Annotated in this window: 47 protein-coding genes and 1 pseudogene (1 of these 48 running past the window's edge); 24 read left to right on the forward strand and 24 right to left on the reverse strand. The window is 73.0% G+C overall.

Annotated features, from left to right (window positions below):
- Positions 1-253 precede the first annotated feature (253 nt).
- From ACI79Y_RS14695 to ACI79Y_RS14720, 6 genes are all read right to left on the reverse strand, one after another.
- Positions 254-1,231, reverse strand: coding sequence for a glucosyl-3-phosphoglycerate synthase (locus tag ACI79Y_RS14695; protein ID WP_457159191.1), 978 nt, complete (start codon positions 1,229-1,231; stop codon positions 254-256).
- Positions 1,232-1,420: 189 nt separating this feature from the next.
- The gene (locus ACI79Y_RS14700) at positions 1,421-3,559 is read right to left on the reverse strand and encodes a phage holin family protein (RefSeq protein WP_457159192.1); all 2,139 of its coding nucleotides are present in this window, start codon (positions 3,557-3,559) and stop codon (positions 1,421-1,423) included.
- Positions 3,556-4,284, reverse strand: coding sequence for a DedA family protein (locus ACI79Y_RS14705; protein ID WP_457159193.1), 729 nt, complete (start codon positions 4,282-4,284; stop codon positions 3,556-3,558). Before ACI79Y_RS14705 ends, ACI79Y_RS14700 begins: the two co-directional genes overlap by 4 nt.
- Positions 4,281-5,096, reverse strand: coding sequence for an MBL fold metallo-hydrolase (locus ACI79Y_RS14710; protein ID WP_457159194.1), 816 nt, complete (start codon positions 5,094-5,096; stop codon positions 4,281-4,283). Before ACI79Y_RS14710 ends, ACI79Y_RS14705 begins: the two co-directional genes overlap by 4 nt.
- A 32-nt stretch (positions 5,097-5,128) precedes the next feature.
- The gene (locus ACI79Y_RS14715; RefSeq protein WP_457159195.1) at positions 5,129-7,750 is read right to left on the reverse strand and encodes a diguanylate cyclase domain-containing protein; all 2,622 of its coding nucleotides are present in this window, start codon (positions 7,748-7,750) and stop codon (positions 5,129-5,131) included.
- Positions 7,747-10,422 carry a putative bifunctional diguanylate cyclase/phosphodiesterase gene (locus tag ACI79Y_RS14720; protein WP_457159196.1) on the reverse strand — a complete coding sequence of 892 codons (2,676 nt, stop codon included), beginning with the start codon at positions 10,420-10,422 and terminating at the stop codon, positions 7,747-7,749. The genes ACI79Y_RS14715 and ACI79Y_RS14720 overlap by 4 nt, the downstream gene beginning before the upstream one ends.
- A gap of 85 nt (positions 10,423-10,507) precedes the next feature.
- Here ACI79Y_RS14720 and ACI79Y_RS14725 point away from each other — a divergent pair, with 85 nt between their 5' ends.
- Entirely contained in the window at positions 10,508-10,951 is a 444-nt protein-coding gene (locus tag ACI79Y_RS14725) for a DUF5313 family protein (RefSeq protein WP_457159197.1), read from the forward strand.
- Between the two features lie 120 nt (positions 10,952-11,071).
- Here ACI79Y_RS14725 and ACI79Y_RS14730 read toward each other — a convergent pair whose 3' ends face one another.
- Positions 11,072-11,344, reverse strand: a complete 273-nt coding sequence (locus ACI79Y_RS14730) for a hypothetical protein (RefSeq protein ID WP_457159198.1) — start codon at positions 11,342-11,344, stop codon at positions 11,072-11,074.
- A gap of 271 nt (positions 11,345-11,615) precedes the next feature.
- On the opposite strand from ACI79Y_RS14730, the pseudogene fdh reads away from it, so the two are divergent.
- The 3 genes and pseudogenes from fdh to nrfD all read left to right on the forward strand — a co-directional run bounded on the left by fdh (position 11,616) and on the right by nrfD (position 17,198).
- Positions 11,616-14,936: pseudogene (fdh, locus tag ACI79Y_RS14735) on the forward strand (formate dehydrogenase).
- A gap of 31 nt (positions 14,937-14,967) precedes the next feature.
- Positions 14,968-16,065 carry a 4Fe-4S dicluster domain-containing protein gene (locus tag ACI79Y_RS14740; RefSeq protein ID WP_457159199.1) on the forward strand — a complete coding sequence of 366 codons (1,098 nt, stop codon included), beginning with the start codon at positions 14,968-14,970 and terminating at the stop codon, positions 16,063-16,065.
- Positions 16,062-17,198 carry an NrfD/PsrC family molybdoenzyme membrane anchor subunit gene (nrfD, locus tag ACI79Y_RS14745; protein ID WP_457159200.1) on the forward strand — a complete coding sequence of 379 codons (1,137 nt, stop codon included), beginning with the start codon at positions 16,062-16,064 and terminating at the stop codon, positions 17,196-17,198. Before ACI79Y_RS14740 ends, nrfD begins: the two co-directional genes overlap by 4 nt.
- Before the next feature lie 71 nt (positions 17,199-17,269).
- Here the strand turns inward: nrfD and ACI79Y_RS14750 are convergent, their stop codons facing one another.
- Positions 17,270-17,467, reverse strand: a complete 198-nt coding sequence (locus tag ACI79Y_RS14750) for a hypothetical protein (RefSeq protein ID WP_457159201.1) — start codon at positions 17,465-17,467, stop codon at positions 17,270-17,272.
- 433 nt (positions 17,468-17,900) lie between these two features.
- Here ACI79Y_RS14750 and ACI79Y_RS14755 point away from each other — a divergent pair, with 433 nt between their 5' ends.
- Positions 17,901-18,962: a hypothetical protein gene (locus tag ACI79Y_RS14755; RefSeq protein ID WP_457159202.1), complete on the forward strand. Its 1,062-nt coding sequence runs from the start codon at positions 17,901-17,903 to the stop codon at positions 18,960-18,962.
- A gap of 657 nt (positions 18,963-19,619) precedes the next feature.
- Here ACI79Y_RS14755 and ACI79Y_RS14760 read toward each other — a convergent pair.
- The 8 genes from ACI79Y_RS14760 to ACI79Y_RS14795 all read right to left on the reverse strand — a co-directional run bounded on the left by ACI79Y_RS14760 (position 19,620) and on the right by ACI79Y_RS14795 (position 29,361).
- Positions 19,620-20,816, reverse strand: a complete 1,197-nt coding sequence (locus ACI79Y_RS14760; protein ID WP_457159203.1) for an acyltransferase family protein — start codon at positions 20,814-20,816, stop codon at positions 19,620-19,622.
- The gene (locus ACI79Y_RS14765; protein WP_457159204.1) at positions 20,813-21,877 is read right to left on the reverse strand and encodes a glycosyl hydrolase family 18 protein; all 1,065 of its coding nucleotides are present in this window, start codon (positions 21,875-21,877) and stop codon (positions 20,813-20,815) included. Before ACI79Y_RS14765 ends, ACI79Y_RS14760 begins: the two co-directional genes overlap by 4 nt.
- Entirely contained in the window at positions 21,874-24,282 is a 2,409-nt protein-coding gene (locus ACI79Y_RS14770; protein ID WP_457159205.1) for a bifunctional polysaccharide deacetylase/glycosyltransferase family 2 protein, read from the reverse strand. The genes ACI79Y_RS14765 and ACI79Y_RS14770 overlap by 4 nt, the downstream gene beginning before the upstream one ends.
- A gap of 351 nt (positions 24,283-24,633) precedes the next feature.
- Positions 24,634-25,137 carry a hypothetical protein gene (locus ACI79Y_RS14775; RefSeq protein ID WP_457159206.1) on the reverse strand — a complete coding sequence of 168 codons (504 nt, stop codon included), beginning with the start codon at positions 25,135-25,137 and terminating at the stop codon, positions 24,634-24,636.
- Positions 25,138-25,243: 106 nt separating this feature from the next.
- On the reverse strand, positions 25,244-26,005 hold the full coding sequence (locus ACI79Y_RS14780; protein WP_457159207.1) for a hypothetical protein: 762 nt from the start codon (positions 26,003-26,005) through the stop codon (positions 25,244-25,246).
- Positions 26,006-26,281: 276 nt separating this feature from the next.
- A complete protein-coding gene (locus ACI79Y_RS14785; RefSeq protein WP_457159208.1) occupies positions 26,282-27,325 on the reverse strand; it encodes a hypothetical protein in 1,044 nt (347 codons plus the stop codon).
- 273 nt (positions 27,326-27,598) lie between these two features.
- A complete protein-coding gene (locus ACI79Y_RS14790) occupies positions 27,599-28,108 on the reverse strand; it encodes a serine O-acetyltransferase (RefSeq protein ID WP_457159209.1) in 510 nt (169 codons plus the stop codon).
- A gap of 80 nt (positions 28,109-28,188) precedes the next feature.
- The gene (locus ACI79Y_RS14795) at positions 28,189-29,361 is read right to left on the reverse strand and encodes a glycoside hydrolase family 5 protein (RefSeq protein ID WP_457159210.1); all 1,173 of its coding nucleotides are present in this window, start codon (positions 29,359-29,361) and stop codon (positions 28,189-28,191) included.
- Positions 29,362-29,534: 173 nt separating this feature from the next.
- On the opposite strand from ACI79Y_RS14795, the gene ACI79Y_RS14800 reads away from it, so the two are divergent.
- A complete protein-coding gene (locus ACI79Y_RS14800; RefSeq protein WP_457159211.1) occupies positions 29,535-30,629 on the forward strand; it encodes a glycosyltransferase in 1,095 nt (364 codons plus the stop codon).
- A gap of 52 nt (positions 30,630-30,681) precedes the next feature.
- Here the strand turns inward: ACI79Y_RS14800 and ACI79Y_RS14805 are convergent, their stop codons facing one another.
- Both ACI79Y_RS14805 and ACI79Y_RS14810 read right to left on the reverse strand, forming a co-directional pair.
- The gene (locus ACI79Y_RS14805) at positions 30,682-31,629 is read right to left on the reverse strand and encodes a glycosyltransferase (protein WP_457159212.1); all 948 of its coding nucleotides are present in this window, start codon (positions 31,627-31,629) and stop codon (positions 30,682-30,684) included.
- Positions 31,619-32,857, reverse strand: coding sequence for a hypothetical protein (locus tag ACI79Y_RS14810; protein WP_457159213.1), 1,239 nt, complete (start codon positions 32,855-32,857; stop codon positions 31,619-31,621). The genes ACI79Y_RS14805 and ACI79Y_RS14810 overlap by 11 nt, the downstream gene beginning before the upstream one ends.
- A gap of 433 nt (positions 32,858-33,290) precedes the next feature.
- On the opposite strand from ACI79Y_RS14810, the gene ACI79Y_RS14815 reads away from it, so the two are divergent.
- The 5 genes from ACI79Y_RS14815 (at position 33,291) to ACI79Y_RS14835 (ending at position 38,492) form a co-directional block, all read left to right on the forward strand.
- Entirely contained in the window at positions 33,291-34,058 is a 768-nt protein-coding gene (locus ACI79Y_RS14815) for a hypothetical protein (RefSeq protein WP_457159214.1), read from the forward strand.
- A gap of 439 nt (positions 34,059-34,497) precedes the next feature.
- The gene (locus ACI79Y_RS14820; protein WP_457159215.1) at positions 34,498-35,571 is read left to right on the forward strand and encodes a hypothetical protein; all 1,074 of its coding nucleotides are present in this window, start codon (positions 34,498-34,500) and stop codon (positions 35,569-35,571) included.
- Between the two features lie 486 nt (positions 35,572-36,057).
- The gene (locus ACI79Y_RS14825) at positions 36,058-37,494 is read left to right on the forward strand and encodes a sugar transferase (RefSeq protein ID WP_457159239.1); all 1,437 of its coding nucleotides are present in this window, start codon (positions 36,058-36,060) and stop codon (positions 37,492-37,494) included.
- Positions 37,495-37,541: 47 nt separating this feature from the next.
- A complete protein-coding gene (locus tag ACI79Y_RS14830; RefSeq protein ID WP_457159216.1) occupies positions 37,542-38,168 on the forward strand; it encodes an arsenate reductase/protein-tyrosine-phosphatase family protein in 627 nt (208 codons plus the stop codon).
- 108 nt (positions 38,169-38,276) lie between these two features.
- Positions 38,277-38,492, forward strand: a complete 216-nt coding sequence (locus tag ACI79Y_RS14835; protein ID WP_457159217.1) for a hypothetical protein — start codon at positions 38,277-38,279, stop codon at positions 38,490-38,492.
- Here ACI79Y_RS14835 and ACI79Y_RS14840 read toward each other — a convergent pair.
- A complete protein-coding gene (locus ACI79Y_RS14840; protein WP_457159218.1) occupies positions 38,458-39,381 on the reverse strand; it encodes an LCP family protein in 924 nt (307 codons plus the stop codon). The two genes, ACI79Y_RS14835 and ACI79Y_RS14840, sit on opposite strands and share 35 nt — an antisense overlap.
- Before the next feature lie 391 nt (positions 39,382-39,772).
- Between ACI79Y_RS14840 and ACI79Y_RS14845 the strand changes: the two genes are divergently transcribed.
- The gene (locus ACI79Y_RS14845; protein WP_457159219.1) at positions 39,773-41,092 is read left to right on the forward strand and encodes a UDP-glucose dehydrogenase family protein; all 1,320 of its coding nucleotides are present in this window, start codon (positions 39,773-39,775) and stop codon (positions 41,090-41,092) included.
- 41 nt (positions 41,093-41,133) lie between these two features.
- Here ACI79Y_RS14845 and ACI79Y_RS14850 read toward each other — a convergent pair whose 3' ends face one another.
- Both ACI79Y_RS14850 and ACI79Y_RS14855 read right to left on the reverse strand, forming a co-directional pair.
- Positions 41,134-41,670 carry an AAA family ATPase gene (locus ACI79Y_RS14850; RefSeq protein ID WP_457159220.1) on the reverse strand — a complete coding sequence of 179 codons (537 nt, stop codon included), beginning with the start codon at positions 41,668-41,670 and terminating at the stop codon, positions 41,134-41,136.
- 77 nt (positions 41,671-41,747) lie between these two features.
- Positions 41,748-41,894 (reverse strand): hypothetical protein, encoded by a 147-nt coding sequence (locus tag ACI79Y_RS14855; RefSeq protein ID WP_457159221.1) that lies wholly within the window; start codon positions 41,892-41,894, stop codon positions 41,748-41,750.
- A 119-nt stretch (positions 41,895-42,013) separates the two neighbouring features.
- Here ACI79Y_RS14855 and ACI79Y_RS14860 point away from each other — a divergent pair, with 119 nt between their 5' ends.
- From ACI79Y_RS14860 to ACI79Y_RS14870, 3 genes are all read left to right on the forward strand, one after another.
- Entirely contained in the window at positions 42,014-42,184 is a 171-nt protein-coding gene (locus tag ACI79Y_RS14860; protein WP_457159222.1) for a hypothetical protein, read from the forward strand.
- Between the two features lie 70 nt (positions 42,185-42,254).
- Positions 42,255-42,995: a 3'(2'),5'-bisphosphate nucleotidase CysQ gene (locus tag ACI79Y_RS14865; protein WP_457159223.1), complete on the forward strand. Its 741-nt coding sequence runs from the start codon at positions 42,255-42,257 to the stop codon at positions 42,993-42,995.
- A gap of 180 nt (positions 42,996-43,175) precedes the next feature.
- Positions 43,176-44,009: a hypothetical protein gene (locus ACI79Y_RS14870; protein WP_457159224.1), complete on the forward strand. Its 834-nt coding sequence runs from the start codon at positions 43,176-43,178 to the stop codon at positions 44,007-44,009.
- Between the two features lie 15 nt (positions 44,010-44,024).
- Here ACI79Y_RS14870 and ACI79Y_RS14875 read toward each other — a convergent pair whose 3' ends face one another.
- Complete coding sequence (locus ACI79Y_RS14875; RefSeq protein ID WP_457159225.1) at positions 44,025-45,248, reverse strand: acyltransferase family protein; 1,224 nt, start codon at positions 45,246-45,248, stop codon at positions 44,025-44,027.
- Between the two features lie 213 nt (positions 45,249-45,461).
- On the opposite strand from ACI79Y_RS14875, the gene ACI79Y_RS14880 reads away from it, so the two are divergent.
- Genes ACI79Y_RS14880 through ACI79Y_RS14900 form a run of 5 tightly spaced genes read left to right on the forward strand, consistent with a single transcriptional unit; the run spans position 45,462 to position 51,208 of the window.
- The gene (locus ACI79Y_RS14880) at positions 45,462-46,925 is read left to right on the forward strand and encodes a hypothetical protein (RefSeq protein WP_457159226.1); all 1,464 of its coding nucleotides are present in this window, start codon (positions 45,462-45,464) and stop codon (positions 46,923-46,925) included.
- A gap of 3 nt (positions 46,926-46,928) precedes the next feature.
- Positions 46,929-48,305, forward strand: coding sequence for a lipopolysaccharide biosynthesis protein (locus ACI79Y_RS14885; protein ID WP_457159227.1), 1,377 nt, complete (start codon positions 46,929-46,931; stop codon positions 48,303-48,305).
- A complete protein-coding gene (locus ACI79Y_RS14890; RefSeq protein ID WP_457159228.1) occupies positions 48,302-49,627 on the forward strand; it encodes a hypothetical protein in 1,326 nt (441 codons plus the stop codon). Before ACI79Y_RS14885 ends, ACI79Y_RS14890 begins: the two co-directional genes overlap by 4 nt.
- A complete protein-coding gene (locus ACI79Y_RS14895) occupies positions 49,624-50,721 on the forward strand; it encodes a glycosyltransferase family 4 protein (RefSeq protein WP_457159229.1) in 1,098 nt (365 codons plus the stop codon). The genes ACI79Y_RS14890 and ACI79Y_RS14895 overlap by 4 nt, the downstream gene beginning before the upstream one ends.
- Positions 50,705-51,208 (forward strand): hypothetical protein, encoded by a 504-nt coding sequence (locus ACI79Y_RS14900; RefSeq protein WP_457159230.1) that lies wholly within the window; start codon positions 50,705-50,707, stop codon positions 51,206-51,208. Before ACI79Y_RS14895 ends, ACI79Y_RS14900 begins: the two co-directional genes overlap by 17 nt.
- A 4-nt stretch (positions 51,209-51,212) precedes the next feature.
- Here ACI79Y_RS14900 and ACI79Y_RS14905 read toward each other — a convergent pair whose 3' ends face one another.
- Positions 51,213-52,832 (reverse strand): glycosyl hydrolase family 28-related protein, encoded by a 1,620-nt coding sequence (locus ACI79Y_RS14905; RefSeq protein WP_457159231.1) that lies wholly within the window; start codon positions 52,830-52,832, stop codon positions 51,213-51,215.
- 8 nt (positions 52,833-52,840) lie between these two features.
- On the reverse strand, positions 52,841-53,974 hold the full coding sequence (locus ACI79Y_RS14910; protein ID WP_457159232.1) for a glycosyltransferase family 4 protein: 1,134 nt from the start codon (positions 53,972-53,974) through the stop codon (positions 52,841-52,843).
- A 342-nt stretch (positions 53,975-54,316) separates the two neighbouring features.
- Between ACI79Y_RS14910 and ACI79Y_RS14915 the strand changes: the two genes are divergently transcribed.
- From ACI79Y_RS14915 to ACI79Y_RS14930, 4 genes are all read left to right on the forward strand, one after another.
- Positions 54,317-55,822, forward strand: coding sequence for a sugar transferase (locus ACI79Y_RS14915; protein WP_457159233.1), 1,506 nt, complete (start codon positions 54,317-54,319; stop codon positions 55,820-55,822).
- Positions 55,812-56,195, forward strand: coding sequence for a hypothetical protein (locus ACI79Y_RS14920; protein ID WP_457159234.1), 384 nt, complete (start codon positions 55,812-55,814; stop codon positions 56,193-56,195). Before ACI79Y_RS14915 ends, ACI79Y_RS14920 begins: the two co-directional genes overlap by 11 nt.
- Before the next feature lie 77 nt (positions 56,196-56,272).
- Positions 56,273-57,319: an alpha-hydroxy acid oxidase gene (locus ACI79Y_RS14925; RefSeq protein WP_457159235.1), complete on the forward strand. Its 1,047-nt coding sequence runs from the start codon at positions 56,273-56,275 to the stop codon at positions 57,317-57,319.
- Positions 57,320-57,453: 134 nt separating this feature from the next.
- Positions 57,454-57,671, forward strand: partial view of a sugar phosphate nucleotidyltransferase gene (locus ACI79Y_RS14930; RefSeq protein ID WP_457159236.1) — the beginning only. It continues 601 nt past the right edge of the window; the window shows 218 of its 819 coding nt (coding positions 1-218); its start codon is at positions 57,454-57,456; its stop codon lies beyond the right edge, outside the window.

Genomic DNA, 57,671 nt, shown 5'->3' on the forward strand with positions numbered 1-57,671 from the left:
CCCCCCCCCCCCCCCCCCCCCCCCCCCCCCCCCCCCCCCCCCCCCCCCCCCCCCCCCCCCCCCCCCCCCCCCCCCCCCCCCCCCCCCCCCCCCCCCCCCCCCCCCCCCCGCGGCCGGCTTCCGCCGCCGGTCCGCTCCTCCCTCGCAGGCCTCGGTCGATGCTCCCGGCGGCGTCAGCCGACGAGCACACCGGTCGGCGTCCGCCGCCGGTCCGCTCCTCCCTCGCAGGCCTCGGTCGATGCTCCCGGCGGCGTCAGCCGACCACGTCGACGCGGGGAGCGGTGTACTCCGGCACCGCGCACAGCGGCGGGCGCTCGTCGGTGGCGACGGTGGTGCTGCTCGGCACGAACCGCTGCCCGTCGTGCTGGAACTGGGTCAGCAGGCCGCCGGGCTCCAGCCCGCTGCGCTCGGCGCGGGCCAGCAGGGTCGAGACGATCTGGCCGGCCATCTTGCCCAGCGCCTCGTCGGTCTGGTGCGAGTGCTGGCGGGTGCCGAGGTCGACCTGGGCGAGCCCGTTGAGGCCGCAGACCTGGAGCAGGTCGACCAGCAGCCCCACCTCGACGCCGTAGCCGGAGACGAACGGCACCCGCTCCAGCGCGGAGCGGCGGCCGGCGTACTCCCCGCCCAGCGGCTGCACGAAGCCGGCCAGCTCCGGCCACAGGGCGTTGAGCAGCGGGCGGGCGGTCAGCTCGGTGACCCGGCCCCCGCCGGCCGGGCGGTGCTCGCCGTCGACGGTCAGCGGCCGGGTGTAGCAGCCCTTGACGTAGTCGACCCGCGGGTCGGTCAGCAGCGGGATGAGCAGCCCGGGTACGTAGTGGCTGACGTCGCCGAGCAGGTCGGAGTCCATGAAGACGACGAGGTCGCCCGAGGTGGCGGCCACGCCCTTCCACAGCGCCTCGCCCTTGCCGCGGCGGCTGCCGTGCGCGGGCAGCACGTCGGCGGCGGCGACGACGTCGGCCCCGGCCTCGCGGGCGACCTGGGCGGTCGCATCGGTGGAGTCGGAGTCGATGACGACGAGTTCGTCGACCAGCGGGACGCCGTGCACCCAGCGGTCGGCGAGATCCCGGACCAGGGTGCCGACGGTCGCCTCCTCGTCCCGCGCGGGCAGGACGAGGCTCACACGGTGCCCACCGCGGCGCTTGGCCAGCAGGAGGGCCTCGACGTCGATCTCGGCCAGGGAGGTGGCCGACGTGGTGCGGTCCTCGAACCAGGCGCGGGCGTCAGGTCGCATCAGCCCACTGTCGGGCACGGCCCCACCCCCTGCACGTCGGCGGGGCGTCGTTCACGTGAACTTCACGCACCCCCGCCACTCCAGCCTGACGGGCGGCGTGGTCGGCGGCAACAAACGCACGGTGTCCGGTCCCCGGCCGTCTCGGGCCCACTTCTTCCGCCGTCACGGCCATGTCGGTGGAAGGCCTGGTCAGGCGGGGGTGGCGACCCGGTCGTCGGCGGGCACCGCCGGCTCGGGGTGACCGAGGTCGCTGAGCCAGCCGCGCAGCACCCGGTGCAGGTGCTCGGCGCCGATGACCTCGCCCGGGTCGGCGAAGGACCGCGGGTGCAGCAGGAAGCCGCGCTGCTGCGGCCCGCCCAGGCCGCCGTGCGAGCCCACGTGCGGCTCGAACGGCGACGCCTCGTCGGTCTCCGGGTCGTACCGGCTGTTGATGACCACGTCGGGGCAGTGCGGGAAGCCCGACACCCGGGCGACCAGCGCCGCGGCGTGCTCGCCGTAGTCGGCCAGCGGGTCGGTGCCGATGACCACGCCGCTGTCCAGCCGGTGCAGCCCGTCCCGGCCGAGCACCACCGGCCCGAACTCCGTGGAGTGCACCAGCAGGAACCCGACGCCGGGGTGGTCGACCAGGGCCGGCAGCAGGTGCGGCCAGCGTCGCTCGATGGTCTCCAGCGGCACCCGGCCGGGGAGGTCGGCGAACGACACGTGCGCCATGTGGCCGGACACGCTGACGACGACCCCGGGCGCCGCGCGGCGGACCGCCCCGTGCTCCCCGGCCGGGGTGGCGCCGGGCTCCCCGGGGGTGGCCCGGCCAGCCCGGTCGCGCAGCCGTCGGGCGACCACTCCGCTGCCCTCGGCGAGGGCGGAGGTCACCTGCCAGGCCTCGGCCGACCGGCGGCTGTCCTCGACCGGTGCGGGGCGGCGCAGCCCGAGCAGCCGGCGCCGCGGGGCGGGGGCGACCGGACCGCCGCACAGCCGGCCGACCAGCTGCTCCACGGTCTCCCCGAACCGGTCGGCGAAGGCCTGGCCCTGGGTCTGCCCGTGGTCGGACAGGCAGACCAGGTGGTAGCGGCGCGGGGCGAGCTGGGCGGCCCGCCACAGCCGGCCGATCTGCTGGTCGATGGTGCGCAGCACCTCCAGGCTGTCGAACCGCTCGATGCCCGAGTGGTGGGCGACCTCGTCGTAGCCGAGGAAGTCCGCGTAGACGACGGGGCGGCCGGCGAGCATGTCCTCGAGCAGCGCGTTGACCACGACGTCGCGGGCGATGACCGTCGTGCCGGGCCGGGCGAGCGGGTAGAGGCCGCCGCGGCTGACCCGCGGGCGCACGTCCGCGCGGCGCTGTCGGGCCGCGGCCACCAGTTCCCGGTAGACGTCGACCAGCGACACCGCCAGCGTGCGCAGGGCGTTCACCGGGTTGGCGAAGTAGGCCTGGTAGCCGGCGCCGATGCGGTCCCGCGCCCGCCGTTCGCGCCGGGAAGCGCTGGGCACGACGACGGCGAGCGAGCTCATGGTCAGCGAGACGTGCGGGGCGTCGCCGGTGAACAGGTTGCCCCGCCCGGCGCCGTCCCCGGCGAGCAGGCCGCGGCCGTTCGAGTGCCGGCGCTCGACGTCCGCGGCGTCCTCCGGGTGGGAGACGGCGACGACGTGGTCGCGGTCCTTCTCGTACCAGCGGAAGCCGAGGACGTCGTCGTTGGCGCCGTGCAGGATGCCGCAGACGCTGGCCCCGGTCTGCGAGCTCCAGTCGGTGTGCCAGGAGCGCAGCACGTGGCTGTCGGCGCGCAGCCAGGCGGCGAGGGTGGGCATCGACCCGTCCCGGACGGCGCGCCGGGCGACGTCGTGCCCGAGGCCGTCGATCTGCAGGAACAGCACGCCCGGTGGGCAGTCGCCCAGGTCGGCGACGCCGCGCCGCCGGCGGGCACGGCGGAAGAAGAGCTCGTCCTCGTTGACCGCCAGCGCGCTGCTGACCAGCCCGGCGACGCCGGCCATGGCGACGGCGACGACGACGCTGGTCCGGAAGGAGTGCACCTCGACGCCGGGCAGGGCGTGGAAGACCGCCAGGACGCCGGCGCCCAGCAGCAGGAAGCTGCTCAGGCCGAAGGTGAGGAAGGCGACCGGCAGGGCGATCCGGACGACCAGCGGCCACACGACCGCGACCAGCACGCCCAGCAGCAGTGCGGCGACCGGCGGGTGCCACCACGCCCGCATGTCGAAGCCGGTCAGCCACTCGTCGAGCAGCACCAGCGCACCGGTGACCGCGGCCCACACCAGCAGCAGCCGGGCCAGCGTCCGGCCGCCGCGCAGTACCCGGCCGGACGGCGTTGCCTGGCTCACGGCCGCTCGCAGGCGGCCGGCAGCGCATCCCCCCGCGCCTTCTCGCGAGAAAGCTCGGGCGCTTTCTCGCGCGAAAGCTCGCGCGCTTGATCGCGCGAAAGCTCGGGCGCTTGATCGCGCGAAAGCTCGGGGAGGGCGGGGCGGTGGCGATGGTGCGACACCAGGTTGAGCACCAGGCCGACGGCGAGCACCAGAAGGGTGGCGATCAGCGTGGCGATCAGCGGGGAGTCGAAGATGCCGCCGCTGACCACCCCGAGCAGCGCGTAGGCCGTCGCCCACGTGGTGGCGGCGGCGAGGGAGGCGGGCAGCAGCCGGCGCCACGGGTAGGCCAGCGCCCCGGCGGCCAGCAGCACCGGGATGCGCCCCGCGGGCAGCAGCCGGCCGACGACGACGATCTGCCAGCCGTGCCGGCGGAACTGCTCGCGCACCTCCGCGATCCGCTCCGGGTGCTGGCCGCGGGCGACCCAGCGCACCGCGGCGGGCCCGCCGAACCGGCAGACGGCGAAGGTCACGACGTCGCCGGTCCACGCGCCCAGCACGGCCAGCAGCAGCACCAGCGGCAGCGAGAGGTGGTCGGTGGTGAGCGCGACCGCGGCGCCCGCGCCGACGACGGCGCCGGTGGGCACCACCGGCACGATCGAGCCGAGCAGCACGCCGCCGAAGACCACCGGGTAGCCGATCGAGCCGGCGTCGGTCCAGCCGGCGGCCACCACCTCGCCGGTCACGGCGTCGTCCCCGTGGCCGAGGGCAGCAGCACCGGGGCGCCGGGCTCGGTCAGCGCGACGGCGGTGGCCGAGCCGGCCGCGGCGACGGCGGCGGCGAACCGCCGCGGCGGCTCGGTGAGCAGCGTCCGCATGCGGGCCCGCCAGGGGCTGGGCAGCCGGGTCAGCCCGGCGAGGGCGAGCGTGCCCCAGTGCACCGGGACGGCGACCCGCGGGCGCAGCAGCCGCACCGCCTCCGCGGCACGCTGCGGGTCGAGGTGCCCGGGCCCGAGCGTGGGGCCCCAGCCCCACACCGGCAGCGCGGCGACGTCGATCCCCTCGGCGCCGAGATCGGTCATGCCGGGGAAGAGGTCGGTGTCCCCGGCGGCGTAGACCGTCGTCCCGGCGCCCTGCAGCAGGTGGCCGACGGCGGGGGCGTGCGGGCCGTGCGTGAGGCGCGGGCCCCAGCGGTGCCCGGCGTGCCGGGCCTCGGTGGCGGTCACGGTCAGCCCGCCGTCGGTGGTGCTCTGCCCGGGGGCGAGCTCCTCGACGGCGGTGAACCGGTGGGCGCGCAGCCACGACCCGGCGCCGCGGGGCACCAGCACCGGGGTCGACCGGCCCAGCCGGCGCAGCGAGGGCAGGTGCAGGTGGTCGTTGTGCAGGTGGGAGACGACCACCAGGTCGACGCCGGCCCAGGTCTCCGGCGGCAGGGGCGGGGCGACCCGGCGCACCGGGCCCAGCCCCGCGGTCAGCAGCGGATCGGTGAGCACCGTCCGCCCGGCCAGCTCCACCCGCACGGTGGAGTGACCCAGGAAGTGCAGGGACGGAGCGGTCACCGGGTCAGTATCGGCGCGGGGAGGCACCCCGGTCACCACACTTCCGCGCGCGGGCGGGGCGCCGGGAGGGGGGCCACGACGGCCGAGGAGGGGTGCCGCAGCAGGGTCGCGACCTGTGCGGCGGTCAGCCCGCTGGGCAGCACCGGCCCGGCGACGGCGACCTCCCCCTGCCGGCGGAGCTCGGAGAGCAGCTGCCGGGAGGTGATCTCCTTGGCCACGGTCGACACCTCGAAGCCGCGGGCGCTGCGGCCGATCGCGCCCAGCAGCTCCAGCGTCCGGTCGCGGTCGCCGCCGGCCCACAGGTTGCGGACGTCGACCATGACCACCTCGAGGGGCAGCCGGGCGAGCTGGGCCCACAGGGTCGAGCCCATGCCGTAGTCGTCCAGGCCCAGCCGGACACCCGTGCGCTGCACGGTGTGCAGCGCCGGGATGAGCGCGGCGGACGACGTCTGCAGCACGTCCTCGGTGACGAAGAGGGTGAGCCGGGGCGGCGTCAGGCCGGCGGCGGCGAGCGCGGCGGCCACCTCGCCGGGCAGTTCCTCGGCGTGCACGAGCCCCGCGGGCAGGTCGACGGCGACCAGCAGTTGGTCGTCCAGGGCGGCGACGTCGGCGCACGCGCGGGTGAGCAGCCACCGCTGCAGCGCCGCGGTCTGGCCCTGCCGTTCGGCGGCCGCCCACAGCTCGGCGGCGGGCAGCACGCCGAGTTCGGGGTGCACCCAGACGGGCTGGGCGTGCAGTGCGGCCAGGATGCCGGTGTCGCCGTTGGCGATGGTGTCGAAGCGGAGCTGGACGTCGCCGTCGGCCAGCGCGGCGGCTATGGAGCTGGTGGCCGTGGCCTGGGACACCCGGTCCTCGCTGTGCACGCGCCAGCAGCCCTTGCCGGCCTGCTTGGCGGCCCGCAGGGCGGCGTCGGCCTGGCGGAAGGCGAGCTGCCCACCGCCGGGGTGCACCCGGCTGAGGCCCACGCTGGCCCCGACGCTGAAGGTGCGGCCGCCGACCCGGTAGGGCCGGGCGAGCACGTCCACCACCCGCTGCGCGGCCTCGGTGGCGGCGTCCTCGTCGCCGGCCAGCAGCACCGCGAACTCGTCACCGCCGAGCCGGGCGACCAGGTCGTCGGCGCGCACCAGGCCCTCCAGGCGGCGGGCGACCTCGACCAGCAGCAGGTCACCGGCCTCGTGGCCGGCGGAGTCGTTGACCGCCTTGAACCCGTCGAGGTCGAGCACCAGCAGGGACCGGTCCCCGGTGGCCGGGGACGCCATCTCCTGGAAGAGCATCGCGCGGTTGCGCAGCCGGGTCAGGTGGTCGGTGAACGCCATCCGCTCCAGCTCGCGTTCGCGCCGCCGGCGGGTGGTGACGTCGCGCAGGTGCAGCACCCGCCGGCCGCTGCCGGGCCGCTCGTGGTGGGTGACCTCCAGGTCGCGCGGTTCGCCGCCGGCCGGCAGCACCCGCAGGTGCAGTGGCGGGGCGACGTCGTCGACGACGGCGGTGAGCTCGCGGGCGACGCAGGCCCGGTCCTCCTCGGGCAGCAGGTCCAGCAGCAGCGGGTGCGGGGCGGCGTCGGAGAGCCCCAGCAGAGTGCGGGCCGCCGGGGAGGTGAACTCCAGGCGCAGGTCGGCGCCGACGATCGCGACGCCGTCGGAGCTCGCCTCGACCAGCCCGCGGAAGTCCTCCTCGGTGCGCACCAGTTCCTGGGCCATCCGGCCGCTCTCCCGGATCCGCAGCGCCGTCCGGACCAGGAGCAGCAGGATCAGCACGGCGGTGCAGATGACCTCCCCGGCGCCGATGGGCAGCTCCAGGACGACGGCGAGCAGCAGGGTCACCGGGACGCCCACCAGGGCGAGGACGACGATCGCGACACCGGCGGCGTTCACCCGCGGCACCGGCTCGATGCTCGCGGCCGGGTCGGTGGGGGCAGGGCCGGCCGGGGCCAGCGCCACGGCCCGCAGGCCGGTGGCCAGGGCCAGCAGGACGGCGACGTCGGAGACGGCGACCAGCGCCCCGGCCGGGACGAGGAACTCGGCGGCCACCAGCGCGGAGGCGAGCCCGATCAGCCCGGTCATCTGGATGATCGCGGTCGCCGACCGGTGCACCGCCTCGGAGGACACCGTGCACAGCGCCCCCACCACCCCGATCGCGACGGCGGGGTACAGGCCGTAGGCCAGCACCACCGGCTGCAGGTGCGGCGCGAGCGCGCCGGGGGCCAGGGCGGGGGAGAGCACCAGCACGTCGCCGACGATCACCAGGGCGACGGTGACCGTGAGCCCGTCGACCACCAGGATCGGCCACCGCGCGCCCCGCACCCGGCCGCCGATCAGCGCCGCGCTGACCAGTGGGCCGAGGGCGGCCAGGAGCATGAACGCGTCGGCCGGCCGCAGCCCGTCCGCCGAGGCGCCGTTGCCCGCCGCGGCCAGCACGCTGGCGGCGGCGTAGAGCAGTGCGCTCACGCCGAGCACCTGCCAGGGCAGCCGGTCGCGGCGCTGCATCGCGCCGGTGAGGCGGGCGCAGTGCCAGGCCGCCCAGCTCCCGAAGACGGCGAGCACCACGTCGTCCCACTGGGGGAGGGCGCCGGCCGGGCTGAACGGCAGGGTGACGGCCAGCCCGGCCAGCGTCAGCAGCACGGGCAGCCGCAGCTGCGGTCCCCGGTGGTCGTTCACCCCGTCGCCCCGGGGGCCTCGCGCCCCGCGGCGGTGCCGGCCGCGCCGCGGTCAGCGGGGTCGCCTGCCGCGCCGTCGGGCAGGTCACCCGTCAGGGCCCCGGGAGCCAGCGGGCGGGCGAGCAGGTAGCCCTGGATGAAGCGGTGTCCCATGTCGCGCAGCAGCTGGAGCTCGGCCGCGGTCTCCACGCCCTCGACCACCACGGCCAGGCCCAGGCTGGTGCCCAGGTGCAGGACCGAGGCGCACAGCGCCCGGCGCTGGTGGTCGTGCTCCACGTCGGCGAGGAACTGCCGGTCCATCTTCAGCACGTCGATCGGCAGGCCGACCAGGTAGGCCAGCGACGACCAGCCGGTGCCGAAGTCGTCGACCGCGATGCGCACGCCGAGGCGGCGCAGCAGCTCCAGGTCGGCGACGACGTGGTCGTCGTCGAGCAGCACCGACTCGGTGATCTCCAGGAGCAGCCGCGAGGCGGCCAGCCCGCTGTCCTCCAGCGCCGCCAGCACGTCGTCCACCAGCTCGCCGGTGCGCAGGTGCCGGGCGGAGACGTTGACGGCGACCGCGAGGTCCTCGTGTGGCAGCCCGGCCACCGTCGCGGTGGCCTGGTGCAGCACCCAGCGGCCCAGCTCGGTGATCAGCGCCGACTCCTCGGCCAGCGGCACGAACTCCGCGGGGGAGACCTCGCCGTACACCGGGTGCCGCCAGCGCAGCAGCGCCTCCACCGTCGTCGTCCGGTGCAGGGCCAGGTCGACGACCGGCTGGTAGACCAGGTGCAGCTGGTCGGCGGCGAGCGCCCGCGCCAGGTCGGCGCGCAGCGCCTCCTCGCGGTCCTGGTTCATCCGCAGCGCGTCGGAGTGCCGGCGCACCCGGCCGGGGCCGGCCGCACGGGCACTGCGCAGCGCCAGGTCGGCCCGGCGCAGCGCCTCGCCGGCGTCGGTGTCGGTGGGCAGCCAGGTCACCCCGGCGGCGGCGGTCAGCCGCACGGTGCCGCTGCCGGTGAGCACCGGCTCGACGGCCGCGACCAGCCGCCCGGCCACCGTCTCGGCGTCGGCGATGGTGCCCTGCACCAGCACGGCGAACTCGTCGGTGCCGGCGCGGGCCAGCCAGTCGTCGCCCCGCAGGGCACGGCTGAACCGGGTGGTCAGCTCGCGCAGCACGCGCTGGTCGTCGTCCGGGGGCAGCCCGTCGACACCGAGGACCACCAGGGCGGCGGCTCCCGCCGCGGCGGGGTCCCGGAGCGCGGCGGTCAGCCGCTGGGTGAGCGCGGAGCGGCTGGGCAGGCCGGTGGCCGGGTCGGTGGTGCTGAGGGCGGTGAGGTCGAGGTCGGCCGGACGCGGGGCGGTGGCGCTGACGTCCCGGCAGTACAGCACCAGCGCGCCGACGTCGGGGTCGCCGCGCAGGTCGCGCACCTGGGCCCGGATCAGCCGCCAGCGGCCGTCCAGGTGCTGGATGCGCGCGGTGCGGGTCTTGGTGTCCGTGCCGTCGGGCTGCGGGGCCGCGAGCGCGGCGATCAGGCCGGGTGCGTCGTCGGGGTGGACGGCGTCGGCGATGGCCAGGCCCACGGTGCGCTGCGGGTCCAGCCCGAGCAGCTCGGTGATCGAGGGGGAGACCCACCGCACCCGCAGCTCGTCGTCCAGGATCACGATCGGGTCGGCGCTGCCCCGCACCAGCGTGCGGAAGTACGCCTCGGAACGGGTGAGGTCGGCGGTGAGCTGCCGCTGCGCCCGCCAGGTCACTGCCTGGTGGACCATCAGCACCCCCAGGCCGACCAGCGCCAGGGCGGTGCCGGTGATCGTCAGGTCCCCGGTGACGGGCACGCTGACCAGCAGCAGGCCGCCGCCGACCACGGCCGTGGCGTGCGGCAGCAGGGCGCCCAGCGCCGAGCTGCTGTGCGGGGCCCCGCAGTGGGCGGGCGCGGCGCGGTCGGTGCGCACGGCGATGCCGACCAGGCACAGCCCGAGCACGCTGAGGGAGCAGGCGAGGTACTGCACCGGCCCGGGGCCCGACGTGACGGAGGCGAAGCCGGAGGCCACCGATGCGCAGCACTGCGCCGCGAACACCAGCAGGCCCACCCGCCGTGCGGCCGGCGGGCTGGCCGCGACCAGCAGCAGCGAGCAGCCGGTGCCGATGGCGATGGCGAACAGCAGCGCGAACATGGCGATCGTCGCGGGCTGGGACAGCAGGCCGCTGTCGGCGATGGTCAGCCGGTAGATGGTGTGCACCGTCAGCAGGTCGGCGATGACGAAGAGCACCAGCGAGGTGAGCAGCTGGGCGCGGTGCACCCGCAGCCGGCGCAGGTCGATCAGCCGGGTGATCGCCGCCACGACCAGCAGCTGACCGGGGATGCTGCCCAGCGCGGTCTGGCCCCAGGGCACCAGCATCCCGGCCAGGGCCGCACCGCCGCCGCCGAGGCCCACCGAGAGGGCGTACCAGCGCCAGGCGGCCGGGTGGGCGCTGTGCGCGGCCCCGCGGGCCAGCAGCACGGTGGCGCCGATGATCACCGCGAAGGTGAGCGCGACCGGGGCCATCGGGCCGAGCACCGGGCCGGCCGCCGCCGTCACCAGGCCGGCGGCGAGCGCCAGCAGCAGCGCGCGGCCGAGCCGCGGTGCGGCCGTGGCACGCCGGGTCGGGGCGGTCACGGCCCGCGCCGGGGCGGCGAGGACTCCTGTGGTCACCTCCCCGTGTTCGGGACCGCGCGGGCACTGCTCCACCGCTGCCGCCCGTCGGCTCACCCCTCGGGGGGAGTGGTACGAACGAGGTGTGCAGCCCGCGGACCGACCGGACGGCGACCGGGTGGTGCGCCCCGGGCCGCTGCGGTGGCTGGTGTACGCCTTCGGCGGTCGGCTGCCCGCCCGGTACGGCCCCTGGGTGCTGCACGACACCACCACGCGCACCTGGGCCTGGCGGCACGTCGCGCGGTCGCTGGTGCAGCTCGCCGTCCCGGTCACCCTGGTGCTCCTGCTGGTGCCCGGCCCGTTCTGGATCCGCGGCATGGCCGCCCTGGGTGGGGTGGCGATGGGGCTGATCTTCTCGCTGGCCTACATGACCGAGACCACCGAGCACCGGCTGGTGCGGGCCGGGTACCCCGCGGGCACCGCGGCGGCCGCGCACGACCGGGCGGCGCAGGAGCGGCTGGCGGCGGAGTCGGTGCGCAAGCGCGAGGCCGCCGCCCGCCGGGCGGCCCGTTACCGCGGCGAGAGCTGACCCGGCGCCGTCGTCGGCGTCCCCGCTGCCGCCACCCGGCCCGCTTCCCACGCGTTCCGGTCGCTTTCCCCGTGCTGCAGCGCGAGGGAGGTGACCGAAGAGCGTGGGACGTGCCGGCGGTCAGTCGCCGGCGGACCTCCGCTGCACGTCCGCGCGGCCGACGAGAGCTGCCGCCAGTGCGCCCAGGGCCAGCATCGGGAGGTAGCCCACCACGTCGCGCTCACCGCGGACCACCTCGATCCCGGCCAGTACGACCACCACGCTGCCGCCGACTGCGAGCGCGGTCTTGTTGCGAAAGGGCGCCGCCGCGGCAGCCCGGTGCTCGGGGTCGCGGTACCTGATCGCCAAGGTCACCGCTGCTGCGCTCACCAGGAGCAGGATCGTCGTTTCCATCGTGCGCACCTCCGTCTCACCGGCCGTGGCCGTCGCGCCGGCGGGCGCCCCGGGCAGTTCCCGCACACTGTGCCGACAGGTCCGTGCCCCCGGCAAGCACCCGCGCGCCCCGGGCGGCGCTCCCCGCGGGCGTCGTCGGACGGCGCACCTGCGTGGTGAACCGGTCCGGCGCCGGGCGGGGGGCGGTGACCGCGCGCCGGGTGTCGACCCGACTCGCCAGACGGGGGAGTCGGACGCGCGAGGTGCGGGATCAAGTGGCAAGCTCGCACCCGTGAAGACGTGGCTCGATGCGTGGCCGGTGTTCCGGCAGCTGACAGGTCCTGATCCGCTGGGGCGTGGCAAGGCCGCGCGCAGCAAGGCGACCGAAGAGGTGGTCAGCCGAACGGCCACCGCCGACCGGGTGGTGCAGTCGGTCTGCCCGTACTGCGCCGTCGGCTGCGGCCAGCGGATCTTCGTGAAGGACGAGCAGGTCGTCCAGATCGAGGGCGACCCCGACTCGCCGATCAGCCGCGGCCGGCTCTGCCCCAAGGGCAGCGCCAGCAAGCAGCTGGTCACCAGCCCGAGCCGGGTCACGACGGTCAAGTACCGCCGTCCGCACGGGACGGAGTGGGAGGACCTCGACCTCGACACGGCGATGGACATGATCGCCGACCGCGTCCTCGACGCCCGCCGCAAGGGCTGGCAGGACGAGGTCGACGGCCACGCCGTCAACCGCACGCTGGGGATAGCGAGCCTCGGAGGGGCGACCCTCGACAACGAGGAGAACTACCTCATGAAGAAGCTCTACAGCGCCATGGGCGCGATCCAGATCGAGAACCAGGCCCGCATATAGCACTCCGCGACGGTCCCCGGTCTGGGGACCTCGTTCGGTCGTGGCGGCGCCACGAACTTCCAGCAGGACCTGGTGAACTCCGATTGCATCGTGATCGAGGGTTCGAACATGGCCGAGTGCCACCCGGTCGGCTTCCAGTGGGTCATGGAGGCCAAGGCCCGGGGCGCGAAGGTCATCCACATCGACCCGCGGTTCACCCGCACCAGCGCGCTGGCCGACCTGCACGTGCCGCTGCGCGCCGGCACCGACATCGCCTTCCTCGGCGGGCTGATCAAGTACGTCCTCGACAACGACCTGGACTTCCGCGAGTACGTGGTCGCCTACACCAACGCGGCGGCGATCCTGCGTGAGGACTTCCAGGACACCGAGGACCTCGACGGCCTGTTCTCCGGGTTCGACCCGGAGACCGGGCAGTACGACGAGACCACCTGGCAGTACGAGGGCGTGAACCTGCCGGCCTCGGCCGGTCAGCGTTCGCCCAGCGAGCCCGGTGGGTCGGCCTTCCGCGACGGCGAGGGCCGGCCGGACGACGCCGCGGACGATGGCACCGACGACGAGACCGAGGGCGTCAAGGAGGCCGACCAGCAGCAGGGCGCGCAGGGCTCGGCCGACATCCACGGCAGGCCGGAGCGGGACGAGACGCTGCAGCACCCGCGCTGCGTCTTCCAGGTGCTGAAGCGGCACTACGCCCGGTACACCCCGGAGATGGTCGCCGACATCTGTGGCATCGAGCCGGAGGTGTTCCTCAAGGTCGCCGAGTGGGTCACCGCCAACAGCAACCGCGAGCGGACGACGGCGTGGGTCTACTCGGTGGGCTGGACGCACCACACCGTGGGCGTGCAGTACATCCGGACGGCGTCGGTGCTGCAGGCGCTGCTGGGCAACATGGGCCGCCCGGGCGGCGGGATCCTGGCGCTGCGCGGGCACGCCAGCATCCAGGGCTCCACCGACATCCCGACGCTGTTCAACATCCTGCCCGGCTACATCCCGATGCCCCACGCCCAGCAGCACACCGACCTGGACAGCTTCTGCTCCTCCGCCGACGACCGGATCGGCTTCTGGGGCAACATGCGCTCCTACACGGTGAGCATGCTGAAGTCCTGGTGGGGCGACGCCGCGACCGCGGAGAACGACTTCGCGTTCAACTACCTGCCGCGGCTGACCGGTGACCACGGCACGTACACCACGGTCGCCGACATGATCGAGGGCAACGTGCCCGGCTACTTCCTGGTGGGCGAGAACCCGGCGGTGGGCAGCGCGAACGGGCGCATGCAGCGCTTCGGGCTGGCCAACCTGGAGTGGCTGGTCGTCCGCGACCTGCAGATGATCGAGTCGGCGACGTTCTGGAAGACCGCCCCGGAGATCGAGACCGGGGAACTGGTCACCGAGGACATCGCCACCGAGGTCTTCTTCATGCCCGCGGCCACGCACGTGGAGAAGGAGGGCACCTTCACCCAGACGCAGCGGCTGCTGCAGTGGCGGCACAAGGCGGTCGAGCCGCCGGCCGACTGCCGCAGCGACCTGTGGTTCTACTTCCACCTGGGCCGTCGGCTCCGGGAGAAGCTGGCCGGGTCCACCGACCCGCGGGACCGTCCGCTGCTGGACCTCACCTGGGACTACCCGACGCACGGGGAGATCGAGGAGCCCAGCGCCGACGCGGTGCTCCGGGAGATCAACGGCTCCGGCCCGGACGGCGAGATGCTGTCGACCTACCTGGACATGAAGGACGACGGGTCGACCACCGGCGGCTGCTGGATCTACACCGGCGTCTACGCCGACGGGGTGAACCAGGCCGCCCGGCGCAAGCCCGGCCGGGAGCAGGACTGGGTCGCCGCCGAGTGGGGCTGGGCCTGGCCGTCGAACCGCCGGGTGCTCTACAACCGCGCCTCGGCCGACCCGGACGGCAAGCCGTGGAGCGAGCGCAAGGCCTACGTCTGGTGGGACGAGGAGGCCGGGAAGTGGACCGGTCATGACGTCCCCGACTTCGAGGCCACCAAGCGGCCGGACTACGTGCCGCCGAAGGGTGCGACGGCGCAGGCCGGCCTGGGCGGTGGCGACCCGTTCGTCATGCAGGCCGACGGGAAGGCCTGGCTGTTCGTGCCGGCGGGGCTGGCCGACGGCCCGATGCCGGCGCACTACGAGCCGGCCGAGTCGCCGGTGGAGAACGCGCTGTACGGCCAGCAGGCGAACCCGGGCCGGGAGGAGATCCACGCTGCGTACAACCGGGGCAACCCGCCGCGCAGCGAGGTCTACCCGTACGCGATGACCACCTACCGGCTGACCGAGCACCACACGGCCGGTGGGATGAGCCGCACGCTGCCCTACCTGTCCGAGCTGCAGCCGGAGTTCTTCGTCGAGGTCAGCCCGCAGCTGGCCGAGGAGCGCGGGCTGGAGAACGGCGGCTGGGCGACGCTGATCAGCGCCCGGACGGCGATCGAGGCCCGGGTGCTGGTCACCGAGCGGATCCGGCCGATGAAGCTGAAGGGTGGCCAGGTCGTCGAGCAGATCGGCATCCCGTACCACTGGGGTGAGCAGGGTCTGTCCACCGGCGACTCCGGCAACGACCTGTTCGGCGTCGTGATGGACCCCAACGTGCACATCCAGGAGACGAAGGTCGGCACCTGCGACATCCAGCCCGGGCGGCGTCCGCGCGGCAAGGCGCTGGTGCAGTACGTGGAGGACTACCGGATCCGGGCGGGCGTGCAGTCGGGTCTGATCCCCAGCGGCGGCCGGGCACCGATCGAGGAGGGGACGAGCTGATGCGGCTCGACCCGATGGAGGAGGAGCGCTCGTGACCACCGTCAGCTCGGCGAGCCCGGCGCTCACCGGCAACGACCCGGCCAACCGGCTGTACGGTCCGCTGCCCGACGTGAGCGGGGAGGCAGGGTACGAGGACGACCACCCGGCGCGGGTGGGCTTCTTCACCGACACCTCGGTCTGCATCGGTTGCAAGGCCTGCGAGGTCGCCTGCAAGGAGTGGAACACGCTCCCGATGGACGACTCGCACGGCAACCGGGACGCGATGGGCCTGTCCGGGATGTCGTACGACAACACCGGCATGCTCGGGGCCAACTCCTGGCGGCACGTCGCCTTCGTCGAGCAGAGCCGGGCGGTCGACCTGCCGATGCCCACGATCGGGCTGCCGGGGGCGGAGGGCGCGGGCAAGCACGGCGAGAGCCAGGCACCGGGTGACGCGCACGCCACGACGCACGGTGGCAACGCCGACGGCGGGCTGACCGCGCAGTCCAGCGTGCTCAACGCCGAGGCGCTCAGCGAGTTCGACCCGCAGACCGGGCACTCGGCCGACCGGGAGATCCGCTGGCTGATGTCCTCCGACGTGTGCAAGCACTGCACGCACGCCGGCTGCCTGGACGTCTGCCCGACCGGGGCGCTGTTCCGCACCGAGTTCGGCACCGTCGTGGTGCAGGGCGACATCTGCAACGGCTGCGGCTACTGCGTGCCGGCCTGCCCCTACGGCGTGATCGACAAGCGCGAGGACGACGGCCGGGTCTTCAAGTGCACGATGTGCTATGACCGGCTCACCGACGGGCTGCAGCCGGCCTGCGCCACCGCGTGCCCGACCCAGTCGATCCAGTTCGGCGACCTCGACGAGCTCCAGGCCCGGGCCGACGCCCGGCTGGCCACGCTCAAGGAGCAGGGCGTGGAGACCGCCCGGCTCTACGGCCGCGACGAGGACGACGGCGTCGGTGGCGCGGGGGCGTTCTTCCTGCTGCTCGACGAGCCGGAGGTCTACGGGCTCCCGCCGGACCCGATCGTCACCACCCGCGACCTGCCGTCGATGTGGAAGCACGCCGTCGGCGGGGCGGCCATGGTGATCGGGTTCGCGCTCACCGCCGTGCTCGGCTCGCGGAAGGGACCGCGTCGATGACCGAGGGACTCGTGACGCCGGGTGCCGGCTGGCGGCGGGCCGACGGCCCGCCGGCGCAGGCGCGGGAGAAGAAGCGCCGCAAGGGCGGCCGGCGCGGCGGGAGCCGCGACGGCGACCCCACCGTCGACGAGGCCGAGTTCACCTCGTACTACGGCCGGCCGATCATCAAGCCGCCGGTGTGGAAGTCCCCGGACGTGCCGCTCTACCTGTTCCTGGGCGGTGCCGCCGGTTCCTCGGCGGTGCTCGGGGCGATCGCCGACGCCAGCGGGCGCCCGACGCTGACCCGGGTCGCGCACTACACCGCCGGTGGTGGCGCGCTCGCCTCGGTGGGGTGGCTGATCCACGACCTGGGCCGGCCGGAGCGGTTCCTGCACATGCTGCGGGTGCTGAAGCCGACGTCGCCGCTCTCGGTGGGCTCCTACATCCTCGCGCCGTTCAGCGCGCTGACCGCGGCGACCGCGGGCCTGCAGCTGCTGGAGGCCTTCCCCGGCCTGCAGAAGTTCGGGCTGCGGCGGATCTCCCGCTGGTTCCCCGCCCTGGAGAAGCTCACCGGCGCCACCTCCGCGGTCTTCGGCGGCCCGATGACCACCTACACGGCGGTGCTGCTGGCCAACACCGCGGTCCCGTCGTGGCACGCGCCGTACAAGGAGCTGCCGTTCGTCTTCGCCGGCTCGGGGATGGCCGCCGGTGGCGGCATCTGCATGGCGTTCACCCCGGTCGCCGAGGCGGGGCCGGCGCGGAAGATGGCGGTCGCCGGTGCGGCGGTCGAGCTGGCCGCGATGCACAAGGTCGAGCACGACCACGGCATCGTCGGCGAGCCGTACCAGGTGGGCCACGCCGGGAAGCTGATGAAGGCGGCGAAGGCCTGCACCGCCGGCGGTGCCGGCCTGACCGTGCTGGCGGGCCGCTCTCGGGTGGGAGCGGCGGTGTCCGGTGCGCTGCTGGCCGCCGGCTCGCTGCTCACCCGGTTCGGCGTCTACGAGGCCGGCATGGCCAGCGCCAAGGACCCGAAGTACACCGTCGTCCCGCAGCGCGAGCGGCTCGCGGCCCGCGAGGCCGGCCGGGCGGCGACGACCGACGGCAGCGAGGGCAACGCCGTCGCCACCGGTGAGGCCAGCACCATCACCCGCTGAGGAAGCGTCCGACCGGAACTGCTCCGCACCGCCGCTGGTGGTGCGGGGCAGTTCGTCGTCCGGGGACCAGGTCAGGCGGCCAGGTCTCCGGCGGCGGGCGCCGGGGTGGCAGTCGGCGCGGGCGCCGGGGTGGCAGCCGGTGCAGTCGAGTCCTCGACCGGCACGGTCCACTCGATCTCGTCGATCCGGCGCAGCGTGCGGCCGATGAACGGCCCCACCAGGCAGATCATGCCGACCCAGACGATGAGCAGCCAGGCCCACCACGTCATCTCGCACCCCCGTGCTCGTAGGAGCCGCAGCCTGGCTGACCGCGGTTGACCGGGGCAACGGATCCGGCGCGGTCTCATCCCGGCGGGTGAGGGTGATCGGGACGCCACGCCGCCTGCGCCCAGCCTGGGCCGGGTCAGCGGTCGTCGAGTGACTGCCGCTCCTGCGGGGCGCGGCTCAGGTACCGGCGGTTGACCCGCAGACTGGCGGGGTCCGAGTCGAGCCGCCGGTTCTCCTCCTCGTCCTCGTGGAAGAGCGCGACCTGGGTCAGCCGCGGGTAGTCCGGTGACGTGCAGAGCGCCTACAGCCACCGGGCCTCACGCCACCGGCACTCGGCGATCCGGGCAGGTTCCGTGCGGGCGTGCGGCCACCCGGCCATCAGCCGGCTGCCCCACCCTCACCGGTCCGTTCGGTCAGGGCCCGGCGGGAGGAGCCGTGGCGGTCGCCGGCGGCTCGGGTGAGCCCCCCTCGTCGGCCGGGACGGAGGACTCGGTCGGCCCCGCTCCGGTGGGCTCGACCGGGCTGGACGTCGGCGCAGGGCCGGTCGGCTCCGGCGCGGGCGTCGGCGCGGGGTCGGTCGGGCTGGGCGTCGGCTCCGGGGTGGGCGTCGGCTCCGGGGTGGGCGTCGGCTCCGGCGTCGGCGTCGGCTCCGGGGTGGGCGTCGGCTCCGGCGTGGGGGTCGGCGCGGGGTCGGTCGGGGTGGGTTCCGGGTCGGTCGGCTCCGGGTTGGGGGTCGGCTCCGGCGTGGGGGTCGGCGCGGGGTCGGTCGGGCTGGGCGTCGGCGTCGGCTCCGGGGTGGGCGTCGGCGCGGGGTCGGTCGGACTGGGCGTCGGCGTGGGGTCGGCCGGGTCCGACGGGGTCGGCGTCGGGGTCGGCGTCGGTGCCGTGGTCGGTGTTCCCTCGCCGGACGGGGTGTCGCTCGTCGCCGGCCGGTCACCGGGCACGGCGGCGGGCGGCACCGCGCCCGACGGGCTGGTGGACGACCCGGTCGAGGTCGCCGGCGGGGTCCCCGCGCGGCGCGAGTCGGTGTCCGCGTCGGAGCCGGGCTCCGTGGCGCGTTCCGGTGTGCGACTGCGCGACTCCGTGGGCGCGGTGGCGGGGGGCATCTCCCAGTCGGGGACGAGGATGGGGGTGGCCAGCCCGGACACCGCGGCCCCTTCGTTGAGCGCCTCGAGGGTGGCCGGCACCTGGTCCGGATGGGCGGCGAGCTCGGCGGCGATGGCGTCGCTGAACCCGAGGCTGCTGCTGGACCGGGCCAGGGTCGGCGCGAGCAGGATCGCCGAGAGCGCGGTGAGGGCGAGCAGGCGCTGCGGGGTGCGACCGTGCCTGCGCTGCTGCGGGGACTCTGCGCGGGTCCGCGCCGGACGGAGCCGGAGGGCGCGTGACCTCGGCGACGCGGCTGTGCTGAGCGGCCGGACCGACCGCACCGGCTGGTGGAGCCGCCCCTGGACCGAGACGGTGGCGCGCCGACGGGCGGTCGCGGTGACGGACCCGTGACCAGCGCGCTGCCGCGGCGACCGGGGGAGGGACGCCCGGACCGGCGTGGACACCTCCCACGTCCCCGTGGTCGAGCGACGGGGACGGGCGGGGGGCACCGCACCGTCGGGACGACCGGCCGGCGGGCGGGACGTGGGTGTGCGGCGCACCGCCCGTGCCCGCAGCTCCTGGACGCGGCCGGGCGGCATTGGGATCAGCTCATGCGCGGGGTCCGGGGCCCCGTACTTCAGGACGGCACAGACGACCGGGGCCGCGACCAAGCCGGCCACGGGCCACGCGATGAGCAGCCACCACCAGGCCACGGAGCTCCCTCGTTCCGGCCGCGCCGCCGCGTCCTCCACCAGCAAGATTGACGCGGCCAGGCGCTCCCGTCAATCGCTGGCCCGCACGAACCGTGCGGCTGTCGGAGCCGGGTGCGGCCGGGGCGGGAACGCGAACTGCCCCGCGCCGCCGGGATCCGGCGCCACGGGGCAGTGTCCGTGGGGGCGCGGCGACGATGCCGATCCTCGCGTCGCCGTGCCACTGCGGCGGGGGTCCAGCCCAGCGACGGGTGCCGCTGTAGCGGATGACCTGGCCGGCGCCCACGCTGCGGGCGGCGGTGAGGCCGGGGATGCCCTCGTTGGCGGGCGGCCGACCGGGGCGTGGCCTCCCGGCCGGTCAGCTGGTGCGATCGGCGGTCGCCTGCTCCCGCCTCGGCGCCGGGACCGGGCCGACGACGTTCGGCGACCGCACGACGTTGGGCTGCACCCCCTCCGTGGCGCGCGGGGTGGACGGCGCCGGGCTCGTCGGCCGCGTGGGGGCCCACGGCAGCAGGCGGGGCGGACGGCGGGCAGCGACGTCCTCGACCCAGCCGACCAGCAGCACGGCCACGAAGATCAGCAGCCACGCCGTGGCGAACATCAGCCACGAACCCCGGGCGCCGGAGGTGAAGTACTGCGCCAGCGGGGAGTGGTCGAGCACCGGTGTGGCCGCGGCGATGGCGGCGTTGCCCCACAGGTAGATCGTCATCGCCCGGTTGTTGAGCAGCGTGACCACCCGGTCGAGAGCAGGCAGGCGGCTCAGCCACGTGACCCGCGGGTACACCCTCAGCAGGATGACCACGGCGCCGAGGCAGTACAGCATGTCGGCCAGCGGGATGTCGTCGATGACGTAGGTGCCGTACTGCTCCCGGTGCGACAGCGCGTACCAGAGGCCGGCGCCCAGCAGTCCCACTCCGCCGGCGAGCGTCGGCCAGAGCGGCAGCCTCCGCAGGGTGCCGTCGTGGTGCGCGAAGCCCACCAGCCAGCAGGCCCCGTAGGTGCACAGCTGCAGGACGACCTCGTAGGTGGCCCCCTCGAGGGTCACCAGGCCGAGGCCGAGCAGGAACAGGGTGACGATCGGAACGGCCAGGGTCCGCAGCGGCCACCGGCGGAACAGCCACAGCGCCGCCGGGCTCAGCAGCACGAACCACAGGTAGGTGTAGATGTACCAGAGCGGAACGGTCCACTCGTAGCCCTGCGCCGAGGACGGTGGACCGGCGAGCGGCAGCACCCACAGCCAGGCGTTGGTCCAGGTCAACGGGGCCGAACCGGTCTCGGGATCGACCCGCCAGCCGATGGTCACCATGATCGTGACCATCGCCGCGCCGAAGACCCAGAACGGCGGCAGCAGGCGTCGCACCCGTTTGCGGAGGAACGCGGTGGTGGAGCCCGCGCGGTCGATCGAGGCGGCCGCCAGCCCCCCGCCCAGCGCGAGCAGGATGCCCATGGAGGGGAACAGCAGCGGCAGCCACGCCCAGCCGAAGGTGTGGAAGGTGACGACCCGGATCAGCGCCAGGGCGCGCAGCAGGTCGATGTAGCGGTCGCGTGTGCTCACGAGCCCGTGGTCCTCCCGGTCGCTTCGCCCACAGCCGTCCACAGCTGCGGGTCCTCCCCGCCCAGCCGCCAGATCGCGACGCCGCGCAGCCCCGCGTCGACGGCGACCGCCTGTTTGACGGCCAGCGAGCGGGCGTCCTCGAACCAGACGGTGTGCTCGTCCCCGTCGGCGCGGTAGTCGAAGCCGGCGGTGGCGGTGTGGTCGTCCCACCAGGGCTCGGCGCCCACCCGCTCGGCGAGGGCGACGGCGTCGGTGGCCTGCAGCGCGGTTCCCGCCCCGCCGGCCCAGTCGTAGCCGTAGGTGCCCAGCCCGAGCATGACCTTCTCCGGGGGGATGGTCGCCGCCGCGTACCGGGCCACCGACCGGACCCACTCCAGCGGGGCGACCGGCCCGGGCTCGCTGCCGTGCCAGGCGTGGTCGTAGGCCATCACCCGGACCTGGTCGGTCACCGTGCCCAGCTGCCGGTAGTCGAAGGCCGACGTCCCCGGTGCAGGGTCGGCGGCCTGCGCGGGAACCGCCACGGACAACTGCAGGCCGTGGGCGTGCAGCTCCTCGCGCAGGGCGGCGAGGAACTCGACGAGCAGCGGACCGGCCGGGGCCGGCAGGTCCTCGTAGTCGATGTCGATGCCGTCGAAGCCGTGCTCCCGCGCCGCGTCGACGAGTGCCTGCCGGTGGGCGGCCGACAGCTGCGGGTCGCCCAGCACGTCGGCCACCAGCTGTCCCTGCCACTCACCGTCCCGGTGGTTCTGCACGGTGGGGACGACGAGCACGTCGTCGCGGTCGAGCAGGGAGCTCATCCGGGGGGTCGGCGGGGTGACCTCCAGCCGACCTCCCGGCTGCAGCGTCGCCCAGGTCGGGCTGACCTCGGTGACCCCACCGAGCTCCACGGCTGAGCGCACGGAGGCCCAGGACCGGTCGTCCCACAGCGGCAGGTAGGCAGCGGCCACGAAGTCGGGGTGCCCGCGTCGCGGAGCCGTCGGCTGGGAGTCGCCCGGCAGCAGGACGGCCAGCAGCGTCAGGGCCGCGAGCGCGGCAGCGACGGCGATGAGGCGTCGGGTCATGCGAGCGCCGCCGGGGCGGGCTGCGGGAGGACCTCGTCGGCCGGCCGGGGGTCGGGCTCCGTCGCCGGTCGCGGGACCGCCTCGTCCATGTTCGCCGTCCGGGCCAGCTTGTTCCAGCCCAGCCGGACCCCACGCAGGGCGGTGCCCAACGACGCGTACAGCAGGTAGGCGCGCAGCGGCTCGTAGATGAAGCGGTACAGCGGGACCATCACCAGGTGCGCGGCCCGCTCGCGCAGCAGGCAGACGGCCGCCACGGCGACCACCCCGTAGAACAGCGAGAACAGCGCGACGTAGCCGAGCAGCACCAGGGGCCCACGCTGGCCGAGCGTCTGCAGCACGACCAGGGTGACCAGCGGGGTGAAGACCAGGGGCACCACCACGGTCAACGCCGACAGCGGCATGACCAGCATGCCGAGCCAGCCGTAGCGGGGTCGCAGCATCATGTTGCGGTGGCGCCAGAGGGCCTGCAGGGTGCCGTACATCCAGCGCACCCGCTGCCGCAGCAGCGCGTCCACCGTCTCCGGCGCCTCGGTCCAGGCCACCGCCTGGTCGGCCTGCTCCACGCGCCAGCCGTGCTGGTGGAGCATCAGGGTGAGGTCGCAGTCCTCCGCCAGCGTGGCGTCGCAGTAGCCGCCGGCCTGCTGCACGGCGCTGGTGCGCCAGGCCGCGCAGGCACCGGGCACCACCATCACGGCGTTGAGCGCCGCGGCCGCAGCCCGGTCGACCCCGATCTGGGTGATGTACTCCAGCGCCTGCCACCGGGTGAGGACGTTGCGGGCGTAGTTGCCCACCTTGATCACTCCGGCCACCGCGCCGACCGCGGGGGAGTGGAAGCGGCTCATCAGGTGGGTGATGGTGGAGGGCACGAAGAGGGTGTCGGCGTCGAGGGTGACGACGAAGGGCTGGCTGACGGCCGCGAAGCCGGTGTTGAGCGCGGCCCACTTCCCGGCGTTGGCCTGGTGGATCAGCCGCACCCGGGGGTCCCTGGCGGCCACCTCGCGCACCTTCTCCGCGGTGGCGTCGGTGCTCCCGTCGTCCACGACGATGACCTGCTCGACCGGGTAGCTGGAGCGCAGCACGTGCTCGAGGGTGCGGCCGATCACCACCTCCTCGTTGTAGGCGGCGATCAGCACGGCGACCGGTGGGGTGTCGGCGGTGACCGGCGGTCCGCGCCGCGCCCGCACCAACGCCAGGGCGAGGTTGACCAGGCCCATCCCGATCATGCTGACCAGCGCCAGCACGAAGAGGCCGCTGAGCAGTGAGCCGGGCAGCGCGAACAGCACGTAGGCCAGGTCGGAGGTCAGGCGGTCCCAGAACGTCGGCTCCACCGGGCCGGTGCGTTCCTGCAGGGTCGGTTGCACCTGCGGCATCGCGTGGAAGGTGTAGCCGGCGTCCCGGGCCAGCGGGATCAGCTTGTCGACGTAGGCGAGGGTCATGGACCGATCCCCGCCACCGGCGTCGTGCAGCAGCATGGTGATGTTGTCCTGGTCGCCCAGCGGCGGCAGCGGGATCTCGCCCTGCCGCTGGCCGGAGGCGTAGGCCCAGTCCAGGGTGTCGAAGTCGTGCGAGGCGACCGCGTAGCCGAGCTGCTGCGCCCGGAGGATCCCCGGCACGTCGCCCTGCATGGACTGCTCGTCGCTCCCCTCGTAGGGGAGGCGGTAGTAGGAGGCCTGGTGCCCGGTCTGCGCGCGCAGGATCCGGTCGGTCAGCGCCAGCTCCACCTGCTGCCGGAAGGGCGCTGCGACGTTGGCGTCGGTGTGGGTGAGGGAGTGGTTGCCGATGGCATGTCCCTCCCGCACGATCCGCCGCATGATCTCGGGGTACCTGGTGATCTGCTCACCGGTGACGAAGAACGTGGCGTGGACGTGGTGCTCGCTGAGCAGGTCCAGCAGCTTGGGCGTGTAGACCGGGTCGGGCCCGTCGTCGAAGGTCAGCGAGATGGTCCGGGTGGCGGTCGCGCTGTAGCCATACCGCTCCAGTGCGTACTCGGAGTCGGCGGCCTTCGCCACGTCCGGCGGAGACAGGTGTGCCAGCAGCTCGCCGGTGAACGGGTCCTCCCCGTAGACGGCGCCGTGCTCACGGACCAGGTGGAGGACACGGACCAGCGGGCCGTCGCCGATCACGGGGGCCCTGCCCACCTCCGCGGCGGTCGGCCCGTCCGGTACCGGGGCCCCGTCCAGCGCCGGTGGTGCGACCAGGCGGGGCCCCGCGACGGCACCTGCTGCGACCAGCACCAGGACCACGGCCAGCCCGGTCCGTCGCAGGAACCGCCAGCGCCTGCCCGAGGGGTTGGCGAAGACCGGCGTCCGCTGCGTGGGAGTCGGCCGGACGACCGGACGTGGCGCTCGGGACACCGCCCACCGCCGACGGCCCGGGGTCCCGTCGGCCCCCCGCAGAGTGATCACGTCTGGAAGCTAGGGAGCTCCCCCGGGAGGTCACAATCAGTAACGATCGTCCGGGTGACGCGCGTCCACGAACGAGCTAACCGAGCCGTTCCCGGTGGGCTCCGTCACCCTGTGTGCACCAGCGTGCCGTGCGGGGCCCCGCTGCGTGGCTCGACGGTCCCCCGGCGGTGATGCGGGGCTCTGCTCGACGGTCGGTCCGGTGGACGACGCGGTGGTCCGTGCGGACCGAGTCCCCCGAGACGCGAAACTGCCCCGCGCCGCCGGGACTCGGCGACACGGGGCAGTGTCCGTGGGGGCGCGGCGACGATGCCGATCCTCGCGTCGCCGCGCCACTGCGGCGGGGGGTTCAGGTCAGCGGCGGGTGCCGCTGTAGCGGATGACCTGGCCGGCGCCCACGCTGCGGGCGGCGGTGAGGCACAGGGTCGCGCGGCGGTGCACCTCGCCGGCGGGGGTCTCCGGGCTCAGGCCGGCGATGCCGGCGGCCGCGGTGAGGCCGGGGATGCCCTCGTTGGCGACGGCGTCGACCAGCCGGTGCGCGGCGATCTCGGCGTCGGGGGAGAGGCCGCCCAGCAGGAAGGCGAACTCGGCGGGGCCGGAGCGGGCCAGCCAGTCGTCACCGCGGACGGAGCGGGAGAACATCGCCGCGACCTGGTCGAGCTGGGGGCCCGGCATCGGCCAGCCGGTGTCCCGGCGCAGCAGCCCGATGAGCACCAGGGTGGCGGGGGCGCGGTCGGTGCTGACGGCGCGCTCGCTGATGCGGTCGAAGAGCGCCGCGCGGGGTGGCAGCAGGGTGATGGCGCCGGTCGCGTCGAGGCGTGAGCTCTCGGGCGCGACCGGGGTGAGGGCGATCGGCATACCGCTCTGGTCGTCGCCGGGGCGCGTGCGGTTGAGGGCCGCAACGGTCGGGCTCACCCCTCGGGGTGAGCCCAGCCGCCGGATCCGTATTCTCTGGGAACCGCCGTCAGCGGCAGATCGGGACCGCCATGTCGGTGTTGTGCTTCGTGGGCCGGCCGGGGAAGTCGCCGTTCATGAAGGAGTTGGCCGGTGACCAGCGGCCGGCCCACTCGCCGGAGTCGATGAGGTACCAGTAGCCGTCGGGCTCGACGCTGGGGATGCTCGGCGCGTAGTGCCGGCAGCGCACCTGCACGGTGGTGTCGGGCGGGATGGGCTGGGCGTTGTCCTGCAGCTTCACCGGGTCGGCGAAGGTGTTGGCGCCCAGGCGGCCGGTGGTCTCCGGCCAGGCCGGGCCGTCGCCACGGGTGGGCAGCGGCTCGTCGCGGAACAGCAGGATGCCGCCGGTGGTCACCGCGATCACCAGGACCGCCACCAGCGGAGCGGCCCAGCGCAGCCACGGCCGGCGCGGCTTCCCGGTGGCGGGCTCGGTGTGCGCGTCTGCCGGCTGCGGCTCGGGCGTGGCGGCGACCGCGCCCACCGGGGCGGGTCCGCAGGACTCGATGAGGCGCGGTGCGCCACCACCGGGGTACCCGGGGACGTGCTCGAGCGCCCAGGCGTCGAGATCACGCACCGCGCCGGTGATCTTGTTACGGGGGTAGCGGCCGGCGGTCCAGTTGTCGAGCGTGCGCACGCTGACCCGGTTGCCGGAGCGGCGGGCGAGCTGCTCCTTGCCCCCGGTGGCGCCGAGCAGCCAGTTCACCTGGACGACGAACGGGTCGGGGTGCCCTCCGGACGACGTGTGGTGCGTGCCGGTGGCGGTGTCGCTCATGTCGGGTCCCCGTTCTCCGTGCCGGTGCGGAGGGACGGTAACCCGGAACGGAACGGTGCCGGGTCTTCTGTGGGCGCGTCGTTGACCTGCGTAGTTGCGTGCACCTGCGTGCGTTGCGCCAGTTTGCGGCCAGCTGTCCGGAGCTCCGGCTTCCGGTACGGCGGCGTTCCGGGTTCCCTGGACGTGCGGGGTTCGGCCGGGCACGGGGGCCGGCCGGACCCCGCCGGCGTCGGCGCCCCCTGTCCCCGGGTCGCCGGTGGCGCAGTGGGTGTGGCGTCAGCCGCCGAGCAGGTCGCCGACCGCACCGACGACCCCGCCCAGCAGGCTGCCGGTCGGCTGGGCCGGCTCCTGAGTGGGTGTGGGGGTCGGGGTGACCGGCGTTGGGTCGGCCAGCTCGACAGGCGGCGCGTCGGTGAAGACCGGGACCTCGACGGGCGGGGTGACGACGGGCGAGGGGACGACGGGCGCCGGGTCGCTCGGCCGCGGGGCGGTGGGCTTGTCCGGGGTCGGCGTCACCGGCTTGGGGGTGACGACGGGCGCCTTCGGGGTGGTCGACGTCGGCGCGCTCGGCGCGGGCTGCCCGGTGCCGGCCGGGGTGGGGGCCGCAGGGGTGCCCGGGTCGACCGCGGTGCCGGCGGGGACCGCGGCCTGGTCGGCGGCTGTGCCGACGCCGGCGCCGGCGATCTCGGTGACGGTCGCGTCGGGGGCGTCGCTGGTGGCGCCGACGGTCGCGGCGTCGGTCTCGGGGGCGGCCGGGCGGCTGTACGCGTCACCGATGCCGGACGAGCTGCCGGAGAGCTCGTTGCCGCGCTCGAGTTCGGCCAGGGTGGCGTCGGCGCGGTCGGGAACAGCCGCGACCTCGGCGGCGACGGCATCGTGCAGGCCGAGGCCGGTGCCGGAGCGGGCGAGCACGGGGGCGAGCGCCATGACGACGAGCGCGCTGCAGGCCACGACCTGCTGGACGAGACGGTTGCCGGTCTTCGTGGCGCTGCGCTGACGGGGCTTGGCCGCGGCCTTGGGGCGCCGTCGGCCGGTGGGGCGCTGAGCGGTGGGGCGGCCATGCCCGGCGGCGCGGGACCGGTCGGCCTGCAGCGGCGGGGGCGGCGGCAGCTCGGTGGCGGCGTACCGGGGCGTGCGCGGGGTGACCAGCGGCGGGGGAGGAGGCAGGTCAGGGATGGCGTACCGGTGCCGGGGTGCGGCCGGGGCAACCTGCGGCTGGGCGGAGACGGCGCGGTGACGGCCGGTCTCGGTGAGCGTGGTGCCCGCGTCGATGCGGCGGTGGCGGCCCGTGGTCTCCGGGCCCTGTGCTGCGGCGTGCACCGTGCTGCTTCCCCCTGTTCCCGCCGGCTGTCAGCCAGCGATGAAGAAGATAGGGCGCGTAGTCACCCGTGCACAGACCGCTACCGCGTGTCCCTCTACGACACGCCGGACGAGAACGGCAACGGCCCGCCCGTCGCAGGCAGCCAGCAGTCCCGGCAAGTGCGAACTCGACTGCCCCTCCGGGCTATCCGGATGGGTGTCACCGTCTCAATTGCGCAGCGGCGGCACGTTGCGACATCAGGCCTCTATAGCGCCTTTCGGCGCAGGTGTGCACTAAGGAGACCGCTTTGCAAGGATTCGAGCAGGGTTTCCCACAGCTGTGGCCCCTTCGGGCACGTCTTCCAGCACTACTGCGTTGGCTCCCACGCGTGCTCCGGAGCCGACGTGGATTCCTCCCAGTAGAACGGCACCTGCGCCAATAATCACATCATTGCCGACTTGTGGATATCCGGGTCGACTCCCCGTCCCTGTGTAACCCATGGTGACCCCGTGAAACAGCAACGTTCCCGACCCAACCTGGCTGCCCTTCCCCACCACGAGGCCCATTCCATGCCTGATGACCACACCGGGAGCCACTTGCGCCCTGTAGTCGATATCAATGCCATATAGCACCTGGACGGCCCGGACCAACAAAAATGCCAAAAACGTCATTCGCCTGTTCGCGAGTGCGGCCGCGACGCGGTGGACCACCAAGGCGTGGAAACCTCGGTTCAGAAGTCGCGTAGCAAGCGACCCGGTACCAACCGCTTGTAGATCCGTCAGGACGTCTCGCCGTAGGGGCATGGGCAGAAGATACGGGAAGACCGCGACTAGACGGAAGTGCACTCCCTTGTCGCCACAACGGTCGCGCGCTGGCGTGTTGGCTACGCAGATCCATGTCGCTCCACGACGATCGCCTGCGCGTTGGCCATTAGATCGCTTGGGCGGTAACAGTTGAGGCGATACGTGGGCGACCAGAACGTACCCGTCGCCCAGTAAGTCGCACTGACCGAGGCATCGTCCAGGAGGTCGTACACATGCTCACCAATCGCGGAGTAGTCCGCCGGCTCGTCGCTCGGCCAGCCAACTTCCCCGAGGAGGCCGACTTGATCATACTTCGCCAGCCAGTCGGTGTAAGACCTTAACTCCGCCGTCACCCGTTCCACGAGTGACGCGTAACCGCGCGTGCGTGCATCAATCTCCAGTTCGCGGTACTCGCCGGGGTAGATGCCCGACCCGTCCAGAGAAAAATAGTAGTGCGCCTCGTAGACGACTCTATTCAGTGCATCCACTATCCAAGGTCGCGGATTCTGCTGGTCCCAGCGCTGCGCGCCGCTGTGGTCAACGCCTGCAACGATCACGCGCCTCGCGTCACCGGTTGCCCTGATCGCATCAACGGCCGACTGGCTGGCAGTCCGCCACGCCTCGGCGTCGCCGGGCTCATTCATCAATCCCCACCCAATGATCGAAGATTGGTCCCGAAACTCGTTGACGAGTTTAGTCCATACATCTGCGAATGCGTCCGCAGGTATTCCGGATCTCAGGCTTATCGTCTCGTCGTCCAACTTCACAAAATTGCCATAATTGTGCATGTCCAGTAGGACATGCAGGCCGCTGCGGCCAGCTGCCTCGACCGTTCGTCGCAGTTCCTCAACCCCGGTGCTTGTCAGATCCGCGTATAGCTCCCTCTGGATCCGCTCCCAGCGGAACGGAATGCGCACTAGAGCATGGCCACGGCTTCGCATTGTCTCGTAAAAGCGCTCATCATTGTAGCGATAGTCTATGCCGACCACGCCCGGCAACCGACTGGGATCGGTCCCGAACTCGCCACCTGCCGCGTTCACGCCTCGCAAGTAGCTGAGATCGCCGGACGGGTCGCCGGGCACCCCTTGGGCGGACCAGGCCTTCGCCGCAGACGAGGCGCCCGTCGTCGAATCTGTTGGTCGAACGACCTCGGGAGTCTGACCCGTGGGTGCGGTCGTGCAAGCCGTGACCGTGACGACGCAAGCAACAAGCAGTACAGCGAAGCGATGCGGCGCCTCGAGCGCTCGTGTCATGGCGAGTCGTCCTATTCATCCACGGGGGGCGGCGCGCCTAACGTTCATCCTCACCCGGTCCACCCCGAGTATCCACGAGGGAGCTCCTGCTAGCCTGTCGCGGCGTTCACTAGGCCGATTGTGGTTGGACTGCGGCCAGCGCTCCGAGCTTCGGCGTCGATCAGGGAGACTGCATGGTGCGTGTCGCAGTTGCGCACGACTATCTAACGCAACGAGGGGGCGGTGAGCGGGTCGCCCTCGCGATCGGTAGGACGTTCGAATCGTCACCGTTCTACACCGCCGTGTTTGACGCAGAGGCTACCTACAGCGGCTTCAGTTCCCTTGACATCAGGACCTCTGCTCTACAGCGTGTGCCGGCTTTTCGGAGAGACCCGCGCCGTGCCCTTCCGCTGCTGGCCAGAGCGTGGGATTCCTTCCCGGCGGTGGACGCAGACGCCCTTGTCGTGAGTTCAAGCGGGTGGGCACACGGCCTGCGAGCCGCAAAGGGAACGGCCAAGCTCGTGTACTGTCACAACCCAGCCCGCTGGCTATATCAGCAGGATGAATACGTAACACGAGCGATCGAGGCGCGGGCACTGAAAGCCGTGAGGTTTCACTTGACTCGCTGGGACCAGAGGGCCGCCCGTACAGCAGACCTCTATGTCGCGAATTCCACCGTTGTGCAGCGCCGCATTCACGATACCTACGGAATTGACGCAAGGGTGCTCTACCCGCCGGTGTCAATCGATCCGACCGGTGACGCGGATCCAGTGCCGGGGGAGCGCCCGGGATTCTGGCTTACTGTTTCGCGGGGGCGGGGATACAAGAACACCCAGGCCGTTATCGACGGTGTGCTGCGAACAAAGCAAGGCAGACTGCTGGTGACTGGCGAGCGTCCCCCCAGCGTACCCGTTCATGAGCGCGTGCGCTGGCTTGGGATCGTGACGGAAGCCCAGCTTAGGTGGCTCTACGCGAACGCTCGTGCCCTTGTATCCGTCTCGAATGAGGACTTTGGCCTCACTCCAATTGAGGCCAACGCATTCGGTACCCCAGTAGCGGTCCTCCAGGCCGGAGGGTTCCTTGACAGTACGGCTCCTGGCCGATCAGGCGCTTGGATCGCAGCGGCTTCCGCTGAGGCCGTCCAAGCGGCTCTAGAGAGCTTCCCGCACTTCGATGCGGAGGTCGTTCGACGTCACGCGGCCAACTTCTCAGAGTCCAGGTTCCTTGCCGCACTCCGTAACCTGACCAGTGAGGCCGTGGACCTACACCGTCCAAAGGCTTATGAATAGGCGGTAGCGTCGGCAAGCCTGACAGGGTCCGCGCCTGTACACGGAGCTACAGTCAGATCGCCAAGGTGGGTGGCTGGGTCCGTACTGCACGAAGGCGGGAGATCATGACGATATCTTCCCAAGTGAGCTCTTCAACGCTCAGTGACCTAGCAAGGCCACGCTCCGCCAGCATCTGAGCGATCTGCAGCTGATGATCATCTATGTGCTCGCCTCTTGACGGATTGCGCGCCACAAGAAGGGGCACGTTACCCGCCCGAAGGCTGGTAAGTGCCGAGCCGGTACCGGCGTGCGCAACGACGGCGTCGGCTTCACTCGACCATCGCTGCATCGTCTCAGAGGGAACCCGGTCGTGCCCGACGATGGGCAAGTCGCTGACATCCGTTGATCCGGTCTGCCAGATCACGTCCACCTCGCTGGGTACGATCGCGAGCATGCGCTCAACGAGTGCTCGGAAGGGGAAATCGCGAGCAGTCCCTAGGGTCAGGAGAACCGTCTTGGGGGCACTCGCCGTTGCATCAGGCTCGACTTTGAAGCCATCGAAGATTGATCCAGCGTACCGCCAGATGTTGGACTCCCAGGCAGGGTTCTGTGTATAAGTTCGCACCCCGGGAAGAGCAGCCATGACCCGACCTGTAAGTGACGGAGCGTCGACGCGTGTCGCGCTTTCCAAGTAAATGCAGTCAATGCCTCGAAGTCGCGCGGCCGGCATAATCGCAACCGCCAGTGCGCTACCAGTGCTCACCACCCGTTGGACGTTGTACTGAGCGAAGAGTCTCTTAGCGCTCGCCATGTTCCTAAGCGCGGTTCGCCAGTCCTTTGGCGGCGAGGGGGCGAACCATTCAACGACTCTCCCCGAGAGTAGCGAGACGGTCTGCTCGGTCTTGATGGTGCACCAGACGACCGAGTCCGAGAATGGAAGTCGCTCGTGTAGGTCGAAGAGTTGAGTGATATGACCTCCGTCGTTAGCCACTAGCAGCGTCGTGGCCCTACTACCCGTCACGTTCTACTCCTTCTGTCTGGGTTGAGTCCACGACGAGCGGCTGAGGCGTCAGCCTAACCGAGGTCACCTCCGCTGCGCGCCTGAGTCCGAGCCACCAGATGGCGGCGGATGTTGAGCTGGCCAAAAATAGGCCGACTCCCAGTAGACTCAGGCTGTCGGGGTGCCAGAGGACCAGGGTTAGAGGAATCAAGAGTAGTACTGGCGCGGTAAGAAACCGTCGCATGAAGTTGCCGCTAGGTGTCCGAATCACTCTACTGGCGACGATTCCTCCGGTCATCAGTCCGTTGACTGCCATGGTTGCCAAGTAGTACGGAGCCAGTTCAAGTGCCAACTCAAAATTCGCCGGGATGGATCGCTCCCGGGATATGATCATCGTCGCTGTTGCCAACGCTGCACTATATGCGAGCGTGGCTACCGCAACGACGATTGCAACCCGGCTCCCTACCCGCGTGGGTCGTGATGACCGGGCGCGAGCCAGTTGACCGTACGCCAGGGTGGTAGTCGCCGTGATTAGGACGTTGATAGGCGCAACAAGCGTCTGCCCGGCTCGGAAGGCGGCGAGCGTGCTCGTTGCCCCGGCGACTAGCATCAGGATCGGCAACAGTTGCTGAGTTCCACTGGCGACCACGAACTCTGCGAGCAATCCTCGCTCCACATCGTGTTTCGTAGAAGGTCGCCGTGTGTCCGCCACTGGTCGGCCCAGAGCCATGACAACTGGTACGGACAGAAGCGCTCCGCCTCCCCAGGCCAAGATGTCCAACATGGCCGAGTGGTGTCCGGTTTCCCAGGCGAAAGCCGTCGCGGCGACCTGGACTGTCAGCCAGGTGACGTCTTGCCCTAGCGCGCTGCGGAACCGGTCGTGGGCGATCAGAGTCAGTCTTAGATAGTCGGCGACTACGACAGCTAGGGTCGCCCCCGCCATGGTTATCCATATCTGAGCCGATTCGCCTCCGAACAGGGGCGTGAAAGCTGCGAAGGCCATACCGGCCAGTAGGGCGACTATCAGTAGGCGGGGCCACGTAAGAGCGTTGGGCGCAACACTGAACTTCGCTCGCCTCACGAGTTGGCTCTCGCCGAAGTACGCTCGCGCGGATCCGGCTAGTAGCCAGTAGACGGCATACGCTGCTCCGAAGGTGGCCAATCCCATCGTGGAGGCATCGATCGCGACGGTGGCGGTGAGGATGAGCGTGCCCAGGGAGTACACGGCCTGGTCGGCAGCTACCAGCATGCCTCTGGCTCGCCCCCTGGCAGGCATCAATCTCCGCATCTCGTTGGCCTTCTCGCCGTTCCTGATCTACATGATGAAGCGGGTCCACCGTGAGGCCGCTCGACCTAGGGTCGGGCACTGTTCAAGTCGCATCGCAAGGCGTCAACACGGCCGGCTGCGATCCTTGGGCAAGCTACAGGACCTTCGGCCTGCTTCGGTCAGCATCTTGCGACAGGGCTCGCCGAGTCTTCGGAGCGGTCCTTGGGGGATCGCTGAACCGAGTGAGGGAACTACCCCCGGCGAGCGCCCGGGCTACCCTCCCTCAACGCGGCACGCCTGTGTAAGGGGGTGTCGCCTCAGACGCGCGAGAGGCGGGACATTGTTCGACGGAGATGTTGCGGGCCCGAGGCAGAAGCGTAGAGCAGGGGCTTCCGAGGGGCGTATGGGGCGCAAGGTGCGATTGCTCGGCGTCGTTCTCCTTCTAGTCGGTGTTCCGCCGCTGATCGGGGGGGTGATCGCGGCGAGCGAAGATCCAGTCTACGAGGCGCGGTCCGAACTGATTTACGACCGCTTGACGAGCAGTAATGCGACAGACGAACTGCAGATTCGCACTGAGGTAGCTCTAATTAGCAGTCGACCGGTTCTCGAGCGGGCGAGCTCCACGATCGGGCTCAACGTGGACGAGCTGAGTCAGATTGTGAGTGCATCTCGGATCAGTGACAGTCAGATCATTGGTGTCGCTGCTACAAACGAGGATGGGGACTCGGCTGTGCGCGTGGTGGATGCCGTGGTCGCCAGCTACCTAGAAACTCAAGCAGACTCGCCGGATGGAGCGGCCGAAACCGCCTACCTGACTGAGCGGATAGCTGCTTTGCAGGAGCAACTTGCGGCAGTGGAGCAGCGGGTGGCAGAGGTGGCACCGGAGGGTAGCGGTGCGGCAGACTCGGTAACGCTTCTCACCCTTCAATCCCAGGCGGAGGCGTTGCGCACTCAGATCACGGACGCGCAGTCTCAGATCACCAACCTGACGGTCGAGGGCATAGGAAGTGGCTCTCCCGTCCGTCTCCTGACGCCGGCCTACTTGGCGGACGAACCGATCAGCCCGCGCCCTCTCAGGACGGTAGTCGGCGGGCTGCTGGCCGGCATCCTGTTGGCGGTCGGCTTCCTGATTGCGCGCGCATATGCAGCCCGGCAGGGGTCAGACGGGCGGGTCGTGGAGTGACATTGAGGCGGGCCCTCGACGGACGTGTAGTGCCGCATCTGCTTCAGGTAGTGCGATGTCAGGGTTGATGCGCGACGGGAGACTTGCTGTCGGCGCAGTGGGCCTCAGCGTCCTCGCTGGCCTCGCGGCTAGCGCGAACGCGTGGGCACCTCTGGTGGGGGTTCTGGGGATAGCCGTTACGGGGGCCATCGCGCTCAGGCCGCAGCTTGGTGGCTATCTCTACGTAACGATGACCCCCCTTCTCGTGGGAGTTCCGCGTGGCGCCGTCCTGCCGTACGTAAGACTTAGTGAGCTCTTACTGCTGGTGGTGTGGACCGGAATCCTGCTGGGTCCTGTACGGCGCTGGGTCTCGTATGGCATGCCTCGCCTGGCCACGTCGCCGGTTGACTGGTGCGTACTTGCGTTGGCGATCTGTAGCAGCGTCACAAGCTTGGGTTGGATGGCTGCCCGAGAAGTCCCGATCTCGCTAGACGATGCGCTGTTTGCCTTGACCCTTTGGAAGTATTTCGCGGCCTATGTGCTGGTGCGAATATCGATACATGGGGCTCAGCAAATTAGGGCTTTGATCCTCGGCCTCATCGGCTCGTGTGCAATTGTGGCGGTCTTGGGGCTCGTGCAAGTGTCCCGACCGGGTGCATTGTCGGGCTTCTTCGGCCTCTTCGTTGCGGAGGATGATCAAGACAAGCTTAGTCAGTACAACGCCAAATCAACGATCGGGGCATCGATTCCCTTCGGGGATGTTATGTCGTTGACTGCCTGCCTCTGTCTTGCACTTTTCGCATTGGCTCCCACGAGAAAGCGGCGACTGGGTTGGGGGCTAGCGACCGCATTCTTCAGTCTTTCGGCAGTGGCATCGGGGCAGGTCTCTGGGGTGCTCGCTCTGTTGATCGCGTTGGGGGTGGGCGCGTGGCTGAGCCGCAGCTGGCGGCAGGTGGCCATCAGTGCATTGCCATTCGCTCTCGGCGCATACGTCCTAGCGAGACCAGCGCTCGAGGGGCGACTGGCCTCCGTTGACCCCGCCACTGGTCTGCCGAGCCAGTGGACTGGCCCTAATGGCAGAATAGCGAACCTACGAACGTTCATCTTTCCGCGTTTGGGTGAGCAATCCGACTGGCTCTTTGGGGTTCAGACGTCAGCACGAATTCCTGCACCGGAGCCTTGGCGTGAATGGATATGGATAGAGAGCGGATACGTATGGCTTCTGTGGAACGGCGGTTTGCCTCTGTTGATGGCATTCCTCGCCTACGTCCTTCTGGCTATCCGGGCAAGTCGTGGACTTGTCTATCGGGCTGAAGACCGCTATACGGCTGCCGTGGGGGTGGCGAGCTTCTCCGGACTTGTGATGCTGGCGTCGCTGATGATTCTCGACCCCCACCTCACTATGCGAGGGTCTGCTGACGTCCTCTTCTCCCTTGTTGCGGTTGCGGTGACGGCTGGACGCACGAAAGAGGTGGCCGGCCATTGGATGGTCGGAGCACTGGGGAGGCGTGCGGTAGAACGTGCACCTGCGTGAGGGTGAGAGCGAGGGTCCGGGGTTGGGCGCGTGCGCACACGCGGTGCAGGCTGACCGCCCTGCCTCGGGCTGGCCGCAAACGACGGTTGGGGAGGAAGCCAGGGGAAGGAGCGTCTCGTCCGGGGTGGGCTGTACGTGCGTGATGAGAACTACGTATGGGCTCGTCGGCAGACGCAGCCTTGTTCTGGCGCGCCCTAGCGCATCGCTAGTGAATGCCCCCGCTGGGTAGCGAGGCCCGGGTGTCGACTACGTTCCGTATCTGAGGTGTTACGCGTTGGGCCTCACGGTTACTGGCTATTGCCACTAGCCTCTGCACGCCGGTTGAACATGGAAGTTTCCGGTAGGGATAGTCGGAGAAGCCGGAGTGATGCGCTCCCGGCCGGCGGCACGGGGGTGCGTCGAGTGGATGTTCTTGAGGAGCGTGGCGACAGGGTTCGCCACCGTTTGCGACCGGTGGGTGGTCGGCGGCTTCCGGCCGTTGGCCGGATGCGCGGAGAAGGCACGATTGCGCGTCGCGCTTGGCGCGTCGCTTATGTTCGGCGGATTGCAGTAGGCGACCTTGCGGTCGGCACTCTTGCTGCACTCGTCGGCTATTTAGTTCGCTTTGGGCCAGTGGCTGACGGATCCGCTCCTGCGCATGCCTCGTTGTGGTTGGTCGCGCTCTTGCCGCCGGTGTGGCTGGTTACGATGCTCGTCGCTCGTACGTACGAGGAACGCTTTCTCTGGGTCGGCGCCGAAGAATTCCGACGGGTCTTTGGTGCTGCGATCGGCCTGCTGGCTGGCGTCGGGACCGTTTCCTGGGCGTTCGAACTCGAGCTCGCCCGCGGCTTCGTTATCGTGGCTATGCCTCTGGCCACCGCTCTTACCCTGCTGCAGCGGTATGCGCAGAGGTCAAGGTTGCATCGCCGTCGCAGTCGTGGTGACTACCTGCAGACCGCAATCTTGGTCGGCCACCGCAGTGGCGTGCTCGCGCTGCACGAGCAGATCGACCGCGAGGCGTATCACGGCTACCGGGTGATTGGCTGCTGCCTGCCGCCGTCCCCGCTGGGTGCGGAGGTCATCGAGTTCGACGGCGTCCCCGTCCTCGGAGGCCTGGACGACGTGCTCGACGTCGTTCGGCAGTACGAGGTCGACACCGTCGCCGTGCTGCCCTCGCCCGAGCTCGACGGACCGGCGCTCCGGCGCCTCGGCTGGGAGCTGGAGAAGACCGAGGCCGAGCTCCTGCTCGCCCCCGCCGTCACCGAGATAGCCGGCCCCCGGGTTCGCATCCGCCCGGTCTGCGGCCTCCCGCTGCTGCACATGGAGCGCCCCGAGCTGCGCGGCGTCCGCCGGCTCACCAAGGAGGCGTTCGACCGCACGGCAGCTGCGGTCGGTCTGCTCTGCATCCTCCCCGCGTTCCTCGGCCTTGCGCTCGCCGTCGGCCTCACCAGCCGCGGCGGCGTCTTCTACCGGCAGGAGCGGGTGGGCCGGGACGGTGAGACCTTCGGGATGCTGAAGTTCCGCAGCATGGTCAGCGGCGCCGACCGGATGGTGCCCGATCTGGCCGAGCAGAGCGACGGCAACGGAGTCCTCTTCAAGATGAAGGGTGACCCGCGGGTCACCCGCGTCGGCAAGGTGCTGCGCCGCTACTCCCTCGACGAGCTGCCGCAGCTGGTCAACGTGGTGCGCGGCGACATGTCCCTCGTCGGCCCCCGGCCCCCGCTGCCCAGCGAGGTGGAGCGCTACGGCTTCGACATGCGCCGCCGCTTCCTGGTCAAGCCCGGGATCACCGGCCTCTGGCAGGTCAGCGGCCGCTCCGACCTCTCCTGGGACGACTCGGTGCGCATCGACGTGCGGTACGTGGAGAACTGGTCGCTGGCTTTCGACTTCATGATCCTGTGGAAGACCGTGGGGGCCGTGTTCCGCGGCTCCGGGGCCTACTGACCCACCAGGTCCCGGGCGCCCGCCTCCACGCGGGAGAGACTGGGGGCATGGCCACGCCCTCGTCACCCGACGCGGTGTTCTCGGTGCTGTTCGTCTGTACCGGGAACATCTGCCGGTCGGCGCTGGCCGAGCGGCTCACCCGGGCCTACCTCGATGACGCGCTCGGTGACGACGCCGCGGCGATCAGCGTGGCCAGCGCCGGCACCCAGGCCGTCGTCGGCTCCGGGGTGCACCCGGACAGCGCGCTCGTCCTCGCCGGCTTCGGTGGGGAGGCGGCCGGGTTCGCCGCCCGGCACCTGCGCGACGGCATGGCGGTCGAGGCCGACCTGGTGCTCACCCTAACCCGGGCCCACCGGCGGGCCGCGCTCCAGCTCGCCCCCCGCGCGCTGGCTCGCACCTTCACCCTGCGCGAGGCGGCCGACCTGGTCGACCTGCTCGACCCGGACACCGAGTTCCCCGGCGAGACCCACGCACAGCGGTGCCGGGCCCTCGTGGCCGCGCTGGCGGCCGCCCGCTCGCGCCGGGCCTCCAGCGACCGGGACGACATCGCCGACCCCATCGGTCAGCCACTCGAGGTGCACCAGCAAGTCGGGGAGGAGATCAGCGACGCGCTGCTCCGGCTGCTTCCCCGGATCGTCGCGCTCCGCGAGCCGGCCGGGTCGCCCGTCGCCTGACCTCCGCGACGGCCGGGCGGATGAGTCCGGATCCGAGACCTTGCGGTTTCGGTGGAGTGGGTCCAAGATCGTTGCTCTGATGGGGCATCGACGGTCAAGGGCGATCCGATGGCGTGGTGGGGCTGGGTGCTGCTGGGTTCGTTGGCCCTGCTGAGCATCGCCGGGGTGCGGTGGCTCGGCGCGGCCGCGGCCGTCGTCCGGCAGCGCGAATGTCAGGCGCAGCTCGATGAGCTGCTGGCCGCCCTCGACGCGACGGCGGCGGGTGGTCAGGAGCCGAGTGACGGCGAGGTCAGCGGGGGGTCTCCGGCAGCGCCTCGTCGCTGAACTCCTCGGCGTTCTGCCCCAGCGAGTCGGTCTTCAGGTAGCCCCACATCCGGCCGGCAGACACGTCATCCAGGTAGACGACGCTGGCCGCCCCCTCGGTGCCGGTGCCCAGCACCGGTGCGGTGAAGAACTCGACGTCCGCCGGGCGCAGCCCGCGCAGCGAGTACGCCATGCCGAGCATGTCGCCGTTGCTCAGCCCGTCGTCCACCGCGACCGCGTTGGTCACCGCCAGCAGGGTGTCGTCGAGCTTGGCCGGGCTGGAGAACACGTCCTGGCTGAACAGCTTGCTGAACATCGCCCGCAGGTAGTTCTGCTGCCGCTTCACCCGGTCGAAGTCGCCACCGGGCAGGTCGTAGCGCTGCCCGACGTACCAGCGGGCCTGCTCACCGTTGAGGTGGTTCTGCCCCGCCTCGAACGTGTACGGCCCGTTGCTGGTCGTCTCCTGGACGACGACGTCGACCCCACCCAGGTCATCGGTCATCTGGATCAGCCCGTCGAAGTCGATCGCCGCGTAGTGGTCGATCCGCACACCGGTCAGCTGCTCGACGGTCTGGATCAGCAGCGCCGGGCCACCGAAGGCGTAGGCGGCGTTGATCTTGTTCATGCCGCGACCCGGGATCGGCACCCAGGAGTCGCGGGGGATGGAGATGACCTGGGCGTGCTCCCGGTCGCCGGCGAAGCGGGCGATCATGATCGCGTCCGAACGGGCGTCGGGCAGTTCGCCCGGCGCCACCTCCGCCCGGGTGTCCGAGCCGACCAGCAGGAAGGTGATCGGGTCCTCGGTCGCCGTATCGGCGGTGGGGGAGGGGGCGGCCGGCCGGTTCTGCTCCTCGATCTCGGCGAAGACGTTGCCGACCCGGTCGACGTTGCCGCCGTACCGATCGCTCACGAACCACAAGGCTCCGCCGACGAGGACGGCCAGCGCGACGCCCAGGACTGCTAGCGCGATGACTGCGCGGCGCCATGAGTTCCGCCGCGTCGGGGTTGTAGCGGTCTCCGAGCCGTCGGTCGCGGCCGGGATGGTGTCGACTGGCACGGATCCTCCCTCTCCTCGCTCGTCACTCAGAGTGCGAGGAGTTCTGCGCGTCCGCCTAGTCGATGCGAGGCCTGGACACGATCGGAGGATGAGCGATCACTCGTTGGGGACCTGAAGTCGTCGCGATCAGTGACGATCCGCCAGGATGAGAGGCGGTACCGCTGGTGGTCACGCCGCAGCGGTGGCCCGTACCGTTCAGCGGGCCCGGCCCAGCGGGAAACCTCAAGCAGAGCATGGAGACGGCATGAAGATCTCGGTCATCGGTTGCGGTTACCTGGGCGCGGTGCACGCGGCGTCGATGGCCGAGCTGGGCCACGATGTGGTCGGCATCGACGTCGACCAGCCGAAGATCGAGGCGCTGCAGCAGGCGCGCGCCCCCTTCTACGAGCCCGGCTTCGAGGAGCTGCTCGGCCGCACCCTGGCGTCCGGCCGGCTGCGGTTCAGCACCGACATGGCCGACGCGGGCGACGCCGTCGTCCACTTCGTCTGCGTGGGCACCCCGCAGAAGCGCGGCGAGTACGCCGCCGACCTGCGCTACGTGGAGTCGGCCGTCGAGTCGCTGCTGACCGCGCTCAAGCCCGGCGACCTCGTGGCCGGCAAGTCCACCGTGCCGGTGGGCACCGCAGCCCGGCTGTCCGAGCTGGTCGAGGGCAAGGTGCCCGGCGCGATCCTGGCCTGGAACCCGGAGTTCCTCCGGGAGGGCTTCGCCGTGCAGGACACCCTGCACCCCGACCGCCTGGTCTACGGCCTGCCCGCCGGCGCCGACGGTGAGCGGGCCCGCGCGCTGCTCGACGAGGTGTACGCGCCGATCGTCGCCGCGCAGACCCCGCAGGTGATCACCGACTACGCCACCGCGGAGATGGTGAAGACCGCGGCCAACTCCTTCCTGGCTACGAAGATCTCCTTCATCAACGCGATGGCCGAGCTGTGCGAGGCCACCGGCGCCGACGTGAAGCAGCTGGCCGACGCGATCGGCCACGACGACCGGATCGGCCGCAAGTTCCTCAACGCCGGCCTCGGCTTCGGTGGCGGCTGCCTGCCCAAGGACATCCGCGCTTTCATGGCTCGCGCCGGTGAGCTGGGTGCCGACCAGGCGCTGACCTTCCTGCGCGAGGTCGACAACATCAACATGCGCCGCCGGATCCGGATGGTCGACCTGGCCCGCGAGGTCTGCGACGGCTCGCTGGTCGGCAAGCGTGTGGCGGTGCTGGGGGCGGCGTTCAAGCCCAACAGCGACGACATCCGCGACTCCCCGGCGCTCAACGTCGCCGCGCAGCTGCAGCTGCAGGGTGCCGCGGTGCAGGTGACCGACCCCGCCGCCGGGGAGAACATCCGGCGCAGTTGGCCCCAGCTCGACGTCGTCGACACCGCCGAGGAGGCGGCCGACCGCGCCGACGCCGTCCTGCTGCTCACCGAGTGGCAGCAGTACAAGCAGTTGGACCCGGTCGCCTTCGGCAAGGTCGTGCGGCAGAAGCGGGTGCTCGACGGCCGTAATGCGCTCGACCGGGACACCTGGGTCGCCGCCGGCTGGACCTACCGCGCCCTGGGCCGCCGCGCCGGCTGACCGGCGACGTCACTCACGAGAACGGTGCGGCTGGGAGTCGCTCAGGCGAGCGGCTCCCAGCTGAGCACGGCGTCCCGGAGTTCTTCGCGCGTCCGTGCGCTGTCCAGACGCAGGACCGGCTGACGCAGGCCCGCGAGCCACGCCTCGTGGGCAACCCGGCTCCGGCCCTGGAACTCGGGGTCGTCGTAGCCGCGCGCCCACTCCAGGAAGGCCGTCCAGGCAGCTTCGTCGAAGTCCCCACCCGCTCGCCGAGCGGCTTCCCGGGCTTCCAGCCGGCGCAGCCGCTCGTCCGGGTCGAGGGTCAGGAACACCACGGCGTCGCACTGGGCGACGATGCCCTCGCCCCAGCTGAGCACGGACCCGGACAGCACCCACGCCTCCCGCGGCACGAACACGCTGCGCATCAGCGCCAGGCGCTCCTCCACGGGACGTTTGTCGACGTACGGCGGAGTGGAGGGCACCCAGAAGTAGTCGTCGGCATCGGCGTGGGGCACCGCCCAGTGGTCAGCCAAGGCCCGGGCGAGGGTCGTCGTACCGGAACCGCTGGCGCCCATCACGTGCAGCCTGGAACGTCGCATGCCGCCATCCTCGGACGCCCGATCCAACGTCTTCCTCTGGCCGCGCCTGGACCCTCCGTGGCGGACCGGCCCACGCTTCAGCGCCCGCCGCGCCGGAAGTACAGCAGGATCGCTGCGATCACGAGGATGAAGAAGGTGGCCATGCCGACGGCTGCCCACCCGGTCGGTGTTTCTGACTCGGTCGTGCGGACCGCAGCGTCGACACCCAGCAAGATCGCTTCCACGGGCCGACCCTAGGGGCCTGGCAGCCCGACTCGCTGATCGTGGACGCCAGTAGGGCCCGCTGACATCTGATCTGGAACGACACGCATGACCTGTGGTGGTCTGGGGCACAGGGGCAGGCATGCTGCTGCTGGTGCTCGCGTGCTGGGTCGTGTTGGCGATCGTCCTGCTGCCCGTGGCCGCGGCACTGGGAACGGCGGCGCGCCAGCAGGACCGCCGCCACCGGGCGACTCGGGCCACCGCCCGCCGCCGTCCCGCGTCGGTTCTGCGGTCCACCAGCCGCGCCGCCTGACCCGCGAACCGCACCCCGTCGCCCGCACCGTCAGGATGGGCCGACCCCACCCCTGACGGAAAGGCCGCCGGTGTCCGACCACGACCTCGCCGCTGACCTGGCCACCCGCGCCGGTCAGCTGCTCCTCCAGGTCCGCGGCCGCGACCTGCCCGACGCCGCCGCCCGCAAGGCCGCCGGCGACGCCGAGTCGCACGCCTTCCTCATGGCCCAGCTCGCCGAGCTGTGCCCCGGTGACGCCGTCCTCTCCGAGGAGGGTGCCGACGACGCCGCCCGGCTCGCCGCCGACCGGGTGTGGATCGTCGACCCGCTCGACGGCACCCGGGAGTTCGCCGAGCCCGATCGCTCCGACTGGGCCGTCCACGTCGCGCTCTGGGCGCACGGCGAACTCGTCGCCGGCGCCGTCGCGCTGCCCGCCGAAGGCGTCACGTTCGACACCCGCCGGCCTTCCACGCTGCCCGCCCGCCCCGACGGCCCGGTGCGGCTCGCCGTCAGTCGCAGCCGGCCGCCGGTGATGGTCGCCGAGCTCGCCACCCGGCTGCGCGCCGACCTCGTGCCCATGGGCTCGGCCGGCGTGAAGGCGATGGCGGTCGTCCGCGGCCAGGCCGACGCCTACGTGCACGCCGGCGGCCAGTACGAGTGGGACTCCGCCGCACCCGTGGCCGTCGCCCGCGCCGCCGGCCTGCACACCAGCCGCCTCGACGGCTCCCCGCTGCAGTACAACCAGCCCAGCCCCTGGCTGCCCGACCTGGTCATCTGCCGGCCCGAGCTCGCCGGCGACCTGCTCGCCGAGCTCGCCCGCACCCCGCACTGACGCGACCGCTGGGGCACGTGGGACGAACCGTCCCCGTTCACGATCAACATCCCCGGCCGGGGCTGTGCCCGGTGACACGGTGTCATCTCCGCAGCCGGGGTCAAGGTGCCTGGCCGCCGTGCCGATGGGGAAGACATGCCGTGGTGGGGTTGGGCGCTGATCGGATGGGTGGGCCTGTCCGTGGTGCTCGCACCCCTCATCGGCATCGCGCTGCGTGAGGCCGACCGTCGCGAGCGGGAGTGGGTCGGCGCCGACGTCGCCTCCCTGACCGGCGACCGCCGCCCGGCCCGCGCCGCACGGGTGCGCCGCCGGCGCATCCCGCTGCCCCCGGTCTCCGCCGCCCTGCTGCTCACCGGCCTCACCCTCGAGGCCGTCGGCTTCGTCGTCCGCACGTCCGGCAACGAGCGCGGCGCCGGGCGGCTCTGGTCGATGGACCTCCCGCTCGCCGTGCCCCGCATGTTCGTCGCCGCCCTCTTCGCCGCCGCCGCGCTCGCCGCCCTGCTCGGCGCCGCCCGCGCCACCGGCCGCCGCCCCTGGTGGCTGGCCGTCGGGCTGATCGCCGCAGTCATCGCCCAGGTCAAGGCCGGCGGCACCGTGCACGTCCGCGCCCTGGAGACCGTCGGCGTCAACGACCGCCCGCTGCTCGCCACCGTCGGCAGCGTCGCCGTCGTCGGGGCCGTGCTCGTCGCGCTGTGGCTGCTCAGCCGCAACGAACGCCGCGACCGGCGCCGGGTGCTCACCGCGCTGGCCATCTACGCCGTCGCCGCCGCCGGCCTCTCCGGCGTCTCCGCGCTGGTCGACCAGGCCGGCGCGAGCGCCTTCTGGGTCGCCGCCGCCACCTTCGTCGAGGAGAGCGGCGAGGTTCTCGGTGGGGTCGCGGTCCTCACCGCCGTCCTGGTCGGCGTCGCCCCGCGGCTGGTGCTGCCTGCCGCCTGGGTGCTCCGCCGCCGCGCCGACGCCGAGACCGTCGACGCCCCCGCACCGCAGCGCCGCCCCGGCGACCTGCGCTGGTAGCCCTGCGCTGGTAGCTCAGTGGTCCGGCTGGAACGGCCGGACGGCGCGGAGCGGACCGCTCTGCCGTTCGACGTGGTTGGTCTGCGCGACCTCGTTCGGGGCCACCTCGTTGGGCGCCGGCTCGTCCCGCACCGGCTCGTTCCGCACCGGCTCGTCCGGCGCCGGCTGCGGACGTCGCGCGCCGGGGCTCGGCAGCCGCCGGCGCAGCGGCGCGGGCAGGTCGAACAGCCAGTTCGCCCACGGCCGGCCGTCGGCGAACACCGCCGCGGCGTAGGGCAGCCCCACCCCGGCGGCAACCGCCACGACGACGATCAGCACCGGCTGGTCGACGCCCAGCCCGGCCAGCGCCACCCGCACCCCGGCCACGATCACCACGTGCGCCAGGTAGACCGGCAGCGTCCGTCGTCCGATCGCGGCCAGGAACGCCGCCACCCGCGTCGACCGCGACAGCAGGACGGCGACGGCGAGCAGCGCCACGGTGCCGGCCGCCGCGGCCAGCATGCTCACCGCCCGGGTGCCGTAGCCGACGTCCTCCGGCAGCGTGCCGGGCACCGGCCCGAACTGCAGCAGCGCCAGGAACACCACCGACGCCGCGACCCCGGCGGCGGCCCAGCCGGCCGCCGAGCGCTGCATCCACGCACCCAGCCGGGCCAGCCCGAGCATGCTGCCCACCGCGGCGAACGCCAGCAGCGACAGCCCGGTCAGCCCGACGACGTTGCGGTCCCAGCCCCACAGCACCAGTCCCAGCAGCACCAGCCCGCCGCCGGCCAGCACCTGCCGCGCCCGGCCGCGCCACGGCTGGAGCACCGCCAGCACCGTCGACGCCACCAGCAGGAACGGCAGGAACCACAGGTGCGCGAACGGCTCCCACACCCGCACGATCGCGCTCCACGGGCGGGCCAGGTTCTTGTAGTCGCTGCTCAGCGACTCGACCGAGCTCTGCAGGGCGAACCACAACAGGTAGAGCCACACCAGCACCGCACCCCGGTGGACGACGTAGCCCGCCACGCCGCGCTTGGCCACCGACCGCGGGATGAACAGCCCCAGCAGCAGCGCCAGCGCCGGCATCCGGAACACGTACAGCGCCGCGTTCAGCCGCTCCAACGGGTGACCGTCGCCGATCAGCCCCGCCCCGACCAGGCCGTCGATCGAGTGGTTCACCACCACGCCGACCACCGCGACCGCCCGCGCCACGTCGATGGCGGCCACCCGGCTGGGAGTGGCGTCACGGCGTGTCACGGGCGCCGACAGTAGGCGGCGATCATGAACACCGCACGGCCGGCAGGCAACGCGGCGACCTGCGGAAACGCCGATGTGACGTGGGTCATCGGGTCAGCCGGTCGGGTGACCCCCGTCGGTGCTCCACCCGCACACCGGAACCGTCCAGCGCCCTATATTCGACGGCGCTGCACCCGGGCGGATCCCGCCACCCGTGCGAGGAGGAATCGCCCCATGAGCTCCAGCCGAGCCCACGGCACCGGTGCGTCCGGGTCGTCCCCGGCCGCCGGCGACGTCCCCGGCCGCGCCGACACCTGGCCCGGCCCGGCCGCTCCCTGGACCCGGCTGCTCGCCGTCGCCCTCATCGGCGCCGTCGTCGGTGGGCTGCTCGGCCTGCTGGCCGGCCTCGCCTCCGGCGACCGGGCCACCGCCAGCGCCACCGTCCAGGTGCTCACCGACGCCCGCGGGCTCGCCAGCCCGCTGGACACCCCGCCCGCCGGCCTGGACACCAGCAACTTCGTCGCCGCCGAGCTCACCTGGCTCGACGACCGGGCCGACGAGGTCGAGGCCGGGGACGCCGAGCTGTCGGTCAGCCAGGTCGGCACCTCCGACGCCGTGCGCATCGCCGCCACCGCGCCCACCGCCGACGAGGCGCAGCAGGCCGTCACCACGCTGCTCGACGCCTACGTCACCCGCCGGCAGGAGGAGGCCGCAGCCGCCGTCCGGGCCGCGCTGGACGCCGTCAACGCCCGGATCGACGCCATCGGCGGCATCCCGGAGGAGACCGGCCCGCTGTCGCTGGAGGTGCAGCGCCTGCTCGCCCAGCAGAGCGACCTCGAGGCCGCCGCCGCCCGGGTGAGCGCCGTCGTCCCGGTGCTGCGCGACCCCGCGGAGGAGCAGGCGGCCGGCGTCTCGCCCGAGCTGACCTACACCGTGCTCGGTGCGGTGCTCGGCGCCGTGCTCGCGCTCGCCGGCGCCGCGCTGTGGCGGGTCGCCTCCCCGCGCGTCTTCGACGCCCGGCTGCTGGTCGCCGCCGGCGCCCCGGTGCTGCTGCCCCGGCTGCCCGCCGGCAGTGTCCGGGCCCGCACCGACCGGGTGCCCGAGGGCCGCCCGAACGACACCGCCCTCGCCGCCGCCCGGCTGCTCGCCCCGCAGGTCCTCGACGTCGGCACCGGCGCGCTGCTCGTCGTCGGCGTCGACGAGAAGGCCGGCGCGGCCGAGGTGGCCTGGGAGCTCGCCTGGGCGCTGACCGCCGGCAACACCCCGGTCGCCCTGTTCACCACCGGCGTCGGCGGCGAGCGGGAGCCCACCCCCGGGCTCACCCTCACCGGCCTGCCGGCCGACGCCGCCGCGCTCGAGCAGGCGGTCGCCCGGCAGCGGGCCGCCGGCCGCCTGGTGCTGCTGCACGCCCCGGCGCTCTCCACCGGCCTGCGCGCCCCCGAGCTGGCCGCCCGCGCCGACCAGGTCGTGGTCGTCGTCGGCGAGGGGGTCTCCACCCTGGAGGCCGCGCTCGCCGCCGTCCGTGACGTCAGCGGGCAGCCCGGTGCCGCCCTGGCCGGTGTCGCGGTCACCACCGCCCGCCGGCACGGCGGCAGCCGCGGTGCGGACCCGGCGCCCCAGGAGTCCGCGCCCCGGCACGCCCAGCCGGCCGGTGAGCGCACTCCGGCGCAGCAGGACACCGTCTCCACCGAGGCCTGAGCCTTGACGCAGGCAGCCGGGGAGGCCCAGGAGGTCCGCCGGAGCTTCGGGCTGCGCATGGTCGTGGCCGTGCTCGGGCTGGTGGCCACCTTCCTCACCTCGGTGCTCGCCGTCCGGGCGCTCGACGCCCGCCCGGCCGCCGGGTTCCTGGCCATCCTCGGCGCGCTCATGCTCGGCCCGATGGTCGGCCGCCTCGGCCTGGGGCAGAGCGCCATCCGGGCCATCGCCGCCGCCACCGGGCCCGCCGAGATCGCCGTCCAGGTGGTCGCCCACCTGCGCGCGGTCGCCCTCCTGTCGCTGCTCACCGCCCCCGGGGTCGCCTGGCTGGCCACCGCCGTCGTGCAGGACGACCGCGGCCGGGTGGTGCTCCTCGTCGCGGCGATGATCGTGCTGGAGACCATCCGGCTCACCGTCAGCGACGTCTACGCCGCGCTCGGCCGCATCCCCTGGTCGGTCGCGGCCACCCACCACAGCCGCTCGATCATCGCCCTGCTCGCGATGGGCGTCGTCGTCCTCGCCCAGGGCGGGGAGACGACCCTGCTCACCCTGCTCACCGTCTACGCGGCGGTCTCGCTGGTGCTGCTCGCCGTCGTCGTCGTGCGGCTGCCGCTGCGCTCGCGCGGCACCGGCCGCCGCTGGTGGGCGCCGATGCTCGCCGCCGTCGCCGCCGGTGCGTGGCTGTTCACCGTCGAGCTCGGCGCCTTCCTCGTCGGCCGCGGCGACGTGTGGCTGGCCGGCTGGGCCTTCGGCGCACAGGACGCGCTGCAGTACTCCACCGCCAGCGTGCTGGCCATGCAGGTGACCGTGCTCGAGGGGCTGGCCAACATCGCCATCGCCCCGGTCGCCGCCCGGATGTGGGCCGCCGGCGACCGGGCCCGGGTGTTCCGGCTGCTGTCGGCCAGCGCCACGCTGAGCACCGCGGTCACCGTGCTCGCCGTCGCCGCCGCCTGGCTGCTCGGTCCGCAGGCCCTCGCCCTCTACGGCGACGGGCTCCGCGACGCCGCCCCCTACCTCGGCGTGCTGGCCACCGGCGGGCTGGGCATGGCCGTGTGCGGCTCCTGCGCGGTGCTGCTCGTGGTCACCGGCAACGGGCGGGCCGCGGCCGGCTCGGTCGCGGTGGCCATGCTCGTCGCCGTCCCCGCCGCGGTGCTCGCCGCTCGGCTCGGCGGCCCGCTGCCGCTGGCCGTCGCCAGCGCCGTCGCCACCGCGCTGCTGTTCAGCTCCTACGTCATCGCCTGCCGCCGCACCTTCGGCCGCGCCCCGCTGCCCACCCGCCACCTCAAGAGCAGCCTGCTGGTGCTCGCCGGCCGCGACCGGTCCGGCCCGGCGACCACCGACCCGGAGAGCGAGACCGTCATCACCGGCGGGGGAGCGGCGTGACCGCCACCCTGAAGGCACCGGCCCTGCGGCCGCCGGACGTCGGCCAGCGGGTCGGCGTCTGGTGGCTCAACCCGGTCGCGCTGATCGGCATGGTTGCGCTGCCCACCACCTGGCTGGCCTACGCGATCGCCGACGAGCGCTACCGCGTGCTGTGGCGCACCCCGAAGGTGCTCACCCTGGACTGGACGCTCTGGTTCACCGTCGGGCTGCTGCTGTTCATGGGCGGCGCGCTGCTGCCCGCCGCCCGCGGCCGCGCCCGCCGGGTGCCGAACTGGCCGGCGCTCTCACCCGCCGACCTGCGGCTGCTCGGCCGCGCCGCCACGGTCACCTTCTGGCTGGTGATGGTCGGCTACGTGGCCTTCCTCGCTGCCGGCGCCCGCGCAGGCATCTCGCCGAGCATCCTGGTCGACGCGCTGGTGGGGCAGCAGCTCTACGGCGTCGGCCTGCGCGAGACCCTCGGCACCGTCCCGGGCCTGACCACGATGACCCAGTTCGGCGTCGCCTTCGCCGTCGTCACCGGCGTGCTGATGGTCGCCGACCCGGCGTCGCGCCCCCGGCACCTGCGCCGGCTGGCCGTCGTCTTCTTCCTCGCGCTGTGCCGGGCGTTCTTCCTCTCCGAGCGGCTGGCGCTGCTCGAGCTGCTGGTGCCGCTGATCGTGGTGCTCGTCGCCGGGCTCTCCCGCACCTCCACCGGCGCCCGCCGCGCCTCGTTCCTGCCCGCCGTCCTGGTGCCGCTGGTGGTCGGCGTCTTCGCCGCCTTCGAGTACTCGCGCAGCTGGGTGTTCTACAAGGCGCAGGGCGGGCAGTCGTTCCCGACCTTCGTCGTCGAGCGGTTCGCCGGCTACTACGTCACCGCCTACAACAACGGCGAGATCCGGCTGCTGCACCAGACCGACGCCTCGCTGCCCTACGACCTGCTCTCGGCGTTCTGGACCGCGCCCGGGGTGGGCAGCCTCAACCTGTTCCGCACCCTGACCGGCGTCGACCAGGAGAGCTCCTACACCGACGCGCTCACCAACTTCGGCAACCCCGAGTTCAACAACACCGGCGGCGTGGTCAGCCCGTTCGTCGACCTCGGGCTCGTCGGCGGCCTGGTCTTCTTCCTGCTCGCCGGGCTGGCCTGCGGGCTGCTCTACCGCTCGCTGCAGGAGGGCCGCACCTGGGGGCTGCTGCTCTACCCGGTCGTCGTGCTCACCCTCTTCGAGCTGCCCCGCTACCTCTACCTCTTCCAGGGCCGGGCCACCCCCGGCCTGATCGCCCTGGTCACCGTGGTCCTGCTGGTCCACCGCAACCGACGCCGACGCACCGGAGCCCTGCTGTGACGACCCGCCGCCCCCTGCGCTACCTCCTGGTGGGCACCCACGTCCCCGCCTCCGGCGCCGGCGGCGGGATGGTCCGCTACGTCATGGAGCTGGCCCGCGGCCTCGCCGCCCGCGACGACGTCGAGCTGCACGTGCTCGCCGGCGCCGGCGCCGAGGCGGCGTTCACCGGCGTCACCGATCCCGACCGGGTGCACACCCTGCCCGGCCGCGGCCCGGTCACCTCCGCCGTCGAACGGCTGGCCGGCGGCCGGGTCGGCGGCCGGATGGACGTCGTGCACGGCACCAAGCACCTGCTGCCCCGCGGCGTGCCCGGCATCGGCGTGCTCACCGTGCACGACATGCTCGCCCTCGACCGCCCCTTCGACTTCGGCCTCGCCAAGCGGCTGCTGGTGCGCGGGCCCTACCTCGCCTCGCTCCGCGCCGCCGACGCGCTCGTCTGCGTCAGCGCGGCCACCCGCGACCGGGTCACCGCCTACCTGCCCTCGGTCGCCCCGCGCACCGTCGTCGTCCCGCACCCCGACGGCTCCAGCCTCACCGCCGTCGCCGCCGAGGAGGTGCCCGAGCTCGCCGGGCGCACCTTCGCCCTGGTGGTCGGCGATCCCTCACCGCGCAAGAACGTCGGGCTGGTCGTCGACGCGTGGGCGCAGGTGCGCCGGCACGCCCCCGACGCGGTGCTCGTCGTCGTCGGGCCGGACAGCTGGGGCCCCACCGACCGGGGCCGGGCCTTCGCGGCGATGGTCGCCGAGGGCGCCGTCGCCCCGATGGGCCACGTCTCCGACGCCCGGCTGCGCTGGCTCTACGAGCACGCCCGCCTGGTGCTGTGCCCCAGCCTCGCCGAGGGCTTCGGGCTGCCCGCCGCCGAGGCGCTCGCCTTCGGCGCCCCCGTGCTCACCAGCGAGGACCCGGCGCTGGCCGAGGCCTCCGCCGGCCGCGCCGAGCGGCTGCCCGGCCGCCGTCCGGAGGTGTGGGCCGAGGCGGTGCTGGCGCACCTGCGCGCCCCCGCTCCCCGGCGCACCCCCGCCCCGGCCCAGCGCGGCTGGGCCGACGTCGTAGACGAGACCCTGGAGGCGGTGCGGCGTGCCGGAGCCCGCTGACGTCAGCACGATCCTCGCCACCCCCGTCTACGGGGAGGCCCTCACCGTCCTGCACGTCGCGCCCGGCGCGGCCGCGCCGCTGGCGGCCGAGGTCGCCCGGGTGCAGTCCGCCGCCGGCTGGACGGCGGCCCTGACCGACCGCCCCGCAGACGACGCCGACACCGTGGTGCTGTGGGGGCTGGCCGCCGGCGCCGCCCGTGACGAGCTGGCCGGCCGGCGGCCCACCGTGGTGGTGCTGGACGCCGCCGACGTGCGCACCGTGCTCACCCGCCCGGCCGCCTGGGCCCGCGAGCTGCGCCGCACCGCGGCCACCAGCCTGCTGCTGCTCCCCGCCGAGCTGGCCGAGCGCTACACCCGCTGGGGCCCGCCGGTGCCGCTCGCGCACCGCCCCGCCGGGCTGCCCGCCGAGGCGGCGGTCACCGTGCTGTCGGCCTGGGTGGCCCGGGCCCACGCCTTCGGCCGGCGGGCGGAGACGCCCACCGGCTGACCGCTCACCAGCCGGTGCGGTCGCTCACCACGGCGCCGTCGTCGCGCACCCCGAGCAGGCGCACGGCGGCGGGCGCGTTGGTCCAGAACGGGGCCAGCGCCCCGCGGGACAGCGCCAGCTCCGACAGCGTCACCCGGGCCACCGTGGCGCCCGGCTCGGCCAGCACCCCGACGTCCCAGGGGGCGCTGCCGCGGGTGCCGGAGATCGCCAGCCGGCGCACGGTGACGTCGGCGGTCTGCGTGCCGGGGTTGCCGGAGTAGACGATCACCGCGCCGTGGTCCTTCTCCGGGTTGGTGTTCGCCCCGGACACCCGGCCGCCGTCGACCAGCACGCGCACCGCCGGGTAGGTCCAGTACGGGTCGCCCTCGCTGCCCAGGTAGACCCCGCCGGCGTCGGTGTCGCGCACGTCGACGTCGGTGTAGGTGATGTCGGTGCCGCCGACCACGGAGATGCCCCGGCCCCAGGTGGTGCCGTTGACCCGCGGCGAGGTGATCCGCACCCGCTCCACCGGCCGGCCGTCGGCCCGGTAGGAGACCACCGCGACGCCGTCGTCCCCGGTGTTCGTGGTCACCGGGGAGACCACCCGCCCGTCGCGCGCGCCGCCGGTGACGTGCACGCCGTCGGCCCGGCTGTTGGCCACGGTGACCCGGTCGAGCAGGAAGCGCGCCGCCCCGTTGCCGACGTAGATGCCGGCCGCCGCCGCACCGCGCACGTGCACGTCGCGCAGCACGACGTCGTCGCCCGAGACGCGGAGCTTCATCTGCTCGTAGGCGTGGTAGCGCTGGGTCGAGGTGGGCAGCGCCAGGGTCAGCCCGGTGAGCGTGACCCGGTCGCCGGAGACGTGCACCGCCGAGCGGGTCTCCTGCGTGGCGGTGAGCGTCGCGCCGGTGCCGACCAGCTTCAGCCCCGGCCGGGTCACCCGCAGCACGTCGGAGTGCAGGTAGGTCGCGCCGGGGCGGAACACCAGCGTGGTGCCGCTGGGCACGGTGTCGAACGCGCGCTGCAGCGCCCGGGTGTCGTCGCTGACGCCGTTGCCGACCGCGCCGAACTGGTCGACGGACAGCGACCGCGTCCCGGCGGCGACGACCGCCCCGCCGGCCACGGCCGCCCCGCCGAGGACGGCACCGGGTACCAGCGTGCCGGGCATGGAGCTCCCGGCGTCGGGCGGGGTGGGCGGTTCGGCCGGACCGGGAGCGGCGGGCTGCGCCGCGGGCGCGCCGGCCGGCGGCGCCGCGGCGTCGGCCGGGGGCGCCGGTGCGTCGGCCGGGGGCCTGGCGGCGTCGGCCGGGGACGCCGTGTCCTGCGGGGCCTCGGCCATCGGCACCTGCCCGGCGGGCGCCTCCACGCCGGGGACGGCCGGGGCCGGAACGGCCGCCTCGGGCGCCGTGGCGCCGGGAAGGGGGAGCGTGCTGCCCGGAAGGGCCACGACCGTGTCGCTGACCGAGGAGCCACTGCCGGCGGAGGCGCTGCTGCCAGGAGCCGGCGACGTCGTCTGCCACCAGACCGCACCGCTGGCGACCGCGGCGGCGACCGTCGCCGCGACACCCGCGCGCACCACGCCCCGGGCCGGACGTCGTCCGGCGGCGGGCGATGGGTGGGAGAGGGCAGCGCGGAGCGCGGTCACGGGGCCTCCTACAAGGCGGTGACGTGCGCGGCGGTGGCCGCGTACGAGGTGCCGGCGGAGAACCGGGTGCTTGCGACGGTACGGCCGATCGCGCCCTCCCGTGCGGCGCGGGCGGGATCGAGCAGGCGTGTCGTGACCGCTGTGGCCAGTGCGCCGACGTCGAAGGGCTGGACCGCCGTGCCGGCGCCGGCCAGCGAGGAGCCGATCCCCGCGACGTCGAAGCCGACCACGCTGCGCTCCGAGGCCATCGCCTCCATCGCCACCAGGGGCAGCCCGGCCTCCCAGCGGGAGGGCACCGCGACGACGTCGGCGGCGGCGTACCACTGCTCCAGCTGCTGGCCGGCCACGACGGTGACCGACCCGTCGGCGCGGGCGCGCAGCTGGGCCTCGTCCGGGCCGGAGCCGATCAGCACCAGGCGTGCGCCGGGGACGGCGGCGCGCACCGCGGGCCAGGCGTCGAGCAGCAGGTCCTGGCCCTTCTGGCGGGCCAGCCGGCCCACGCACACCACCGTGGGGGCACCCGGGTCGGGGAAGCCCAGCTCGGCACGGGCGGCCGCGCGGTCACCCGGGGTCCAGCGGGTGGGGTCGACGCCGTTGGGCACCACCACGGCGCGCCCGGCGATGCCAGCGGCGCGGCCGGTGGCCAGCTCGGCCTCGCTCACGTTCAGGGTCAGGTGCGTCCAGCGCTGGGCGGCGCGCTCCCACTTGCGGCAGGCGGCCTGCACCGGCCCGGTGACCGCCTCGAACGACCAGGCGTGCGGCTGGAAGACCGTCTGACGGGAGCCGCGCAGCGCCAGCCGGCCGGCCAGCCCGGCCTTGGAGCTGTGCAGGTGGACCAGCTCCGGGTCGGTGGCCCGGACCACGCGGCGCAGCGCCAGCGCCTCGGCCGGCACCGTGGGGCCCGGGGCGCGGGTGGCCCGCCACGGCACCAGCCGGGCGCCGGTCGCGCGGACCTGGTCGGCGAGCCAGCCCTGGGGCGGGCAGGCGACGGCGACGTCCCAGCCCCGCGCGCGCTGATCGGCCACCAGGCCGGCCACGACCCGGGCGACCCCGGCCTCCACGGGCTGGCTGACGTGCAGGACGCGGAAGGTGCTCCGTGGGGAGGTCGGGTCCACGCCGAGTGTGCCCAGAGCTGCGTTCACGCTGAGAGGATGACCCAGCTGCGTGCCCCGACGCCGCCCTGAGCTGCAATTATTGTGCGTGACAGATCTCACGACATGGCATGTGCGTGACGTACGGCCGGCGGTGCGGTGACCAGCCCTGCGCGTCATCACTCTGCGTGTGGGAGCCCCACGAGCGGTGTGTGTGATCGAGTGGCGCTGACGCTGCGACCGGTGTCCGTTGCTCCCGGTGTGTGCGCTCTCGCCGCGCACGCGGGCCGGAAGATCCGTACGTTTGCCCTGGTCGGTCGAACAGCGCGGTTGCCGGCAGTCAGCGCACGGGCTCGTAGCGCGTGCTTTCCCGACCTGCCTGGGGGCTACTCCGTGTCACTGCTGGACAGTGCAACCGAGGTGCACGCCTCACCCGCTCCGACGACGGGCGGGAACCGCCGCCGGTTCTCGGCGCCGCGGTTGCGGGGCGAGGGAACCGCCGCCCGCCGCGCCTGGCAGTCGACCTACGTCCGCCGCCTCGTCGCCGGTGACCTGGTGCTGGCCTTCGTCGCCGCCTGGTTCGGCCGGCTGCAGCCGGAGACCGGCCCGCTCGCCGACAACGGCACCCCCTGGACGCTGCTCGTCCTGCCCGTGGTCTGGGTGGCCGCGATGACGTTGGCCCGCACCTACGAGCAGCGCTTCCTCTGGGTCGGGCCCGAGGAGTTCCGCCGGGTCTTCTCCGCCGCGGTGCTGCTGCTGGCCGCCGTCGGCACCTTCTCCTGGGCCTTCAAGCTCGAGCTCGCCCGCAGCTTCGTCGTCGTCGCGCTGCCGCTGGCGACCGCGCTGACCCTGCTGCACCGCTACCTGGAGCGGGTCTGGGTGCACCGCCAGCGCGCGCACGGCCGCTACCAGCAGACCGCCATCCTGGTCGGGCACCGCAACGGCACCGCCGAGCTGCACGCCCAGCTCGAGCGGCAGGCCCGGCACGGCCTGCGGGTCATCGGCGTCTGCCTGCCCAGCGCCGGCCCCGACCGCGAGGTCTTCGACGGGCTCCCGGTGCTCGGCGACTTCTCCGAGATCGTCGACGTCGTGCGGGCCTACGAGGTCGACACCGTCGCCGTGCTGCCCTCCCCGGAGCTCGACGGCGCCGCGCTGCGCCGGCTGGGCTGGGAGCTGGAGACCACCGAGGCCGAGCTGCTGCTGGCCCCCGCCGTCACCGAGGTCGCCGGCCCGCGGGTGGGCATCCGGCCGGTCAACGGCCTCCCGCTGCTGCACCTGGAGCGGCCGGAGTTCCGGGGAATCCGCCGGGTCACCAAGGACGTGTTCGACCGCTCCATGGCCTTCCTCGCCATCGTCGTCCTGCTGCCGGTGCTGGTCGCGCTGGCCCTGGCGGTCAAGCTCACCAGCCGCGGGCCGGTGTTCTTCCGGCACGAGCGGATCGGCCGCGAGGGCACGCCGTTCCACGTCCTCAAGTTCCGCAGCATGGTCCCCGACGCGGACGCGAAGATGGCCGAGCTGATGGCGCAGAACGAGGGCAACGACGTCCAGTTCAAGATGAAGCGCGACCCGCGGGTCACCCCCATCGGCCGGGTCATGCGCCGCTACTCCCTCGACGAGCTGCCCCAGCTGTTCAACGTCCTCGGCGGCACCATGTCGCTGGTCGGGCCCCGGCCGCACGTCACCCGCGAGGTCGAGCAGTACGGCTACGACATGCGCCGCCGCCTGCTGGTGAAGCCCGGGATCACCGGGCTGTGGCAGGTCAGCGGCCGGTCCAACCTCTCCTGGGACGACTCGGTGCGCATCGACGTCCGGTACGTGGAGAACTGGTCGCTCACCTTCGACCTGATGATCCTGGGCAAGACCGTCGGCGCCGTCGTCCGCGGATCGGGTGCCTACTGACCCACCCGCCGGCGCCCGCGTCGTCCTGACCGGGCTGCTCCGCTGGGCGAGCGCGGCCCTGGTCGCCGCGGTGCTCACCGGCTTCGCGCTCCTGCTGGTCACCGGCCGCCACCGCAAGGAGGGGCCGGTGGTGCTGGCGCTCAGCACGAACCACGGGCTGCACGCCGGCGATCTCCTCGTGCTCGCCGGCTGGGCGGTGTCGCTGGTCGCCCTCCTCGTGGTCACCGTGCTGCCCGCCCACCGGCGGGTGACCCCGGACGCCGGCACGGTGGGGCCGGACCACCGTGCGGGCCGGGTCGGCTCGCCTCGTCGCGGAGCCGTCCTGCCGGGCGGGGCGCGGGCAGTCGGTCCGCGCGGACGTCACCCGCAGTAGCGTGCGGAGCCCCCGCCCACGGACCGGAAGGAGGACGGGGAGCCACCGGCCGCCGGCCCGGCTCGCCGACACCCCGCATGCTGTCGCTGCTCGCCGAGCAGCTCGAGGCCGCCCGCGAGCGCCTCGAGCCCGCTGTCTTCGACTACTACTCCGCCGGCTCCGGGCAGGAGGTGACCGTCGGGGAGGCCGAGGCGGCCTGGGGCGCCTTCCGGCTGCGCCCGCGGGTGCTGCACGACGTCTCGACCGTCGACCTCGGGGTCGAGCTGCTCGGCGCCACGGTGTCCTCGCCCTTCGTCGTCGCGCCGATGGCCTTCCACGCCCTGGCCCACCCCGACGGCGAGTGCGAGACCTTCGCCGGCGCCGGCAAGGCCGGTGCGCTCGGGATCCTCTCCACCCGGTCGTCCCGGCGGATCGAGGAGGTGGCCGCCTCGGCCACCGCGCCCTGGTGGTTCCAGGCCTACGGCATGCGCGACCGGGCCCTCACCCATGCGCTGGTGCGGCGGGCGGCCGACGCCGGCGCCGGCGCAGTCGTGCTCACCGTCGACACCCCCTACGTCGGGCGGAAGGGGAGGGTCAGCGGGGTCCGCATCTCGGTGCCGGACGACCACTTCCTGATCAACCTCGCCCAGCACCTGGTGCCGGGCACGGTGGCCCGGGAGGCGGCTGAGCAGGACCCGTCGATGACCCCGGCCGTGATCGCCGAGCTCGCCGAGGTCAGCGGCCTCCCCGTGCTGGTCAAGGGCGTGCTGCGCGGCGACGAGGCCGTGCGCTGCCTGGACGCCGGCGCCGCCGGGGTCGTCGTCTCCAACCACGGCGGGCGGCAGCTGGACCGGGCGGTGCCCAGCGCGCTCGCGCTGGCCGACGTCGTCACGGCGGTGGCCGGCCGCGCCCCGGTGCTGGTCGACGGCGGGGTCCGCACCGGCACGGACGCGCTGCTGGCGCTCGCCCTCGGCGCCGACGCGGTGCTCGTCGGCCGCCCCGTGCTGTGGGCGCTGGCCGCCGGGGGAGCCGACGCGGTCGCCGCCGCGCTGGAGGCGCTCGCGGCCGACCTGCGCCACGTCCTGGCCGTCGCGGGCGCCGCGCGGATCGCCGACCTCGACGCCAGCATGGTGACGCACGTGTGAGGTCCCCTGCACCGGCGGTCACCAACGCTCGAAGCGACGGAGAAGCGACGTCACCCGATCGCGGACCCCGTACTTCCCAGTCGTCGGAGCCGGACTCTAGGTTCCACCGTCGACACACACCTCGAGGAGGTCAGATGAGCGAGTACCCGGACGTGACGCCGGCCGACATCCCGGTCGTGATCCTGTGCGGCGGGATGGGCACCCGGCTCCGGGAGGCCAGCGAGCAGCTGCCCAAGGGCCTGGTGGACATCGGTGGGCGGCCGGTGCTGTGGCACATCATGAAGACCTACAGCCACTTCGGCTTCCGGCGCTTCGTGCTCTGCCTGGGCTACAAGGGCGACATGATCAAGGA

Source organism: Modestobacter sp. SYSU DS0875 (genome assembly GCF_054050915.1).

Bases quoted from the DNA above. Each gene is read 5' to 3' on its own strand.
- ACI79Y_RS14695 (WP_457159191.1), bottom strand. From the start codon at position 1,231: ATGCGACCTGACGCCCGCGCCTGGTTCGAGGACCGCACCACGTCGGCC.
- ACI79Y_RS14730 (WP_457159198.1), bottom strand. From the start codon at position 11,344: ATGGAAACGACGATCCTGCTCCTGGTGAGCGCAGCAGCGGTGACCTTG.
- nrfD (WP_457159200.1), top strand. From the start codon at position 16,062: ATGACCGAGGGACTCGTGACGCCGGGTGCCGGCTGGCGGCGGGCCGAC.
- ACI79Y_RS14750 (WP_457159201.1), bottom strand. From the start codon at position 17,467: ATGACGTGGTGGGCCTGGCTGCTCATCGTCTGGGTCGGCATGATCTGC.
- ACI79Y_RS14765 (WP_457159204.1), bottom strand. From the start codon at position 21,877: ATGACCCGACGCCTCATCGCCGTCGCTGCCGCGCTCGCGGCCCTGACG.
- ACI79Y_RS14775 (WP_457159206.1), bottom strand. From the start codon at position 25,137: ATGCCGATCGCCCTCACCCCGGTCGCGCCCGAGAGCTCACGCCTCGAC.
- ACI79Y_RS14780 (WP_457159207.1), bottom strand. From the start codon at position 26,005: ATGAGCGACACCGCCACCGGCACGCACCACACGTCGTCCGGAGGGCAC.
- ACI79Y_RS14790 (WP_457159209.1), bottom strand. From the start codon at position 28,108: ATGCCCCTACGGCGAGACGTCCTGACGGATCTACAAGCGGTTGGTACC.
- ACI79Y_RS14795 (WP_457159210.1), bottom strand. From the start codon at position 29,361: ATGACACGAGCGCTCGAGGCGCCGCATCGCTTCGCTGTACTGCTTGTT.
- ACI79Y_RS14800 (WP_457159211.1), top strand. From the start codon at position 29,535: ATGGTGCGTGTCGCAGTTGCGCACGACTATCTAACGCAACGAGGGGGC.
- ACI79Y_RS14810 (WP_457159213.1), bottom strand. From the start codon at position 32,857: ATGCTGGTAGCTGCCGACCAGGCCGTGTACTCCCTGGGCACGCTCATC.
- ACI79Y_RS14820 (WP_457159215.1), top strand. From the start codon at position 34,498: ATGGCTGCCCGAGAAGTCCCGATCTCGCTAGACGATGCGCTGTTTGCC.
- ACI79Y_RS14825 (WP_457159239.1), top strand. From the start codon at position 36,058: ATGCGCGGAGAAGGCACGATTGCGCGTCGCGCTTGGCGCGTCGCTTAT.
- ACI79Y_RS14830 (WP_457159216.1), top strand. From the start codon at position 37,542: ATGGCCACGCCCTCGTCACCCGACGCGGTGTTCTCGGTGCTGTTCGTC.
- ACI79Y_RS14835 (WP_457159217.1), top strand. From the start codon at position 38,277: ATGGCGTGGTGGGGCTGGGTGCTGCTGGGTTCGTTGGCCCTGCTGAGC.
- ACI79Y_RS14845 (WP_457159219.1), top strand. From the start codon at position 39,773: ATGAAGATCTCGGTCATCGGTTGCGGTTACCTGGGCGCGGTGCACGCG.
- ACI79Y_RS14850 (WP_457159220.1), bottom strand. From the start codon at position 41,670: ATGCGACGTTCCAGGCTGCACGTGATGGGCGCCAGCGGTTCCGGTACG.
- ACI79Y_RS14860 (WP_457159222.1), top strand. From the start codon at position 42,014: ATGCTGCTGCTGGTGCTCGCGTGCTGGGTCGTGTTGGCGATCGTCCTG.
- ACI79Y_RS14880 (WP_457159226.1), top strand. From the start codon at position 45,462: ATGAGCTCCAGCCGAGCCCACGGCACCGGTGCGTCCGGGTCGTCCCCG.
- ACI79Y_RS14925 (WP_457159235.1), top strand. From the start codon at position 56,273: ATGCTGTCGCTGCTCGCCGAGCAGCTCGAGGCCGCCCGCGAGCGCCTC.